The 57,671-nt window shown below is 47.6% G+C and carries 40 protein-coding genes and 19 pseudogenes (1 of these 59 running past the window's edge); 20 read left to right on the forward strand and 39 right to left on the reverse strand.

Going from position 1 to position 57,671, the window contains the following annotated elements:
* The 6 genes and pseudogenes from TZ48_RS03290 to TZ48_RS03315 form a co-directional block, all read right to left on the reverse strand.
* Positions 1-254 (reverse strand): 3,4-dihydroxy-2-butanone-4-phosphate synthase (locus TZ48_RS03290; RefSeq protein WP_239670686.1); only part of this gene is annotated, 254 nt, incomplete at its 3' end.
* A 77-nt stretch (positions 255-331) separates the two neighbouring features.
* The gene (locus TZ48_RS03295; RefSeq protein ID WP_112478252.1) at positions 332-985 is read right to left on the reverse strand and encodes a riboflavin synthase; all 654 of its coding nucleotides are present in this window, start codon (positions 983-985) and stop codon (positions 332-334) included.
* 3 nt (positions 986-988) lie between these two features.
* Positions 989-2,096, reverse strand: a pseudogene (gene ribD / locus TZ48_RS03300) (bifunctional diaminohydroxyphosphoribosylaminopyrimidine deaminase/5-amino-6-(5-phosphoribosylamino)uracil reductase RibD).
* Between the two features lie 35 nt (positions 2,097-2,131).
* Entirely contained in the window at positions 2,132-2,581 is a 450-nt protein-coding gene (gene nrdR, locus TZ48_RS03305; protein WP_042496919.1) for a transcriptional regulator NrdR, read from the reverse strand.
* An 82-nt stretch (positions 2,582-2,663) separates the two neighbouring features.
* Positions 2,664-3,436, reverse strand: a pseudogene (truC, locus tag TZ48_RS03310) (tRNA pseudouridine(65) synthase TruC).
* Positions 3,433-3,729 (reverse strand): YqcC family protein, encoded by a 297-nt coding sequence (locus TZ48_RS03315; protein WP_112478253.1) that lies wholly within the window; start codon positions 3,727-3,729, stop codon positions 3,433-3,435. The pseudogene truC and the gene TZ48_RS03315 overlap by 4 nt, the downstream one beginning before the upstream one ends.
* A gap of 135 nt (positions 3,730-3,864) precedes the next feature.
* On the opposite strand from TZ48_RS03315, the gene TZ48_RS03320 reads away from it, so the two are divergent.
* A complete protein-coding gene (locus TZ48_RS03320; RefSeq protein WP_112478254.1) occupies positions 3,865-4,914 on the forward strand; it encodes a DUF3549 family protein in 1,050 nt (349 codons plus the stop codon).
* 9 nt (positions 4,915-4,923) lie between these two features.
* Entirely contained in the window at positions 4,924-5,223 is a 300-nt protein-coding gene (locus TZ48_RS03325) for a DUF3301 domain-containing protein (protein ID WP_112462101.1), read from the forward strand.
* Between the two features lie 66 nt (positions 5,224-5,289).
* On the opposite strand, the gene TZ48_RS03330 is transcribed toward TZ48_RS03325, so the two are convergent.
* A complete protein-coding gene (locus TZ48_RS03330; RefSeq protein ID WP_239670687.1) occupies positions 5,290-5,691 on the reverse strand; it encodes a GNAT family N-acetyltransferase in 402 nt (133 codons plus the stop codon).
* Between the two features lie 828 nt (positions 5,692-6,519).
* Between TZ48_RS03330 and TZ48_RS03335 the strand changes: the two genes are divergently transcribed.
* Complete coding sequence (locus tag TZ48_RS03335; protein ID WP_112478296.1) at positions 6,520-6,807, forward strand: hypothetical protein; 288 nt, start codon at positions 6,520-6,522, stop codon at positions 6,805-6,807.
* A complete protein-coding gene (locus TZ48_RS03340; RefSeq protein ID WP_042496907.1) occupies positions 6,800-7,273 on the forward strand; it encodes a YaiI/YqxD family protein in 474 nt (157 codons plus the stop codon). The genes TZ48_RS03335 and TZ48_RS03340 overlap by 8 nt, the downstream gene beginning before the upstream one ends.
* An 80-nt stretch (positions 7,274-7,353) precedes the next feature.
* Here TZ48_RS03340 and TZ48_RS03345 read toward each other — a convergent pair whose 3' ends face one another.
* The 5 genes and pseudogenes from TZ48_RS03345 to ftrA all read right to left on the reverse strand — a co-directional run bounded on the left by TZ48_RS03345 (position 7,354) and on the right by ftrA (position 12,738).
* A complete protein-coding gene (locus TZ48_RS03345) occupies positions 7,354-8,604 on the reverse strand; it encodes a glutamate-5-semialdehyde dehydrogenase (RefSeq protein ID WP_112478255.1) in 1,251 nt (416 codons plus the stop codon).
* Positions 8,605-8,621: 17 nt separating this feature from the next.
* Complete coding sequence (gene proB / locus TZ48_RS03350; protein WP_112478256.1) at positions 8,622-9,752, reverse strand: glutamate 5-kinase; 1,131 nt, start codon at positions 9,750-9,752, stop codon at positions 8,622-8,624.
* Positions 9,753-9,912: 160 nt separating this feature from the next.
* Positions 9,913-10,302: a sigma factor-binding protein Crl gene (gene crl, locus TZ48_RS03355; RefSeq protein ID WP_112478257.1), complete on the reverse strand. Its 390-nt coding sequence runs from the start codon at positions 10,300-10,302 to the stop codon at positions 9,913-9,915.
* Positions 10,303-10,433: 131 nt separating this feature from the next.
* Positions 10,434-11,680: pseudogene (frsA, locus tag TZ48_RS03360) on the reverse strand (esterase FrsA).
* Positions 11,681-11,730: 50 nt separating this feature from the next.
* The gene (gene ftrA / locus TZ48_RS03365; protein WP_112478258.1) at positions 11,731-12,738 is read right to left on the reverse strand and encodes a transcriptional regulator FtrA; all 1,008 of its coding nucleotides are present in this window, start codon (positions 12,736-12,738) and stop codon (positions 11,731-11,733) included.
* A 109-nt stretch (positions 12,739-12,847) separates the two neighbouring features.
* On the opposite strand from ftrA, the gene TZ48_RS03370 reads away from it, so the two are divergent.
* Positions 12,848-13,753, forward strand: coding sequence for a DMT family transporter (locus TZ48_RS03370; protein ID WP_275426406.1), 906 nt, complete (start codon positions 12,848-12,850; stop codon positions 13,751-13,753).
* A 76-nt stretch (positions 13,754-13,829) separates the two neighbouring features.
* Here TZ48_RS03370 and gpt read toward each other — a convergent pair whose 3' ends face one another.
* Both gpt and TZ48_RS03380 read right to left on the reverse strand, forming a co-directional pair.
* Positions 13,830-14,294, reverse strand: a complete 465-nt coding sequence (gene gpt / locus TZ48_RS03375) for a xanthine phosphoribosyltransferase (protein ID WP_042477599.1) — start codon at positions 14,292-14,294, stop codon at positions 13,830-13,832.
* A gap of 31 nt (positions 14,295-14,325) precedes the next feature.
* Positions 14,326-15,617: pseudogene (locus TZ48_RS03380) on the reverse strand (NCS2 family permease).
* A gap of 891 nt (positions 15,618-16,508) precedes the next feature.
* On the opposite strand from TZ48_RS03380, the gene TZ48_RS03385 reads away from it, so the two are divergent.
* The 3 genes and pseudogenes from TZ48_RS03385 to TZ48_RS03395 all read left to right on the forward strand — a co-directional run bounded on the left by TZ48_RS03385 (position 16,509) and on the right by TZ48_RS03395 (position 18,522).
* Entirely contained in the window at positions 16,509-17,978 is a 1,470-nt protein-coding gene (locus TZ48_RS03385; RefSeq protein ID WP_112478260.1) for an aminoacyl-histidine dipeptidase, read from the forward strand.
* A gap of 137 nt (positions 17,979-18,115) precedes the next feature.
* A pseudogene (locus TZ48_RS03390) lies at positions 18,116-18,321 on the forward strand (YaeP family protein).
* A gap of 9 nt (positions 18,322-18,330) precedes the next feature.
* Positions 18,331-18,522, forward strand: a complete 192-nt coding sequence (locus TZ48_RS03395) for a DUF4250 domain-containing protein (RefSeq protein ID WP_112478261.1) — start codon at positions 18,331-18,333, stop codon at positions 18,520-18,522.
* Positions 18,523-18,583: 61 nt separating this feature from the next.
* On the opposite strand, the pseudogene TZ48_RS03400 reads toward TZ48_RS03395, so the two are convergent.
* The 13 genes and pseudogenes from TZ48_RS03400 to bolA all read right to left on the reverse strand — a co-directional run bounded on the left by TZ48_RS03400 (position 18,584) and on the right by bolA (position 30,793).
* Positions 18,584-19,944: pseudogene (locus TZ48_RS03400) on the reverse strand (sodium-dependent transporter).
* Positions 19,945-20,176: 232 nt separating this feature from the next.
* Complete coding sequence (locus TZ48_RS03405) at positions 20,177-20,956, reverse strand: YggN family protein (protein WP_112478262.1); 780 nt, start codon at positions 20,954-20,956, stop codon at positions 20,177-20,179.
* 54 nt (positions 20,957-21,010) lie between these two features.
* Complete coding sequence (locus TZ48_RS03410; RefSeq protein ID WP_112478263.1) at positions 21,011-21,514, reverse strand: GreA/GreB family elongation factor; 504 nt, start codon at positions 21,512-21,514, stop codon at positions 21,011-21,013.
* A 1-nt stretch (position 21,515) separates the two neighbouring features.
* A pseudogene (dinB, locus tag TZ48_RS03415) lies at positions 21,516-22,549 on the reverse strand (DNA polymerase IV).
* Between the two features lie 151 nt (positions 22,550-22,700).
* Complete coding sequence (nqrM, locus tag TZ48_RS03420) at positions 22,701-22,934, reverse strand: (Na+)-NQR maturation NqrM (RefSeq protein ID WP_042496878.1); 234 nt, start codon at positions 22,932-22,934, stop codon at positions 22,701-22,703.
* A 12-nt stretch (positions 22,935-22,946) separates the two neighbouring features.
* Positions 22,947-23,929, reverse strand: a pseudogene (locus TZ48_RS03425) (FAD:protein FMN transferase).
* A 201-nt stretch (positions 23,930-24,130) separates the two neighbouring features.
* On the reverse strand, positions 24,131-25,354 hold the full coding sequence (nqrF, locus tag TZ48_RS03430; RefSeq protein WP_112478264.1) for an NADH:ubiquinone reductase (Na(+)-transporting) subunit F: 1,224 nt from the start codon (positions 25,352-25,354) through the stop codon (positions 24,131-24,133).
* 17 nt (positions 25,355-25,371) lie between these two features.
* Positions 25,372-25,968: an NADH:ubiquinone reductase (Na(+)-transporting) subunit E gene (gene nqrE, locus TZ48_RS03435; RefSeq protein ID WP_042477581.1), complete on the reverse strand. Its 597-nt coding sequence runs from the start codon at positions 25,966-25,968 to the stop codon at positions 25,372-25,374.
* A 7-nt stretch (positions 25,969-25,975) separates the two neighbouring features.
* Positions 25,976-26,607 (reverse strand): annotated as a pseudogene (locus TZ48_RS03440) (NADH:ubiquinone reductase (Na(+)-transporting) subunit D).
* The gene (locus TZ48_RS03445) at positions 26,607-27,389 is read right to left on the reverse strand and encodes a Na(+)-translocating NADH-quinone reductase subunit C (protein WP_112478265.1); all 783 of its coding nucleotides are present in this window, start codon (positions 27,387-27,389) and stop codon (positions 26,607-26,609) included. The pseudogene TZ48_RS03440 and the gene TZ48_RS03445 overlap by 1 nt, the downstream one beginning before the upstream one ends.
* Positions 27,379-28,620: an NADH:ubiquinone reductase (Na(+)-transporting) subunit B gene (locus TZ48_RS24695; protein WP_234495373.1), complete on the reverse strand. Its 1,242-nt coding sequence runs from the start codon at positions 28,618-28,620 to the stop codon at positions 27,379-27,381. The genes TZ48_RS03445 and TZ48_RS24695 overlap by 11 nt, the downstream gene beginning before the upstream one ends.
* Positions 28,621-28,623: 3 nt before the next feature.
* Positions 28,624-29,964 (reverse strand): Na(+)-translocating NADH-quinone reductase subunit A, encoded by a 1,341-nt coding sequence (locus tag TZ48_RS24700; protein WP_239670688.1) that lies wholly within the window; start codon positions 29,962-29,964, stop codon positions 28,624-28,626.
* A 520-nt stretch (positions 29,965-30,484) separates the two neighbouring features.
* A complete protein-coding gene (gene bolA / locus TZ48_RS03455) occupies positions 30,485-30,793 on the reverse strand; it encodes a transcriptional regulator BolA (protein WP_112478266.1) in 309 nt (102 codons plus the stop codon).
* A gap of 154 nt (positions 30,794-30,947) precedes the next feature.
* On the opposite strand from bolA, the pseudogene TZ48_RS03460 reads away from it, so the two are divergent.
* The 4 genes and pseudogenes from TZ48_RS03460 to TZ48_RS03475 all read left to right on the forward strand — a co-directional run bounded on the left by TZ48_RS03460 (position 30,948) and on the right by TZ48_RS03475 (position 34,782).
* Positions 30,948-32,083, forward strand: a pseudogene (locus tag TZ48_RS03460) (methyltransferase).
* Between the two features lie 113 nt (positions 32,084-32,196).
* The gene (locus TZ48_RS03465; protein WP_112478267.1) at positions 32,197-32,766 is read left to right on the forward strand and encodes a YajG family lipoprotein; all 570 of its coding nucleotides are present in this window, start codon (positions 32,197-32,199) and stop codon (positions 32,764-32,766) included.
* Positions 32,766-33,313, forward strand: a pseudogene (locus TZ48_RS03470) (peptidylprolyl isomerase). The gene TZ48_RS03465 and the pseudogene TZ48_RS03470 overlap by 1 nt, the downstream one beginning before the upstream one ends.
* A 95-nt stretch (positions 33,314-33,408) precedes the next feature.
* A pseudogene (locus TZ48_RS03475) lies at positions 33,409-34,782 on the forward strand (AmpG family muropeptide MFS transporter).
* 74 nt (positions 34,783-34,856) lie between these two features.
* Here TZ48_RS03475 and TZ48_RS03480 read toward each other — a convergent pair.
* The 3 genes from TZ48_RS03480 to TZ48_RS03490 form a co-directional block, all read right to left on the reverse strand.
* A complete protein-coding gene (locus TZ48_RS03480; RefSeq protein ID WP_112478268.1) occupies positions 34,857-35,537 on the reverse strand; it encodes a ChrR family anti-sigma-E factor in 681 nt (226 codons plus the stop codon).
* A 1-nt stretch (position 35,538) separates the two neighbouring features.
* On the reverse strand, positions 35,539-36,117 hold the full coding sequence (locus tag TZ48_RS03485) for an RNA polymerase sigma factor (protein WP_112478269.1): 579 nt from the start codon (positions 36,115-36,117) through the stop codon (positions 35,539-35,541).
* 91 nt (positions 36,118-36,208) lie between these two features.
* The gene (locus TZ48_RS03490) at positions 36,209-36,802 is read right to left on the reverse strand and encodes an LON peptidase substrate-binding domain-containing protein (protein WP_112478270.1); all 594 of its coding nucleotides are present in this window, start codon (positions 36,800-36,802) and stop codon (positions 36,209-36,211) included.
* Between the two features lie 299 nt (positions 36,803-37,101).
* On the opposite strand from TZ48_RS03490, the gene TZ48_RS03495 reads away from it, so the two are divergent.
* From TZ48_RS03495 to csdA, 4 genes and pseudogenes are all read left to right on the forward strand, one after another.
* Complete coding sequence (locus TZ48_RS03495) at positions 37,102-37,887, forward strand: outer membrane protein OmpK (RefSeq protein WP_112478271.1); 786 nt, start codon at positions 37,102-37,104, stop codon at positions 37,885-37,887.
* Between the two features lie 122 nt (positions 37,888-38,009).
* Positions 38,010-38,903 carry a 2-dehydropantoate 2-reductase gene (panE, locus tag TZ48_RS03500; RefSeq protein WP_112478272.1) on the forward strand — a complete coding sequence of 298 codons (894 nt, stop codon included), beginning with the start codon at positions 38,010-38,012 and terminating at the stop codon, positions 38,901-38,903.
* Positions 38,896-39,491: pseudogene (locus TZ48_RS03505) on the forward strand (DJ-1 family glyoxalase III). Before panE ends, TZ48_RS03505 begins: the two are co-directional and overlap by 8 nt.
* A 1-nt stretch (position 39,492) precedes the next feature.
* Positions 39,493-40,692: a cysteine desulfurase CsdA gene (gene csdA / locus TZ48_RS03510; RefSeq protein WP_112478273.1), complete on the forward strand. Its 1,200-nt coding sequence runs from the start codon at positions 39,493-39,495 to the stop codon at positions 40,690-40,692.
* Positions 40,693-40,769: 77 nt separating this feature from the next.
* Here the strand turns inward: csdA and TZ48_RS03515 are convergent, their stop codons facing one another.
* The 4 genes and pseudogenes from TZ48_RS03515 to TZ48_RS03530 form a co-directional block, all read right to left on the reverse strand.
* Positions 40,770-41,201 carry a SufE family protein gene (locus TZ48_RS03515; RefSeq protein WP_112478274.1) on the reverse strand — a complete coding sequence of 144 codons (432 nt, stop codon included), beginning with the start codon at positions 41,199-41,201 and terminating at the stop codon, positions 40,770-40,772.
* Positions 41,202-41,213: 12 nt separating this feature from the next.
* Positions 41,214-42,027, reverse strand: a pseudogene (gene tcdA, locus TZ48_RS03520) (tRNA cyclic N6-threonylcarbamoyladenosine(37) synthase TcdA).
* 202 nt (positions 42,028-42,229) lie between these two features.
* Positions 42,230-43,321 (reverse strand): annotated as a pseudogene (mltA, locus tag TZ48_RS03525) (murein transglycosylase A); the annotation flags it as partial.
* Positions 43,322-43,391: 70 nt separating this feature from the next.
* Positions 43,392-43,847, reverse strand: a complete 456-nt coding sequence (locus tag TZ48_RS03530; RefSeq protein ID WP_112478275.1) for a DUF2850 domain-containing protein — start codon at positions 43,845-43,847, stop codon at positions 43,392-43,394.
* Positions 43,848-43,992: 145 nt separating this feature from the next.
* On the opposite strand from TZ48_RS03530, the gene argA reads away from it, so the two are divergent.
* On the forward strand, positions 43,993-45,330 hold the full coding sequence (argA, locus tag TZ48_RS03535; RefSeq protein WP_112478276.1) for an amino-acid N-acetyltransferase: 1,338 nt from the start codon (positions 43,993-43,995) through the stop codon (positions 45,328-45,330).
* A 203-nt stretch (positions 45,331-45,533) separates the two neighbouring features.
* On the forward strand, positions 45,534-45,719 hold the full coding sequence (locus TZ48_RS03540; protein ID WP_042496841.1) for a hypothetical protein: 186 nt from the start codon (positions 45,534-45,536) through the stop codon (positions 45,717-45,719).
* Between the two features lie 81 nt (positions 45,720-45,800).
* On the opposite strand, the gene recD is transcribed toward TZ48_RS03540, so the two are convergent.
* From recD to TZ48_RS03560, 5 genes and pseudogenes are all read right to left on the reverse strand, one after another.
* On the reverse strand, positions 45,801-47,975 hold the full coding sequence (gene recD, locus TZ48_RS03545; protein ID WP_112478277.1) for an exodeoxyribonuclease V subunit alpha: 2,175 nt from the start codon (positions 47,973-47,975) through the stop codon (positions 45,801-45,803).
* Positions 47,975-51,600, reverse strand: a pseudogene (recB, locus tag TZ48_RS03550) (exodeoxyribonuclease V subunit beta). Before recB ends, recD begins: the two are co-directional and overlap by 1 nt.
* A gap of 320 nt (positions 51,601-51,920) precedes the next feature.
* Positions 51,921-54,379: pseudogene (gene recC, locus TZ48_RS03555) on the reverse strand (exodeoxyribonuclease V subunit gamma).
* Positions 54,343-55,424 (reverse strand): annotated as a pseudogene (locus TZ48_RS26240) (exodeoxyribonuclease V subunit gamma). Before TZ48_RS26240 ends, recC begins: the two co-directional pseudogenes overlap by 37 nt.
* Positions 55,425-55,492: 68 nt before the next feature.
* A pseudogene (locus tag TZ48_RS03560) lies at positions 55,493-56,466 on the reverse strand (TDT family transporter).
* A 96-nt stretch (positions 56,467-56,562) separates the two neighbouring features.
* Here TZ48_RS03560 and TZ48_RS03565 point away from each other — a divergent pair.
* Entirely contained in the window at positions 56,563-57,495 is a 933-nt protein-coding gene (locus tag TZ48_RS03565) for a LysR family transcriptional regulator (RefSeq protein WP_112478278.1), read from the forward strand.
* 101 nt (positions 57,496-57,596) lie between these two features.
* Positions 57,597-57,671, forward strand: partial view of a YebG family protein gene (locus TZ48_RS03570; RefSeq protein WP_112462075.1) — the beginning only. Its footprint extends 222 nt past the window's final position; the window shows 75 of its 297 coding nt (coding positions 1-75); the start codon lies at positions 57,597-57,599; its stop codon lies off the right edge, out of view.

Genomic DNA, 57,671 nt, shown 5'->3' on the forward strand with positions numbered 1-57,671 from the left:
AAGTTTGTTGTGTATTGCGCGTTGTTGTCTTGCACCATTGGTGGCAGACCCAGCGTTTCACAGCGTTCCTTGGTCATGGTCAAGCAGATAAGACCGCGACCATGGGTGGCCATAAAGTTGATAGCTTCAGGAGTAATATGTTCAGCGGCCATGATAAGGTCGCCTTCGTTTTCACGATCTTCGTCATCCATCAGGATGACCATTTTTCCTAAACGGATATCTTCAATGATTTCTTGCGGCGTACTAATTGGCATTTCACGTTCCTGTTGTTGCGATCGTTTTTATCTAGGTTTTACGGCTCTAATGTTCTTCGATATTTAAATGCGAGAAACTAGGCAAAACCATTTTGTTGTAAGAATTCCATCGTCAGTCTCGACTCAGGCTCAGAGTGCGTCTGCGCTTGAAGTAATCGCTCCATGTAACGAGCCATAACATCGACTTCAAGGTTTACTTTTCTGCCAACCTGGAACTGGTCGATGGTCGTCTCTTCCGACGTATGCGGCACGATAGTCAGCTTAAACGCATCTTTTCGAAGATCGTTCACCGTTAAACTAATACCATCAACGGTAATCGAGCCTTTTTCAGCGACATACTTAGTGATCTCTGATGGCATCTGTACCCAGTACTCCACTGCACGACCGACCTGCTGTCTATCGACAATCTCACCCACACCATCAACGTGGCCAGAGACAATATGACCACCGAAACGCGTGGTCGGCAGCATGGCTTTCTCAAGGTTCACCTTGTCACCCACACTGTAATTGGCAAAGCCCGTTTTCTTAAGCGTCTCTAATGATAAATCCGCTTGGTAACTACTGTCGGTGAACGCCACCACAGTGAGACACACACCATTGGTCGCAATGCTGTCACCGAGCTTTACATCGCCCATGTCCAGTTTGCCTACGTCAACGGTGACGCTGATGTCTTCCCCTTTTGGCGTGATCGCTTTTAGGGTACCAACGGCTTCAATAATTCCTGTAAACATCTTCTATTTCTTTATGAGTTGTGGCGTGGCAACGATTCGAATATCACTGCCCACCATTCGAATATCTTTAATGTCGAGTTCGATAACCTGTTGCATCGACTCAAGCCCAAGCGCGCCGATCAGTCCTCGACCATCAGCCCCATAAGCTTAGGTGCTAAATAGACAATAAGCTCATCGACAAGCTGCTGCTCGATCATCGAGCCCGCCAGCGTCGCGCCCGCTTCCACCCAAACATGGTTAATTTGGTGCTCTGCCGCCAGTGCATCTAGCGTTTGAGCAAGGTCTAGCTGCCCGATTGAACCTGCTGGGATATTGAGATCGCCACCTTCATGCGCCACTCGGATGATGGTGCCTTCAGTGCTGAACAGTTTTAGATCGGCGCTGAGCTGATTCTGTCTGTCTAAAATAACTCGAGTTGGCTGACGAAGCTCTGTCGAGTCAATCACCGAGTGAACTTGGCTTGGCAATTCATTCCAGCGAACATTGAGAGAGGCATTGTCATCAATCACGGTGCGGCTAGTCGACAAAATCGCGCCAGCTTCAGCACGGTAGGCCTGCACATCGCGGCGCGCTTCAGCGCCTGTGATCCACTGGCTTTGACCATTAGCCAGTGCGGTTTGGCCATCGAGACTGGCCGCCATTTTAAGCTGAACGAAGGGACGATTGGTTTCCATTTTCTTTAGAAAACCGCGGTTTAGTGCTCGCGCATCTTGCTCTAAGATGCCAACCTGCACTTCAATACCCGCCTCTTCAAGCATGGCAAAACCACGCCCGGCGACTTGTGGGTTTGGATCGGACATGGCACAGACGACTTTAGCGACGCCCGCTTTTATCAGCCTTCGGCGCAGGGTGGTGTGCGCCCATAATGGGAACATGGCTCTAAGGTGACGTACGCCGTAGCGCCCTTAGTTTGTTCTCCCGCCATACGCATTGCATGCACTTCGGCGTGCGGCTCTCCCGCTTTCTTATGGTATCCCTGCCCCACAATGACATCATTTTGCGTGATCACGCAGCCGACATTCGGGTTTGGAGCAGTGGTGAAGCGGCCTTTCTTGGCTAGGTCAATCGCTAAGCTCATCATCTGATAGTCAATAGCGCTAAACTGACTCATAGTAATCCATACCTATCGCTTATTTGAGTGAGCCGTTAGTCTTCCAAGCGAGCGATTTCTTCACCGAACTCGCGAATATCTTCAAAACTACGGTAAACAGAGGCGAAACGAATATACGCCACTTTATCCAGCTCCTTGAGCTGAGTCATGACTAGGTTACCTATCATTTCGCTTGGGACTTCACGCTCGCCGGTAGCGCGAAGTTGAGATTCAATGTGACTGATCGCAAGTTCAATCGAGTCAGCACTTACAGGGCGCTTTTCTAGCGCTCGCTGGATACCGCCGACCATCTTATCCTTGTTGAAAGGCTCACGATTACCATTGGATTTAATCACCTTTGGCATAACCAGTTCGGCGGTTTCAAAGGTGGTGAAACGCTCACTGCACGCCAAACATTGGCGACGACGGCGCACCTGATGGCCATCGGCTACCAGTCTGGAATCGATAACTTTTGTGTCATTTTCTGAACAAAATGGACAATGCATAACACCTCCTATGGTTTAGCCCACAGTTTAGCGAAAATTCATCTATTAAGAAATCCACTATTTAGCCCGTAAAGTAACGTAATTAGGTGTAATCTTGGATGGCGTCACACTCTTGCCAGCCAAACTCACTCATTAGGCTCAGCCAAACTGAATCAAACCCTGCTTGAATACGCACTGGCTCACCCGTCATTGGGTGGTTAAACGTCAAACAAGATGCGTGCAATAACATGCGATGGGCATCGTAATGCTCTCTAAACAAGCGGTTATGTCGGCCATCACCATGAGTCGTGTCACCGACAATGGGGTGACTCAAATGATGCATATGACGACGAAGCTGATGCTTGCGACCCGTCTTCGGCTTCATTTCCATTAGGCAGTAGCGGCTGGTTGGAAAACGTCCTGTTGAGTGTGGCACTTCAACCTTAGCCAAAGGCTCATATGCGGTGACTGCTGCTGCGCCTCTTTTTCTTGATCGGCAAACTTGTCGGCAATCTTATCGAGTTCCACTTTCAGTGGATAATCTAAAACATCACCTTGCTCAATCCAGCCACGTACGATGGCATGGTAAGTTTTCTCAATATTGTGCTCGGCAAACATCGGCATCGCTTTTGCGGCTATCTCACTGGAAAGCGCAAACAACAGCACGCCCGATGTCGGTCTATCCAAGCGGTGTAAAGGGAAAACATGCTGACCAATTTGGTCGCGCAGAGTTTGCATGACAAAACGTGTTTCGTTTTTATCAAGCCATGAACGGTGTACCAACATACCCGCAGGTTTGTTCACCGCGATGAGGAACTCATCTCGATAGACAATCTCTAATGGCTCCACCTCTGGCAACGCAGTCGATTCACTCATTTTGCAGCCTCATCTATCTGTTTAAGCACCGTTAGAACCTCATTCAACTCAGGGCGAAGCTTCCACACCTCTTCAAAGTATGGCGTGATTTCAAACCCTTTTGGCGTGTCGCCACCCGCCTCAATCAGAGATTCCATTCGGGCAATAAAAATCCATTGCAACCACTCTTGAGGCTCAAGGGTATCGACCGCGAAAGGCTGTTGGCTACTCAATGCCGCTGCATCTGGGGCATGCTGCTGCCAAAGTGCGTGTTTTTTAAGCTGCTGTTTCAGCTCAATAAGTAATAACTTCATAGATCTATCTAGTAGCGCGACGAACTATTTCACGAGTTTGCATCATCGCTATTGAAAATGGTCGTCAATGACTTGAAAATTGGCGATAGAATACCATCTATTGTTCTATACCCAAACCGTACTAGGAACCCCTCCATGGAAACCATTCATACTTTGACGGATCTATTGGTCAACAGTGGCTGCCAATATCATATTTACGATATCTCAAGACGTGTACAACTGATTGATAACGACCAGTTTGCTGCCGTCGAGCGCGCCAGTCAGCCTTACCCGTATCCGATTCAAAGACAGGCTCAGTTCGCCATCGCCTACTGGAACGAAGAAAAACAACCTTGGATTTGGTTCCTTAAATTCCAGTTGGATGAGCGCGGTTTGCTAAGCCAAGGCGATGTCGGCCAGTTTCTAAAATATGTTCTTGAAGCAATGGGTACGCGTCTTGGAAAAGAGATGAGTGAAGAGCAGCAACAAAAGCTGTCCAACAACCCATTTACGTTTAAGCCAACAGACGACAAGTTGGCTGTCTTCCATAGCTTAGTCAGAGCGAAGCTCGATCTCACCACCAGCCAATATTACCAACATGCTCGTGACTACTTCCGTGGTGACCTTGGCTGGGATAACTGGCAAACGGTTGGGCTGCAAGGCATCACGGATATGGCAGCAAGGCTTGGGCAAGAAGAAAATGGCCGCTTGATCCGTACCAGTTTGCGTCACCTTGCAAGCGAGCCCCGTTATGCCCTACTTGGGGCTCTTGAGCATGTGGCGTTGCCAGAAAAGCTCTCCACAAGCTTGCGCGAACTTGCTCAATTTGAATGTGAGTCCGATGATCCGGATCTGTTCTTATTAGCGGCCTATGCTCGCGCGTTATCGGGTGGCAAGCCAGAGCAACTTGAGTCATTGGTGACTGAAATTTTGGCCAGTGCGCGTTTGAGTCATCAAGAAGTGCTGATTGCCATTGCAGGCCGTGCATGGCAGCCTCTGACTACTCCAGCCTTAGCCGAGAAGTTTTTGGTACGTCTAGCACAAACGGGTAACCAAGGCTTGTTTAATCAGTTGTTTGCCGATCTGGTGATGATGCCGAGCCTGCGTTTGGTGCTTTTGCCATTGCTGCACTCTAGCCCATCACCAGAGCTCGCCAGCGCATTGGTGGCGCTGCAACAAGCTGCAACACAAGGAAAAACTCACTAGGAAGGTGAAATGATAGATAATCTTTTGATGATATTGGCGCTGAGTATGTTCTGCTTTGTATTTTGGCAGCAGCGGCGTCAATCTGAGATTGCTAAAGCGGCGGTGACACGTCGCTGTAAGGAGTTAGATCTGCAAATGTTGAGCGTCTCGTTTGGCGCTCACAGGCTAAGAGATGCCAACGGCCGATTCGGTTGGCATACTATTTATGAGTTTGAGTTTTCAGCGCTTGGTGACGACTATTATCAAGGTAAGCTGGTGATGAAAGGCTTCCATGTGCTGAATTTTCACTTTCCGGCACACCGAATGTAGATTGAAACTGATAGTACGGGCCATGCTCATCTTCCGCTTGTCCGTACTGCTCAAACCCAAGTTTACTCAGCAATCGAATCGAAGAAGCATGGTCAGTGTCAACGTTCGCTTCAAGCCTCTTAAGCCTAATGTATGAACAGCATCGGGAATAAACGCTCTTAATACCTCTGTTGCAATCCCTTTGTTCCAGTATTGCTTATCAAAGATATAGCCTATCTCTCCTTCACCTTCTGCTCCACGCTCAATGAAAATATGCCCCATATAATCGCGCGTACGCAGATCCAGTGCCGCCATCGCATAGAACTTTGAATCGCTCAGTATGGATTGAAACAATCGGCGCGCAGTGGCTAGGGTATGAGGACCATTCATGTGTTTACGATTTTTCGCGCACACGTTAAGCATCAGAAAATCCGACTCTAAATAGTCGGTATAGGGGACGAGAATGGTTCTGCGAGTAACTATTGTCATTGACTTCCTTTTCGTAACTAAATACCCAAGTAACCTAATATAGGCTTTAGACTCTGCGTTCTTTAGATTAAGTGCGACACTTACATGAGAAGTATGAAAGTTAGGGTTTATAAATAAGAAAAGCCCCAACACTTGCGTATTGGGGCTATAGTCTTACTCGCAGCAGTCCGGCTACTAAAAATGCTCCATGCATCATCCGTAATAGTGGCTGAATCCTTCAGCTATATCCATTCGTCGCCGTCCTAGCGGTGTCCATCTCATCCAATGACGCTAACCATCCCAGTCAGCTCGCTTCACTTGTTCCTTGAGCGGTGTCCTTGACCATCATCCTGATGGGGTTCCTGCACTCTTCCTGAGTGTATCCATTTCCTTAAAAATCACCGTCCTGATGATTGTTCGCTTCCCGCGCTATCCTAACTTCCGTGCTGGTTACGTTTCCCTTGGTAACCAAATCTTCTTCCTGAAGATGACCTTCCAATGTCATTCCTGTTCCGTGTCAGCATCCTTCCGACAGGTTCTAATTTACCCTAATGGCGATTCTGGACAATCTACCCAATACAAAAAGTTTTGCACTGACACTGTTAAGTTAAGGTTAAATGCCATATTAAACATATAGTTAACTATTTTTCCTTCCAAATTTCTGGCGATCTTTTCTCTTTATCTCACAGCTCGTGTGAGAGATCTCGCACAGGGGGTTTCCAAATTGGCTAATGTCTTAGATTCGTTCGCTTAAAGTCGCTGGTGATGCCTGTCACATAAGCTCCGCCTGTACCTCCCTTAGATTCGAAGGTACTATTAATGCAAAGCCTATTTAACGGAATAACCACCATGATGACCAAAGATGTCTCTGCTGAGATTGAAGCTGCAATCAGCTCATTGCACGCCGAGGGAAAAGAGCCAACGGTTGCACTCGTAAAGGCGCGATTGAAGACTAAAGTACCAATGCCTGCGCTGATCACTGTGATCAAATCCTGGAAGAGCAGCCAACATGTACCAAAAGTTGAAATCGCGGCTGAGAAAGCAGAACAACCGCTAGAGCTAAGAGTGAAAGAATTAGAACAGCAAGTTGCCGCGCTGACTCAGCGATTAGCCGCATTGGAGCAATCTCGTGACTGAACCGTTAAAACAAGCCGTTAAGATCTGGGTCGATGCCGATGCTTGCCCAAAAGTGATTAGAGAGACACTGTGCCGCGCCGCCGAGCGTACGGGTTTGACTTGCACCTTTGTGGCTAACCACAGCGTACCTGTACCAAAGCGAGACAATATCCACTCACTGACCGTACCTGCTGGTTTTGACATTGCAGACAATGAAATCGTGAAAAGAGTCAACGCCGGTGACCTGGTTATTACCTCTGATATTCCTTTAGCAGATGAAGTCATCACCAAAAACGCTGTGGCGCTCAGCCCACGTGGCGAGCTTTACACCAAAGACACGATTAAGGCTCGCCTCAATATCCGTGACTTTATGGACACCATGCGCTCGAGTGGCGTTCAAACTGGCGGTCCTGCGCCACTTGGGCAAACAGAGCGCCGCGAGTTTGCCAATCATTTGGATAGATTTCTAGCAAGAGCAACGCGCTAGGCGAAGTCGACAATCTCCAGACAAAAAAAGAGTCAGCCGATATTCGACTAACTCTTTTTATATTTGGGCGTATTCAAGCGTTAAGGACGTGGCAAGTAGTCCGCTTTCCCCACCCATTTGTAGCTGGTGAGCTCTTCCAAGCCCATAGGGCCGCGCGCGTGCAGTTTTTGCGTCGATACCGCGACTTCAGCACCAAGACCAAACTGCGCACCATCCGTAAAGCGTGTAGAGGCATTCACGTACACAGCCGCTGAACCAACAGAGTTAATGAACTTCTCTGAGTTCACCAGGCTGTTGGTCATGATAGAGTCTGAGTGACTAGCATTATGAACACGCATATGGTCAATCGCTTCTTCAACATCAGCCACGACTTTCACGCCTAGAGTGAAGCTTAGCCATTCAGTATCGAAGTCGCCTTCAGCGGCATCACTCAGATCATCAAAGCCTGCCAACATCGCTTTCGCTTTTGGCTCTGCAACCAGTGAGACTTTACCTTTCAAGCGCTCCGCAATCATTGGCAGGAACTCAGCAGCAACGTTCTCATGCACAAGCAGAGTATCTAATGAGTTACATGCTGAAGGGCGTTGCACTTTTGAGTTCTCAACCACATCCAAAGAGCGAGTCAGATCCGCGCTGTCATCCACAAAGATATGACTGATGCCAAAGCCACCAATGATCACTGGGATGTTGCTGTTCTCTTTACACATCTTGTGCAGACCAGCACCACCACGAGGGATGATCATATCCACGTAGTCATCCAATTTAAGCAGTTGTGAAACCAGTTCACGATCCGGTTTTTCGATGTACTGTACTGATGCGGCAGGCAGACCTGCTTTATCAAGAGCAGACTGAATCACTTTAACCAGTTCCATGTTAGAGAAGAACGTCTCTTTACCGCCACGAAGAATACTGGCGTTGCCGGTTTTCAAACACAGTGCTGCGATATCAATCGTAACGTTTGGGCGCGCTTCATAAATCACGCCAACAACACCAAGTGGTACGCGGCGACGCGATAGGCTCATGCCATTTTCAAGCACTTTGCTATCGATTTCACTACCAACAGGATCAGACAGCGTGATAACGTTGCGAACGTCATCTGCAATGCCTTTCAGGCGCTGTTCGTTAAGCAGTAGACGATCAAGTAGCGCTTCTGTTAGACCGGCTTCGCGGCCTAGGTCGATGTCTTTCGCGTTCGCTTTCAAAATAACGTCTGCGTTCGCTTCAAGTTCATCGGCGATGATTTGCAGTGCGCGATTCTTTTGCGCCGTTGACGCGGTCGCCAAAGCAAAGCTGGCTTGCTTCGCGTTTTGGCCTAGTTTAATCATGTCCATAACGGTTCCCTTTATTCTTAATCTTGAATGACGACCATATCGTCGCGATGAATCACTTCTGCACCATAATCATAGCCAAGCGTATCAGCAATTTCTTTACTGTGCTTGCCAGCTATTTTGGCCAGATCGGCATCGGAGTAGCCACAAATTCCTTTTGCAACTAAAGCTCCGTCATTGGTCGTCACACGTACCACTTCACCACGAGCGAAGCGGCCTGAAACTTTTATAACCCCTTTGGCAAGCAAGCTACTGCCCTTGCCTATTACCGCATTCACTGCGCCTGAATCGATAACAATGTTACCGGTTGCCGCAGGGCCTGCAAGAATCCAACGTTTACGATTTTCCAATGCTTCTGGTAGAGGCAGGAAGCGAGTACCTTGAGGCTCATCAGATAGAGAGTCAAACACTACGTTTTCCGCACTACCCGCTGCAATAATAACCTCAATCCCCGCTCGGCGTGCAATGTCTGCCGCTTGAAGCTTGGTTGCCATGCCACCGGTACCTAATGTAGTGCCGCTGCCACCTGCGATTTTGCGAAGTGTCTCGTCAATCGTTGTGACTTCACGGATCAGCTCTGCATTTGGGTCTTTGCGAGGATCAGCTGTGAACAAACCGCGTTGGTCAGTCAGCAGCAACAGCTTATCCGCACCACACAAAATGCCTACCAAGGCCGATAGGTTGTCGTTGTCACCAACCTTAATTTCACTGGTCGCGACCGCATCATTTTCGTTCACCACTGGAATGATGTCGTTCTCAACCAAAGCATTGATGGTATCGCGCGCATTAAGAAAGCGCTCACGGTCTTCAAGATCGGCGCGCGTTAGTAGCATTTGACCGATTTTAAGCCCGTAAATAGCAAACAAAGACTCCCATACTTGAATAAGCTGGCTTTGACCAACGGCGGCTAATAGCTGCTTACTCGCCATCGTTTTGGGAAGTTCGGGGTAGCCTAGGTGCTCACGACCCGCCGCAATTGCACCAGAAGATACCATTACAACGGAGTGCCCAAGCTTTTTCAGCTCGGCACATTGTCTGACCAGCTCAACCATGTGCGCTTTGTTTAGCGCTAGGGAACCACCTGTTAGGACGCTAGTACCTAACTTCACCACTACCGTTTTTTTATCGGCAGTTTGACGAGTAATATCCAAAGTTATCTCTACTTGTTTGACGTGAAAAATTGAATAAGGAGTGATGTTTTAGCAATCAAACATCATTTGTACAAGTAAAAAAGCAAAGCGTGGGGAAAAGAGACACAAAAAAGGCTCCAAAGCTGCGCAGAGCAGGCTTTGGAGCCTTTTTTTTCGAGAGTTATACAAACTCTACGGAGTCGTCATGGATAGAGACAGCCAGTTCGAATTTATCGTTGAGTGTCGCTTCCAATTTTTGATGAAACACCTCTTGGGTGCGATTTATCTCGTTAATAGCCGATTTTGGTGCCGATTCTAAAATCCACTCACCGGTTTGATTGTAGCGACCAATTTGATACGTCGCCTCAAACTGCCCATCTACAAGGGCTAAGTCGAGCCACCAGCCCCAAAACTCTCTATCTTCTGGAGACTTGGTATCATCCACGCACACCGAAAGACAGTCAAAGTGATAGCTACCGTCTTTACTCAAGGTTTCTCGTAAATACGGACCAATAGCTTTAAACGCAGCAATTAAGCGATAGTGAGTAGGGGTTTTCGCCGTTTCTGACATAGGGAAACTCCGTTTCTATATGAAATAGGGATAAAAAACAAATAGCGATAATAAATTGTGTTTAATTTATATTTTTATCATGCACTTGATTACACAATCATTTCACATAGTTCACTAAATTCGCACAAATGTCACTTTAAAAGTTCGTCCTCCAACCACTTGATGGCCATTTCGAGGGATTGCTCATATCCCTTTGCGATACCTTTCGCAGGTATTTCACGTGCTTTACCATATTGGCTAAACATCGCTAACAGGCGGTTATCGGACAGCGGTGACACGATATCCCCTTCCATACTCATCGCCAAAATAGGCACTTTGGTTCGGCGAGAGGATAAGAAGCTTGAATTTTCAGCGACCACGCCATCAGTTGTCCGGCAAGGCTATTAATATCTACGGCATCTTTCCCAAGACGCGACGCGAGCATATCGATGTACATTTTTGGCATTGACTGAATGATCTGCGGTGTCGCTAAGCAATGGTGAATAGGTGCACCTAGCGTCACGCATGCTTTAATCTTATCTGGTTCAAGGAACGACAAGCGAGCCATGGCATTGCCACCAAATCGAAAGCCAAGCAATCCGACTCTAAAGTGATCCACCCAAGGAATATGCGGAAGCTCACTTAATACCGCCTGGTGCAGACACGATGTGTCTTCGGTTAGTGGCCAATGAGAGCTGTGTCCTATTGATGGCATATCGACAGTAAGCATGGCGATGCCAGCTGGGGCTAAATAGTCTCTAAATAGTCGCCACATATCCGTTTGCAGCGTATCTAGCCCAGCACTGACGATGACAACTGGCTGAGGTTTTTCGGTGCTTACCAGGTGAAGATTAGCGGTAATACGTCGATTCTGATATGGGATCTCAACTTGCTTAATGATGTGGCTGGTGTGTTTCGCGGCTTCGTTGTAGGCATTGTTTGCCAGCACCTGTGCTTGCAGCGCCAAGTTGTCATTTTTAAGATGCGGATAGCCTGCGATGCTAAAGCTCAGGGAAGCCTTAAACAGCTCTTCCGCCGCGGCATCGCCTTGCAAGTCATTGGCACGTTTTTGATGCATCATGCCATGCTTGGTCCACTCATAGTTCCAGTTACCACTGTGATAGCCCATAACAGTGTCCAGCCACTCATCGACAGTGCGTGAGTGGTCCGAAGAGGCAATCTTCGCCAGCACCGACTCTAGCTCAATCGGATCCATGCCCTGCCAAACCCATTGCAAGCGTAATAGATTACGATACCACGAGGTGGGCTGCTGTGACTGACGCTCCTCAAGTATGCGGATACTGCTTGGCATGTATCGGATAAGGTGAGAGGTTTCTTTGGCCTGCTTGTTTTTTTCAAACAAGGTTTCAGAGATGTTTTTGCTGACTTCTTCGGACATACGCGCACCTAGCATTACCTGTTAACAGCAACAATATAATCGAATAATCGCTAATATTCAGTGTTTTTGTCTCTCATTTGCGGCAAATTACCCACAAACTGACGTCGAAACTCAGTCGGTGTTTGACTTACTAACTTACGAAACTGATGACGAAAAGTGCTTTCAGACGCAAACCCACAATGGTAAGCAATGTGTGACACCGTTGACGAGGTTGTGGCTAGCAGCTCCTTGGCGCGATCCACTCGTGCTCGCGTTAACCATTCAATCACCGGCAGTCCGACGACATTCTTGAATGTTCGCTGAAAGGTGCGCGGCGTCATATCCATTTGGCGTGCTAGCGAATCCACTGTATGAGATTCAGACAATCGCTCTCTTACCCAATCCATTACTTCCGCTATCTTGGTCTGCGATGTCGCCATCGCCTGCTGCGAAACGATCTGCAACTGGTCTCCATCTCGGTAAGCAGGAATAACAAGGCGCTGCGCGACCATGTTAGCAATCCGATAACCGTGATCCTGTCGCACGATATAGAGCATCATATCCAACCCGGCGGCCGAACCCGCAGAGGTCACCATGTTCCCATCTTCAATGTATAACGAAGATGATGATACCCGAAGGCTTGGATAGCGCTGTGAAAGTAGGTTTGAGTGGTGCCAATGTGTTGTCGCTGAGCGGCCGTTTAACAATCCCGCTGCCGCAAGCACAAATGCCCCAGTGCAAATACTGCAAATTCGTGCACCACGTTCATGTGCGCGCTTAAGTGCATTCACCAATACCTCTGGCGGCTGCTCATCCACATTTCGCCAACCAGGAAGAATGATGGTATCGGCTTGCTCTAATATCTCAGGGCCGTGCTCAAACGTCACCGATACGCCCCCAATGGCTTGTACGGTACGTGACTCTATGCCACAAACCTTAAACTGGTACCAATCAACGCCAAGCTCCGGTCGCTCAAGTCCAAATATTTCCACCGCACAGCCAAACTCAAAAGTTCTCAGTGACTCGAACCCCACTAAAACAACAGAGTGTGGCAGCGAGTTGGCATGATCTTGGGGCATTTTGTCTCTATCCATCCTGTTGTATGAGCCTTTTTGCTTATAGCCTTTTATAAAGATTACCACACATGGACTTTAGCCAAGCGATGAACCTGACGACCTACTTCAAATTATTTCTCTCTGCTTTTTTTGGGGAGGCTCGGCGATTGCCGGGAAAATAGCGATGGAGACCTTTTCAGTCTCCATGGTCACCATTTTGCGATTTGGTATTGCCGCCTTAGTGCTAGCGCTACTCTATCGGCGACAAATTCAAAGCTATTCTATGCCCTTGATGCGTCATTTGAGGGTAGCGCTAACTGCATTCTTTGGGATCACGGCATGCTATTACTTTTACTTCCGAGGCCTTGACCTGTCGAGTGCGTTTAATGCGGGAGTCATTGAAGCTACGATTCCATGCCTGACACTGTTTATCGCAGCCTGCAGCGGCAAGCGAGAGAGTCTCACAAAAGTGATTGGCTTTATAGCTGCCTATATCGGGGTTATTTACATCGTATTTGATGGGCAATTGGAGAAACTGCTCAGTATTGAGTATTCGGTGGGCGATTTGCTGCTGTTAGTTAGCACTTTCTGCTTTGCGGTGTACAACATTTTTGTGGAGCGCAATAAACAAGATACGCCTAACCATCTGTTTATGTACTACATCTTCTTTTACGGGAGCCTATTGTTGCTGCCTTGGCCACTTTTGGAGTGGTGGATGACGGATAGTGCCATGGTATTAAAGCCGGTAGGGCTAGACGCGATTATTGCCGTTCTGTTTATGGCATTGGGTGGCTCTGTGGTGGCATATCTATTTTTCAACCAAGCCATTTCCGTTATCGGCGCCGCCAGTGCATCGTCATTTATTAATTTGGTACCTGTGATTACCGTGTTCCTATCGGTGTTCTACCTTAAGGAAGAGATATCTATCAGTCAGTGGATAGGGTCTGCCATCATCTTTGTCGGTGTGGCTATCTCCAACTATGAACCAAAGCGTCGCCAAGCTTCTAGAAGCTCGCTAACCAACAAACCGGCTGAGTAACATGCAAAAGACAAACTCATGGCCAGACGAAAAAAAACCGCGATATCAACTATCGCGGTTTTTCAAACATCACTGTTTACTTTTGCTTACGGTTAATTGGCTCAACGTAAGACAGCGCCATATCCCATGGCTGTTCGATCCAACAATCTTGGTCGATATCAACAATGTATTCGTCAACTAGCTCAACGCCAGCAGGCTTAGCACACACTGTTACTAGTTTAGCTTTAGGGTACATTTCACGGATTTTACGAGCCGTGTCGCCGCTATCCACTAGATCATCAACGATTAGGTAACCTTCACCGTCGTGCTCTGGTGCTTTCAGTACCGTCATATCACGTTGGTGATCGTGGTCGTAGCTAGAGATACATACTGTATCTACATAACGAATACCTAGCTCACGAGCTAGAATCGCTGCTGGTACTAGACCGCCACGACTTACACCGATAATGCCTTTCCACTGTTCAGCTGGCATTTGACGCTCAGCGAGTTGACGGCAATATGCGTGCATATTGTCCCAAGTGATGATGAATTTGTTAGCCATAATAATAACCTAATTAAACCGTATTCGAGACTTAAGCAGCCACAATGTACTTGATGACAAAGATTGCAGACATTACCCATACACTCATAGATACGTCGCGACCTTTACCACTCAATGCCTTAATAGCAGCATAAGCGATGAAGCCAAGTGAGATGCCCTCTGCAATTGAGAATGTAAATGGCATCAGCAAGCAAGTGACAACAACCGGTGCCGCTTCAGTGATGTCTCTCCAGTCGATACCAACTAGACCAGACATCATGAGGATTGCTACATAGAATAGCGCACCCGCGGTTGCGTAAGCTGGGATCATACCCGCCAAAGGCGAGAAGAATAATGCAAGTACAAACAAAATGCCAACAACAACTGCAGTCAGACCTGTACGACCACCGGCTGCAACGCCTGCTGTACTCTCTACATAAGACGTTGTGTTTGATGTACCCAGTAGTGCACCTACTGAAGTCGCTGTTGAGTCAGCCAGTAGTGCTTTGTTGAGGCGAGGAATTTTACCATCTTTACCGATAAGGTCTGCTTTTTGAGCTACGCCTACTAGCGTGCCTGCCGTGTCGAACAAGTCAACAAATAGGAAAGCAAACACAACAGAAATCATACCGATTTCGAACACTGCAGAGAAATCAAGCTGCATGAACGTTGGTGCAATGCTTGGTGGCGTAGACATAATGCCGCCCCACTGAACATCACCAAAAATAAGGCCTAGACCTGTTACTGCAAGGATGGCAATCATTACCGCACCTTTCACGCCACGGTGGACAAGAGCGATAGTAATGAAGAAACCGACAGCAGCCAGTGTGCTGGTAGAGAAGTAATGTGACCTAGAGAGACAAGCGTCGCTGGGTTATCAACGACGATACCCGCGTTCTTTAGAGCAATCAGCGCAAGGAACAGACCGATACCCGCTGAGATGCCGGTACGAAGCGACATAGGAATGGAGTTAATAATCCACTCACGGATCTTAAACACACTCAATAGAATGAATAAAATACCAGAGCAGAATACCGCCGCCAGTGCGACTTGCCATGTATAACCCATGCCCAGAACAACCGCATAGGTAAAGAAGGCGTTTAGACCCATACCTGGCGCTTGAGCAATTGGGTAGTTAGCAACAAAACCCATGATAAAACAGCCAATCGCAGCTGCTAGACAGGTTGCAACGAATACTGCGCCGCGATCCATGCCGGCATCAGCTAGAATTGCTGGGTTAACAAAGATAATGTAAGCCATCGTCAGGAAGGTAGTAATACCTGCGATAACCTCAGTGCGCACTGTGGTGCCATTTTCACTGAGCTTGAACAGCTTCTCGAGCATAATCGAATCCCTAAAAAGTGTAAAAAGTAAACGGTTGCGTAAACGATTGGCGCGAATTATAAGGTTATCAAAACGCAAATTCCAGCTAGAATTTAGACTCTAATCAACATATTTTCCGGTTGATATGAAACCTATTCGGTAACGACTGCTAACAAATTGAAATAGTTACCGCGTACGCGCCCTACTTCATCATAGTGACACGGTGAGGCAACTGGACAAAAAATCACCATACATTTTGAGATTAATGTGGCATTTCCTAGAAAAAGGCAAAAAAAACGCCACTCCTAGGAGTGGCGGTAGAATAATTTGGTCATCAATTGGGGTATATAACCAAGAACAAATTCTAAATTAAGGGGAAAACCTTGATTGCTATCTACCGTAGTAGACATTGTACGCGAAGCCTTTCGTGTATACGTTTTGATTAGTCCAAAACATCGCGCTTGCTAAACCTTGCATAACATCACCTTCTAACAAAACAAATAATGGGAAAAGTTGCTTTGAATCTCGGTTCCTTGGAGGCGATAAATCGGGCTCAATCCTTGAACAAACTTTGTTGAATCACTCAACTGTTCAAAAGAATACCATATCGGATTTAAATTACAACCCCAATGGCGATCCAAGTCACACAAATTTCATATTTGCTGAAATTTACCGCCATTTCTGTAATTTTATTACGGATAATATTATCATTAATATGCAAACACACTCATTTTATAAATCATTTCAGTACCACGCGAGATTACATAATTGCTTTGCTTTTACTACTCGTTGTTTACAACTAATGGTATCCTTGGCTTTATCTTAAATAAGCTAGAAAACCAGATGTTCTCACCTCTAATCCAATCATCTGAGGAATAACAATCTAGCCTAGTCTGCATAAAGGAGAGTTCCGTGTCTGAATTCCATTCTGAAATCAGCAAGTTGTCACCAGCACCGGTTTGGCAATTTTTCGACAAAATCTGCTCAATCCCACACCCTTCAAAGCATGAAGAAGCCCTAGCACAATACATTATCGGCTGGGCGAAAGAGCAAGGTCTTGATGTTAAACGCGACGCAACAGGCAACGTGTTTATCAAAAAGCCAGCAACAGCAGGCATGGAAAATAAAAAAGGTGTAGTTCTACAAGCGCACATCGACATGGTGCCTCAGAAAAATGAAGACACTGACCACGATTTCACTCAAGACCCAATCCAGCCATATATTGATGGTGAATGGGTAACCGCGAAAGGCACAACGCTTGGTGCTGACAATGGCATCGGCATGGCAACGTGCCTGGCTGTACTTGCTTCAAACGACATCAAACACGGCCCACTAGAAGTTCTACTGACCATCGATGAAGAAGCCGGCATGACTGGCGCATTCGGCCTAGAGGCAGGTTGGCTAGAAGGTGACATTCTTCTCAACACTGACTCTGAGCAAGAAGGCGAAGTGTACATGGGTTGTGCGGGCGGTATTGACGCAGCTATCACCTTCGACATCACTCGCGAAGCGGCACCTCAAGGCTATGTTGCACGTCAGCTAACACTGAAAGGTCTAAAAGGCGGCCACTCTGGCTGTGATATTCACACTGGTCGTGGCAACGCCAACAAACTGCTTGGCCGTTTCTTAGCAGGTCACGCCAAAGAACTTGATGCTCGTCTCATTGAATTCCGTGGCGGCAGTCTACGTAACGCTATTCCACGCGAAGGTTTTGTTACTCTGGCACTACCAGAAGAAAACCTAGCTAAGCTAGAAGAACTTTACAGCTTCTACACTGAGCTTCTGAAATCTGAGCTAGGCGCTATTGAAACTGACATTGTTAGCTTTAACGAAGCCGCAGATCTTGGCGATGTGTTCGAGTCTAATGCTCAATCCCGCTTTATCGCAGCACTGAATGCTTGTCCGAATGGTGTTATTCGTATGAGTGACGACATTGAAGGTGTCGTTGAGACGTCACTTAACGTTGGTGTAATCACGACGCAAGCGGATAAAGTTGAAGTGCTATGTCTTATTCGCTCGCTAATCGATTCTGGCCGCTCTCAGGTTGAGGGAATGCTGGCATCTGTCGCTGAACTTGCTGGTGCAACCATTGAGTGTTCAGGCGCGTACCCGGGTTGGAAACCAGATCCAGAATCTGAGATCATGGCTATCTTCCGTGATATGTACCAAGGTATCTACGGTCACAAACCAAACATCATGGTGATCCACGCAGGTCTAGAGTGTGGCCTATTCAAAGAACCGTATCCAAACATGGACATGGTCTCTTTCGGCCCAACCATTAAGTTCCCTCACTCGCCTGACGAGAAAGTGAAAATTGACACGGTTGAGCTATTCTGGAACCAAATGGTAGCCCTACTAGAAGCGATTCCGGCTAAAGCGTAATTAAGCCAGTGTTGTGATTGATAAGCCGATGTTTAACCAAAACATCGGCTTTTTTGTTTCACATCAATTGTGGCTTTTGAGTTTCCTCTGCAGCCTGTGTATATTGAGACCAGTTATCATTTATAGAGAAAGACATTATGCAAGTTTACGGTTGTTGTGAATTGGTTCGTGAAATCTACGCACAAATTGGTAGTGGCGACCAAGCCTACATTCCACAAGCAATTTCATGTGCCGTTCGTGCGCTAAACGAAGTGGCTGCTAACGAAAGCCTTCCAAAAGACGTGCGCGAGCAAGCGCCTTCGCGGCGGCAAACTTATTGATTTCGGATTTTGAAGACAAGTAGAGACTAACGATGAATCTAGCCAACTTTGAAACTATGGATCCTGTGATGCTAATGAGTATCGTCAACATGAAACTGCGCGACGACTTTGGCGGGGATTTAGATAAGCTCGTCAGCTACTTCGACATCAGCAAAACTGCTCTTATCGAAAAGCTTGCCAGTGCAGGCTTTGACTTCCTAGAAGATGCCGGTCAGTTTAGATAAACAAAAACACCGCTAGGTTTCCCTCAGCGGTGTTTTTTCATGCTTGAATCATAGTCAGTGATCAGCCAAATGACGCCCAAATCACGGTAACGACAAGCACTGGCAGATAAACTTCACGTACCAAGGCCATACTTTACCAAACCAGCCAAGTTGGAAGTCCGGGCAACCTTGCTCAAGCTCTTTGATCTTACTCGCGCGGCTCCATACCCAACCACCAAACAAGCAGAACAAGAGTGCGGCAATAGGCTGTAAGTATTGCGTCGCAACCATAGCGACAAAGCCGAACAGTTCACCAAAATTAAGTACGATGTAGATACTAAACAGCGCAATAAGCGCACCGAGTACCCAACTGGTTTTCTTACGACCGGTGTTAAAGCGCTCATCGACAAGGGCAACCGGACACTCCAACATCGAAATGGATGACGTTAGCGCCGCAATGGTCAACAGCAAGAAAAACACCACAGAGAACACTAAGCCAAGCATGCCCAATGACTCAAACATCAATGGTAACACCGTAAACACCAAAGTATCAGAACTCAGTAGTGAGCCGTCTTCTGCGTAAATCTGAACGCCTTTTTGCATCGCGACAAACATCGCCGGCATCACTACGAGACCTGCAATAAACGCTACCGACGTATCGACTAAGGTCACATTCATCGCCATCTTCGGTAGGTTCTCTTTTTTCGACAAATAAGAGCCGTAGATAAGCATCGAGCAGCCACCAATCGTCAACGAGAAGAAGCCTTGTCCCATGGCTGCGAGAATGAGTTTTCTGTCCCATACTTTTTCAAAATCTGGGATCAAGTAATGTTTAAGACCTTCAATTGCACCCTGCTGCATCATGATATAGATAAACAGCAATCCAAAAAGGATAAACAGCGACGGCATCAAACGTGTCGACCATTTTTCAATGCCTTTCTTTACCCCGCCTTGAACAATCAACACCGTCAACAAATAGAAAAGCACCGTACCAAACACGTTTCTTTCGACACTAAATCCTTTGAACCAATCCGCGAGTGACGTCAGACCGGCGATGTCTGCCAGTGCGCCAAACAAGAAGCAAATCAGCCAGCCGCCAACGATGGAATAGAACGCCAATACCGCACAAGGTACCGCAAGGCCGATCCAGCCGACCATGCCACCCAACTGCTTGCCGATAGGATGGGAGGTAAGAGATTTCATGCTATCGACAGGGTTGGCTTGTCCATGTCGACCAATGGCCATTTCCACCACTAACATAGGAAACGCCACGACCAATATCATGACTAAATACACTAAAAGGAAAGCACCACCACCATTGCTGGCAGCTTGTGTTGGGAAACCCCAAATATTGCCCAGTCCAACGGCTGCACCTGCTGCGGCAAGAATAAAGCCTAATCGGGAACCAAAGTGCTCTCTTGGAGCGGAAGATGTGTTTGACATACCTACTGCACTTATCATGTTGTACTAGTTTGCTGGTACGGTATGTGAAAAATGAATGAAGAGCAAATGTTTTTGGCGTAATACTCTAATTTTTACTACCCAAGCAAATAAAACACCCGCAACATGAGCGTCATGTAGATACCCGAACTAGCTAAATCTACTTAAATGAAATAAAAAGCCCCAAAGAAAATACCTATTTCCTTTGGGGCGAACGCATCAGTTAGAGTGGCATTTAGATAGTAAAGACTTGATAGTCCTTAAGCTCCGGAATGGTTTTCTGTAACTGCTGCTCTTGCTCTGCGACATCATTTAGCGAGTCACAGTACTCTTCTGCCTGCTGCTTTAACGACTCTGACTGTTCTTTCATGGTGTCCGACATTTTTGCTTTGAGTTCATCCATCTGTTTAGAGAGCTCTGTAAGATTTAACCCACCCTCTTCACTCATCTTCTCTTGTAACGCAGTAAATGCGCTACTGAAAAACTCTTTGTTAAAGACCTCTTTTGCCTTGGCTAAATCTTGCTCCCAATTGTCCATAAAACTGCTAAAGGCTTCAGACTTTAGAACAAAATCACCGTTCTCTTCGTAGCGAGATTGAACATCTTCAAAAAACTCACCAACCGCTTGTTTGACGTTTTGAAACGCCTCAGAGTTATCGAAACTCTCAGCGACGTCATCGATAAGTTCATTGGTTAGCTCAAGGCCATTAGACGCGAGCTCTTTCGCTTGAGGCACGTACTTGTTCATATTCTCTCGATAGCTTTCCAAGGCATCTTGTTGTAACCGACTCAGTTCAATCGCTTTACCGTTAATGAACAGGTTGTTGTCTCCATCAATCAGGACCTTAGAACTGGCTTTAACGATTTCGACTTGTTCACCATCTAGGTGAACTTCATTCTTAATGTCCACGCCGCATTGCCCAAAAGCGTAAGCATTGCTCGCCACTAAAGCACTGCTCAGTACGACACCGCTAAGCAGCGCTGTTGTCGTTGGAAAAAGTTGAGGTAATTTCATAGCACACCTTATTGGTTTGATCGGCTGTCTAATTGTCGACGCGATCCAGTGTCGTTACTGAATCGAGATAATAGCATAGTGCTGCACGGGATCTCCGATAGCCAGACTCACTTCATCATCGATATTCTGTCCTAGCAAAGCCTTACCGAGTGGCGAATGGGGAGTCACCACAGTGAGCGCCGCCAACCCAGAGTCCGTTGTTACCTCAGCATCCTTTATTGTCACGCCACCGCCACAGGGCAACATCCAATACCATGCGATATGCTCATCATCATTCTCGACACAGACTAAAGCCGTTAACCCAACACTGTCTTGCTCAGAAAATTCTCGCAGCGTCGTGCGCTTTAGCGTTGCGATGTCGCTCTTTATTTGCTCTAAACGCATGGCCTGACCATGTGCCAAATAGGACGCTTCTAATGCTAACGTGTCATATTTGTGCTCTGGTACGGTTTCTTCATTGGTCGCGGCATCCACGGTTTGCTCCATGGCTGAGACCAGTGTTGTCACTTTGCTTTCAAGTTCATTTATCACTGCAGTCAGCAGTGCGCGCTTGTCCATACTATTCCTCAAACATTGACAGTTGCCGAGCTTGCTCTAAAGGCTCTAGCATCACACTCAATCCCAGCAGTCGAATTTCTCGCCCTTGCTGCCTTTCAAGTACCTCGCGCAGCAAGTCTTTGAAATAAGGGAGATCGAGCTGGTTGTGTACGTGTTCAATGGTGGTTAACTTAAAGTCTGCAAACTTTACCTTAATTCCTTGTTTGATGACATTGCGTTTCGGTGTCGCTCTTGCGAGGCGAGATTCAAGTTCCGGATACAGTTTGTCTTCAATCACCTGCCAACACTCGTCAAAACTGGAGATGTTGACGCTAAAGGTGCGCTCAACGCCAATCGACTTTCTTTCTCGCTCCACGACAACTTGTCTTTCATCAATGCCATGACTTTTCTTCCATAATGAAGCGCCCAAGCGACCGAAACGCACAATCAACTCTCGATAGTCACTTTTGCGAATATCCAAGCAGGTAAAAAAGCCGGCACTATTGAGTTTCTCTAAGCTAACCTTCCCGACACCCGGTATTTTGCCCAAATCCAACTCATCGACCACTTGTTGCACTTGATCGGGTGGGATCACAAACTGCCCATTGGGTTTATTCATATCCGAGGCAATCTTGGCCAAAAACTTAAGCGGCGCCACCCCTGCAGATGCGGTCAGTTGCAATTCATTCCAGATATCGGCACGAATACGCTCAGCAATGCGCGTCGCTGAGTTTTGACAGTGAGGGGAATCTGTGACATCGAGGTAGGCCTCATCGAGCGATAGCGGCTCAATGAGCGAGGTATAGCGAGCAAAAATTTCTCGTATGTGCTTTGAGGTTTCTTTGTAAACTTCCATTCGTCCTGGGACGAGCAGCAAATTAGGACACAGCTTTAAGGCTTGAGCCGTCGGCATCGCTGAGCGGACACCAAACTTTCTCGCTTCATAGTTACACGTGCTGATCACCCCACGCTGCGCTCGCTGCCACCAACGGCAAGAGGCTTACCTCGATAATGTGGATTATCACGCATCTCTACCGCAGCGTAGAAGCAATCCATATCCACATGGATGAATTTTCGAATAGAGTCAGACACGGCATTGAACTGTTTATTTATACAGTTAAAAGTATACGCCGATTTTGAGTGAGAACCAACCAAAAAGACCAGAGCGTTGCTCTGGTCTTTGTTATTCAGTTATCGAAAGGCTTGATTAAGCGATGCGATCTTTTTCCCAAGCCGCGAGCTTTTCTGCTCGCGCTTGCTCACGTGCTTCACGCTTTTTACGAGCATCACATGGCTCTGGGCAGTTACATACCTTGTCGACACCAACGGCACCAAGACCGCCACAACTGCCTTTTACTACTTTCTTTTGGAAGATGTAACCCACAGACATGGCAACAATCACCGCAAGAAAAACGCCGAAAGTAATTAGAAATGTACTCATAGTTGTCACCCGTTACTTGTTGAGGTAAGGCATAAACGCGCTCGACGCGATTTCATCAAACCCATCTTCTGTTTTTACAATAATAAACGCTGGAATGCCATTTTGCTCGGCAACTTCCAGTGCTTGCTCTTCACCCAGTACCATCAAGCCTGTCGCTAAACCGTCTGCTGTCATAGAAGACTTATCAAGAACCGTCACCGACACCACTTTGTTGTTGATAGGCTTGCCCGTTTTCGGGTCGATAATGTGTGAGTAACGAACACCGTCTTGCTCAAAGTAATTACGGTAGTCGCCTGACGTTGCGATAGCCATGTCGCCTGGCTCAATGATTTCTTGAACACTACGCTCATCCGTCGCTGGCTTTTCAATCGCGATACGCCATTTCACGCCTTCACGGTTAAGACCTTTCAAGCGCATCTCACCACCGACTTCGACCATATAATCTTGAACGCCGATACGCTCTAGATATTCAGCGAGGACATCGACTCCCCACCTTTTGCAATCGTCGACAAGTCCACATACAAACCATGCAGGTCTTTCTTCAACGTCGTCTCAGTTGCAGAAAGATGCTGAATGCCCGTTTGCGCTTTGCGCTCAGCAAGTTGCTCTTCTGTCGGTACGACTTCTGGACGCGCTTCTGGGCCAAAGCCCCAAAGGTTAACCAAAGGCCCTACTGTCACGTCCAAAGCGCCCAATGTGACTTCATTGAGTCGAATTGCTTCTTTCACCACAATCGCGGTTTGTTTCGATACAGGAAATGCTTCTGTCCCATAGAAACGGTTGAAGCGGCTCAACTCAGAATCTTGGCGATAAGTCGACATTTGGTCGTTCACTTGTTCAAGTAAGCGATTAAGCTCTGCCTGAATGGTTTCCGGTTTTGGGCTATTGTCGGTCGCAATGTATTTCACATTATAAATCGTCCCCATTGTCGGGCCGCTCAAATGCACTTGCTCACGATCATTACCACACGCGGTTAAAAGTACCGCTGCTAGCATTGCGGCTAGCACTAATTTCAACTGTTTAGTTAAATGAAACTTAGTTAGATGAAACATGCCTTTACTCACCTAATGAATTAAAAATACTTACGTTTGCCACAGCGATGGATGTTGTCGCAAATGAAAGCATTCTGTCTATCTCTATTTAAAAACAAATGGCCGGCTCCCATGAGCCAGCCATGTTCATTACTTCAAGGAAGATTAACCACCGAAGTCATCTAGAAGGATGTTTTCATCTTCTACACCAAGATCTTTCAGCATGCCGATGACAGCCGCGTTCATCATTGGTGGACCACACATGTAGTATTCACAATCTTCTGGCGCTTCGTGATCTTTGAGGTAGTTCTCATAGATGACGTTGTGGATGAAGCCTGTGTAACCATCCCAGTTATCTTCTGGCATTGGGTCAGACAGTGCAACGTGCCACTGGAAGTTGTCGTTTTCAGCTTGTAGGCCATCGAAATCTTCCACGTAGAACATTTCGCGACGAGAACGAGCACCATACCAGAATGACATCTTACGCTTAGACTTCAGACGCTTAAGTTGGTCAAAGATGTGCGAACGCATTGGTGCCATACCAGCACCACCACCGATGAAGACCATCTCGTTGTCAGTATCTTTCGCGAAGAACTCACCAAATGGACCAGAGATCGTACACTTGTCACCTTCTTTCAGTGACCAGATGAACGAAGACATGATACCAGGTGGTACATCAGGATTATTAGGCGGTGGCGTAGCGATACGCACGTTCAGCATAATAATGCCTTCTTCTTCTGGGTAGTTAGCCATTGAGTATGCACGGATGCACTCTTCGTTAACGACAGACTCGTAGCGGAACAGGTTAAACTTGTCCCAATCTTCACGGTACTCTTCTGGTACGTCGAAGTCAGAGTATTTAACGTGGTGAGCAGGAGCTTCAATCTGGATGTAACCACCAGCACGGAAAGGTACTGATTCGCCATCTGGGATTTGTAGCTTAAGCTCTTTAATGAATGTCGCTTTGTTATCATTAGAGATAACGGTACATTCCCACTTCTTAACGCCGAAGATCTCTTCTGGAAGCTCGATGTCCATGTCAGTCTTCATTGCTACCTGACACGCTAGACGCTCACCTTCACGTGCTTCACCTTTAGAGATATGGTCAAGCTCGGTTGGTAGAATGTCACCACCGCCAGATTTCACTTTTACGCGACACTGACCACAAGAGCCACCGCCACCACAAGCAGATGATACGAATACGCCAGCGCCTGCTAGTGCATTCAGTAGTTTGCCACCTGGTTGTGTGGTGATCGCAAGATCAGGGTTTTCGTTTACAGAGATCGTGATGTCGCCTGTTGGTACTAGCTTAGATTTAGCGAATAAAATCACTAAAACTAGGGCTAGAACAATCAGCGTAAACATCACTACACCAAGAATAATGTCCATTGACTATTCCTTATACCTTACAGTTGAACACCAGAGAATGACATAAAGCCCAGTGCCATCAGACCTACCGTGATGAACGTGATACCAAGACCACGAAGACCAGGAGGAACGTCAGAGTACTTCATCTTCTCGCGGATACCTGCTAGCGCAACGATAGCTAGCATCCAACCCACACCAGAACCAAAACCGTATACGACAGATTCTGCAAAGTTGTAATCACGCTGTACCATGAATGATACGCCACCAAAGATCGCACAGTTCACCGTGATAAGCGGTAGGAAGATACCCAGTGCGTTATACAAAGGTGGGAAGAAGCGGTCTAGTACCATCTCAAGGATCTGTACTAGCGCTGCGATTACACCGATAAAGGTAATAAAGTTTAGAAAGCTAAGGTCGACACCTGCCACCAATGCATTTTCTTTAAGAACTAGGTTGTAAAGCAGGTTGTTCACCGGTACTGCCACTGTCAGTACAACGATAACCGCAACACCTAGACCGAAAGAGGTCTTAACCTTTTTCGATACCGCTAGGAATGTACACATACCTAGGAAGAAAGAAAGCGCAAGGTTTTCGATGAAAATCGACTTAACCATTAAGCTAATATAATGTTCCATGACAGCCTTACTCCTTCGCTTCTACTTGTTCTGGCCTAATTGTACGAATTGCCAGATCAGGAAGCCGATTAGGAAGAACGCAGAAGGCGCTAGTAGCATCATGCCGTTTGGCTGATACCAACCACCGTTACTTACTAGCGGCAGTACTTCCAGACCGAATAGCTTGCCTGAACCAAACAGTTCACGGAAGAAGCCAACAGTAATAAGAACGAAGCCATAACCCAGACCGTTACCAATACCGTCGATTAGCGATGGTAGTGGCGCAGACTTCATAGCAAATGCTTCCGCACGACCCATTACGATACAGTTAGTAATGATCAGACCAACGAATACCGAAAGCTGCTTAGAGATATCGTAAAGATACGCTTTCAGGATTTGGTCAACCACGATTACCAAAGATGCAATGATCGCCATCTGTACGATGATACGAACGCTATTTGGGATATGGTTACGAATTAGAGATACGAAGAAGTTAGACAGTGCAGTAACGAAAATTACCGCCAGCGTCATAACAAATGCTGTCTCTAGTTTTGTGGTTACCGCAAGAGCAGAACACACACCAAGAACTTGAAGAGCGATCGGGTTGTTATCCAACACCGGTGCCATCAGGCTCTTCTTCATTTCTTTAGCATCAGCCATTAGTTCAGACCTCCGTCACGAACTTTAGCTAGGAATGGACCAAAGCCCATGTCACCCAACCAGAAGTCAAACGTACCTTGAACGCCGTTACCTGTCAGTGTTGCACCAGATAGACCGTCAACACCGTGCTCAGAACCTTCAGGTGCGCCACCTTTCACGATTGCAATCGCTGGCTTGAAGTTTTCATCAAACAGTTTCTTGCCAACAAACTGTGCACGCCAAGATGGGTTTTCGATTTCGCCACCCAATCCAGGAGTTTCACCTTGCTCGTAGTAGGTAATACCGTTCACAGTATTACCGTCTGTTTGAACCGCAACAAACGCGTACATCATAGACCATAGACCGGTACCGTGTACGGGTAGGATAATGCTGCTCACTTCACCGTCTTGCTTAACTAGGTACACAGTACCTACGTTTGCACGACGAAGAATCTTAGCAAAGTCTTGGTCAGCGGTAAGACGGATAGACTCAGATGGGTCTTTTGCCGCTTTACGTTGATCGTAGCTGTTTGCGTCGCTGCCATCTGGCGCCGTATCAACAAACTCACCAGTGTTGAAGTCAACAAGACGAGGCTCAATGTACTGGCTGTAAAGCTCAGCAACTGTACCTTCGGCTTCGATACCCGCTACTTCAATGATTTTCGACTGTTTATCTAGAACCGCGTTCGCGCGTTGCTTGTCACGCAGACCTACTGCTGCAAGCGATACAACGATTGAGCACACTAAGCTCAACGCGATAACAACAAACAGCGTCTTTTTAATGCTATCGTTATTACTTGCCATAGCGAGCTTCTCTCCGTTTGATGTTCTTCTCGATCACGAAGTGGTCGAATAGAGGTGCGAACAGGTTAGCAAATAGAATTGCTAGCATCATACCTTCTGGGTAAGCCGGGTTAACAACACGGATCATGACACACATTGCGCCAATCAAAATGCCGTATGCCCATTTACCGTTATTAGTGAACGATGCCGAAACTGGGTCTGTTGCCATAAAGAACATACCGAATGCAAAACCACCTAGTACTAGGTGCCAGTGCCAAGGCATAGCAAACAGAGCATTGGTGTCAGAACCAACAACATTAAACAGAGTTGCTACTGCAACCATACCGATCATGACACCAGCAATGATGCGCCAAGACGCAATGCCCATGTACACGATCATTGCCGCACCAATCATAAGTGCTAGCGTTGAAACTTCACCAATCGAACCAGGGATGTTACCGATGAACGCATCCATCCAAGAGATAGTTTGGCCAGTGATGTTGTTAATTAGTGCGCCTTCGCCACCTTGTGCCCATTGGCTAAGAGCCGTAGCACCTGAGTAGCCGTCAGCTGCAACCCATACCAAGTCACCCGAGATTTGCGCTGGGTAAGCGAAGAATAGGAAAGCACGGCCAGCAAGCGCTGGGTTAAGGAAGTTACGACCAGTACCACCAAAGATTTCTTTTGCAACAACAACACCAAAGGTAATACCTAGCGCTGCTTGCCAAAGTGGAAGTGTTGGCGGAACGATCAATGCGAAAAGAATAGAAGTTACAAAGAAACCTTCGTTAACTTCGTGCTTACGCACCATACAGAACAACACTTCCCAGAAACCACCAACAATAAACACTGTTGCGTAGATAGGTAGGAAGTAAGTTGCACCCAAGATCATCTTACTGCCCCAACCCGCGTCGGTGCCTAGCGTGCCGCCAAGACCTTGAGTTAGCCAGTAGTGCCAGTTGCCATCGATAACACCCGCTAGCTCTGCGCCAGTGTAAAGATGGTTAAGTGCCATAACCGCTTGGTTACCCGCGTTGTACATACCCCAGAACATTGCTGGGAATACTGCGAACCAAACCATGATCATGATGCGTTTTAGGTCAACGCTATCACGGACATGCGAGCTGCGCTTCGTGACAAGACCTGGCGTGTAGAATAGCGTCGCCGCTGCTTCGTACAGAGCAAACCATTTTTCATGTTTGCCGCCTGGCTCGAAATGATGCTCGATATCCTCGATGAATTTCTTAAGCATGGATTACCCTTCCTTCTCAATCTTGTCTAGGCACTCACGCAGGAGTTGACCGTATTCGTACTTACCTGGACAAACAAAGGTGCATAGCGCCAAATCTTCTTCATCTAGCTCTAGAGCACCAAGACGCTGAGCGCTGTCTTGATCGCCTGCACATAGATCACGAAGTAATAGCGTTGGCTCCATATCTAGCGGCATGACTTTCTCATAGTTGCCGATTGGAACCATTGCACGATCACTACCATTGGTTGTGGTTGTCATGTTGAACAACTGACCTTTGAATAGGTGACCAAGGAATGATTTAGTGATAGAGAACTTGTTCTTACCAGGCATTGCCCAGCCAAACAGCTCTTTGTCACGACCTTCACGAAGTACAGAAACCTGCTGGTGGTAACGACCTAGGTAGGCGTGTGGACCAGTAGCGTGTGTACCAGAAAGCACAGAACCAGAAATGATTCGAACTTCACCAGGCATCAACTCGTTATCTGTTACATCTTCTAGGCTCGCACCAAGCTGCGTTCTAACCAGACGAGGGTTATTTACTACAGGGCCAGCAAGAGACACAACGCGATCCGTGTACAGTTCACCTGTAGTGAAAAGCTTACCGAATGCAATCACATCTTGATAATTGATGCTCCAAGCAACGTTGTTCGCGCTGACTGGATATAGGAAATGCATGTGAGTGCCGACTAGACCCGCTGGGTGCGGACCGTTGAAGACATGCTCTTCGACATTGGATTGAGTTGAGCGAGGAAGACTCGTGCCTGTTTTGCAGACATACACTTTACCGTCTGTCAATTTCGACAGTAGGTCAAGACCTGCAACAAACGCGTCTTTTTGCTCGTTGATAATCAATTCAGGCTCTGCTGCTAGTGGATTAGTATCCATAGCAGTCACGAAAATCGCTTGAGTCGTAGAATCGATCGCCGGAACCTTGCTGAACGGACGAGTACGCAACGCAGTCCACATACCAGACTCAACCAATTGAGTTTTGATCACGTCGCGATCAAGACCCGCTAGTTGGTCAGCTGTGTAGCTATCGAAAGTAACTTGCTCGTCACCTGCCACTTCAATCACAACGGATTGTAGGACACGCTTCGCGCCACGGTTAACTTCAATAACCTTACCGCTTGCTGGAGAAGTAAACTTCACGCCTGGGTTCTTTTTGTCTTCAAAAACAACCTGACCTTTCTTTACTTCGTCACCCACGCGAACATGCATCGTTGGACGCATACCCACGTACTCTTCGCCAAGCAAGGCGACTTTAGTGATGGACTTACCATCATTAATCACCTGGGAAGGAGTTCCTGCGATAGGAAGATCCAAGCCCTTCTTTATTGTAATCATACGCACTTGCACTACTTTTATCGGGAAAAAGATTCTTTTAATTTGCGTAACATTTAGACACGACATTGAGTGTCTGGCTCTGGCTTCTTTTCGAGCCGAAGCAGCAACATCACTTTAACAATCTCGTCATAGAATCAATGCGAGATTTTTCTGGAGCGGTAGTTTAGCATCTTTTACAAAGGGTATGCCACGACCAATCTCAGCAATAGCCGCTTTATTTGGAAACTTTTGCTACATCTGGGGTTGCGAATATGTGTAACTTTGACCAAACGCACAAACTGCTATTAATGCATTTAAAAATAAGCGATTAGCTTGTTCACAATCTGAAACATTCACCATTATCAAAATCACATAACATTATATGTTGATACGCTGTTAATGATTTACCCCCAAAGAGGTAGGTAAAACCTTAGCTTTACCCAGGATAAATTGATGGTGATTATCAGTAAACCCTCACCTTGTTGCTAAACTGTGTTCTCAGTTTCTATTTTTGGTACCGCACCAATAAACAGGTTTGCCGTTACTTACCGCCACCAGCACAATTTGGGCTAGCAGGGGCAAGTTGGTTCTCTTCGTTCCACTCTTCAGGAGTGTAGGTGTGGATCGCTAAAGCATGCACCGAACCTGCGAGCTCTTCAGCAAGCACAGTATTAACCTTACGATGCCGAGTAATAAGACGCTCGCCAGAAAAATCTTCACTGATGACAATGACCTTAAAGTGACTCTCTGAGCCTGGCGGGACATTATGCATATGACTTTCATTGCGAACATCGAGATGTGTTGGATGGAAAGCTTGATGGAGCTTTTGCTCGATAGATTGTTGAATCATCATACTTCCTTGGGCTGAAACCGACATTTATTTTTATATAGTCGGTAAAGTATATACTTTACTTAATCAATAATCTTCCCTTAAATCACATTCTGCTTGGCTTAGTTAGGGGGATTTTGTCAAAATACAACCATTGTCACCAATTCAAGAAATTATGAAAACTGAACTGAACCTACTAGAGCGCAGCTACTCGCTTTTTCGCTACCCGAAACTTGCCAATGAGCAGCTCCAAGCATGGGATGCGGGAGACGAGTATCTGATTCAACATGTTGAAGAGCTCGCCTTGCCTAAGTCATCGAATATTTTGATCCTCAACGATAACTTTGGAGCACTGAGCTGTTGGTTTAGTGAAGAGCACAAGGTGACTGCCGTCACAGACTCTTTTGTTTCCCAACAAGGTATCAAAAGCAACTTGTCGGCAAATAAACTTAATGGCGTAACTCTCTTGAGTTCAACTGATGCATGGCCAAACGACATCGACCTCGTGCTGATGCAAATCCCACGCAATAATCGCTACTTAACTTGGCAGTTAGACCAACTTGCTCAAAAGTACGCAGGCCGCAGCCCGTTCATTGCGGTGAACAAAGCGAAAGAGATCCACACTTCAACACTGAAGTTGTTTGAGAAGTTTGCAGGTCCCACCACAACATCGCTGGCAAGGAAAAAACATCGCCTAGTGTTTACTGAGCTATCTAGTGCGACACAAAAGCCAGCGGTTGATGCGTATACAACTTGGCAGGTTGAAGGGCACGATCTAACACTGGCAAACTTACCCAATGTTTACTCAGGCGAAAGCTTGGATCTGGGCGCTCGCTTTATGCTAGAGCATCTATCCAAACTCGACGCGGACAATAAAGATGTCGTCGACCTTGGCTGTGGCAATGGCGTTTTGTCGATAAAGCTCAAGCAGTTGTTCCCAGCCGCTCGCATTACCGCGGTCGATGAGAGCTTTATGGCATCAGCTCGGCAAAGCATAACTTTGAACTTAATCAGTTAGATGACGCTCAGTGCAAGTTCATTACGAACAATTGCTTAGATGGCTTTGAAGCGGCCTCACAAGATCGTGTCGTCTGTAACCCACCCTTCCATCAACAGCAAGCCATTACCGATCACATCGCTTGGCAAATGTTCTGTGATGCAAAGCATGTTCTTCGCCCTAAAGGCGAATTAATGGTTATCGGCAATCGTCACCTAGGCTACGATAAAAAACTGGCACGTCTCTTTGGCAAGCACAATGTGAAGCTTGTCGCTTCTAATGCCAAATTTGTTATTTTACAGGCAACTAAGTAAAGATTGAGTCATAGTTGCCCTTAGGCAACGTGCATAACAATAAGAATTCGCTATGATGCCAGCCATCGCTCGGTTTGGCTTCAATAGTTTTAGAGTGTGAAAAGGAATCATTAATGAAAAAGCTCGTTTTAGCGGCTTCCGTCGTATTGCTTGCTGCATGTGCAAGCCCTCAACAAGAACAAGTCAATTTTGCGCCTAAAGCGACAACTAGTGCCGCTAAAGTCGTCGAAAACAAATCAATGTCACTCTCTAGTAAAGACGTGCGAACCGCTCAATACGTTGCACTGCTCGACAATGGCCGCTCGAACATTACGCCAGTACACACTCGTCAAAATCTTCGTATTGGCATTGAAAATGCGCTAGTGAATCAATTTTCATCACAGGGCTACCAAGTCACCGTGAACAGCGACAATTCGCTTCAAGTTGAAGTGCAGGAGGCATTGGTCTCGGTTAAACACACCGTGATGGAAAATGACATGACAGCAAACGTTGTGCTCGAACTGACCGCCGAGAATGCAAAAGGTAAGCTAGTAAAAACTTACACGGGTACAGCAAAGCGCTCAGGCCTTATGAGCGCATCTAACGACGATATCGAAACCGTACTGAACGACACGGTTAACTTGGTACTTAAAGAGATCGCCAACGACAAAGAACTGCAAGACTACATGAAGGAACGTTTCTAATGCTAAAAACAGCTATTGCTACCCTAGCGCTTGTTGCAACTAGCGTATTCGCAGGTCCCAAAGTTGCAGTGGATACCAACTTAGGTCGCTTCGTGGTTGAACTTAACCAAGAAAAAGCACCGGTAAGCGTTGAGAACTTCCTAAAGTACGTGGATGACGGCAGCTATGTAAACAGCCAGTTCCATCGTGTGATCCCAGGTTTTATGGCACAAGGTGGTGGCTTTGCCAAAGATTTCAAACGCCTACCAACTTATGCGCCTATTGAAAATGAAGCATCAAACGGCTTGGATAACGATGCAGCGACGATTGCCATGGCGCGCACTCGCGATCCAAACTCAGCGACACGTCAGTTCTTTATCAACTTCGTTGACAATGATTTTCTCAACTACAGCGTGACTAACCCAGCTATGCCGTATTCGGTAAGGTTGTTGAAGGTTTTGACGTCGTACAAAAAATGGGGCAAAAACCAACGCGCAGCACCCGCGGAATGAGCGACGTGCCACTTGATCCCATCATTATTACTAAAATGGAAAAAATCAGCGATTAACACCAGCAAGAGAGAGCCTCGCCTCTCTCTTTGCTTGTTATACGTATCCATTCCCTTTCGCTGCACTCGCAAGGAGCACACCTGTGGAACAAAAAATGACTTGGCTTGAGACAGTCAAAAGTTACTGGGATAAAAGGCTGCTTTGGGTCTTTATGATGGGTTGTTTCAAGCGGCTTCCCTTGGGTTTTGATTGGATCGAACATGTCTGGCTGGCTAAAAGATGCCGGGCTCACTCGTGCAGCTATCGGTTACTTTGGCTCAGTGTTTGCGGTTTATGCCATCAACTTTCTTTGGGCGCCTTTAGTCGACAGGGTGAAACTTCCGGTTCTGCACAGTACGCTTGGTCAACGCCGTAGTTGGATTTTCCTTTGTCAGAGCTTTATTTTGGTCGGGACACTGTTTATTGCAGGTGTTAACCCGGCGAACAACCTGATGTTTACATCTATGTTGGCACTGTGCATCGCCATTTCATCAGCGACGCAAGACATCGCAATTGATGCTTATCGTATCGATACTTTTCCAAAATCAGAGTCCCGTAAACTGCCGCAAGCGTCTGCAATGGCCGTGATCGGTTGGTGGACTGGTTACTCATTGCCGGGCTATTTAGCGTTCATCAATGCTGATTCTATGGGATGGAATGGTGTTTACTACGGCATGGCAGGTATCGTTGTGATCCTTATGTTGTTTACTCTTTTTGTCAGTGAACCGAAAACCGATCGCGAAGCACTGCAAGCACAAGCCGAAGCTCGTCACAACAAAGTAGTCGGCAGTCGCTTTACCACCTGGATTTCTGTCACGGTCGTCGAGCCATTTTTAGACTTCTTCCGTCGCAATGGTGTGCAAGTTGCGATCACCTTATTGCTGTTCGTGTTCCTATTTAAGATTGGCGAAGCCTTCCTAGGACGTATGTCAATTACCTTCTACAAAGAAATTGGCTTCAGTAACGAGCAAATTGGCTACTACTCTAAGCTTATTGGTTGGGGGCGACCATCCTCTTTACGCTACTAGGCAGTATGGTCAACGTTCGCTTCGGCATTGTAAAAGGCTTGATGATTGGCGGCATTGCAATGAGTGCCAGTAATCTGATGTTTGCATGGATAGCAAAAGTGGGGCCTAGCGAGACGCTGTTCTTAGCAACCATCATTGTCGATAACTTCACAACGGCATTTTCGACCGTCGCGTTTGTGTCCTTCCTGACCGTGCTTACCGGCCAAGCATTTTCTGCTACTCAGTACGCGCTACTCGCGTCTTTGGGTAACTTCGGTAGAACAACATTGGCATCGTTCAGTGGTGAAATGGTCGACGCCCTTAATGACTGGAGTTTGTTCTTTATTATTACGTCGCTCATGGTGATCCCAAGTCTTATCATGCTGTACTCACTACGCCATTACTTTAGTGACCTGCTTGAAAAAGCGAAACATAAAGACGAAAGCCCAACACCGAAAGAGCAAGAAAACCTGACTCAGTAAAACGGCTATGACAACGTAGAAAAGGCTCGCTATGATGCGAGCCTTTTGTTTTGATGATCCTTTCTAGACAAGATCTAAGGATACATTCCTTTACCGAAGCGGTTAAAGACTCTCGCCACACCCTGGGTAAATATCATAGGCTCGGTCAGAATCGACAGGCACAAACAATCTTGTCCGGTTGCGGTCTGAGGCGCGTGCTTAGTATCACCGTCTTCGCGAATGAAGTCGCCTTCGTGGTACTCACCGTTTTCGTCACTGAAGCTGCCATGGAGAACCACTGTTGATTCAAACCCTTTGTGAGTGTGCTGAGGCACCTGTACTCCTTCCGTGATGTACAACAGACTCACTTTACAATCTTCATCAATCTCGATATTGGACGTAAACACTTTTCCGCCGTAACTCTTCCACTCTCCCATTCGCTCTACGAAAGGTTTTAGCGTTGATGGTACCTTGAACGACTTGCCGTTCACTTCTACAGTCGCTGCGGTTCTCACCTTAGGTTTGCTAAAGTCAGCGTCAAGCGTCATGATGTCGTTCATCATGTTGTCAAATACGAGAGCAAGCTCAGAGTCAGAGATGGCGCCCTCAGTACCGCTGGCAACCAAATCCTCAGCAGCCTCTTCCTCGTACTTAGCCACCAATTGACGGCAGTAAGAGCATGTTTCTAAATGCGTGGCGACGGCAGCCCCGTGAGCCGAATCGATTTCTCCGGTCGCATAACACTTTAAAACTTGTTTTTCTGGGTGGTAACTCATATTACTCCGCCTCCATTGAATGTCTTAGTTTTTCTACAGCTAGTCTGAGACGGGACTTCACTGTCCCCAAGGGGATGTCAAACATGTCTGCCACCTGCTGATGAGGTAACTCCTCCAGGTAGACTGCTCGAACCACTTCTCTCTGAGCCTTTGGTAAATCTTCTAAGAATCTAATAATTTGTTCTTTAAGTCTGTCAGTCTCGGGAGAGTAGTGCTCGACGAAATCAGGCGGGCAGTAATCTGTTGGCCAAATGTCGTCGGCATGCACGTGCAGCTCCTTGCCTTTTTGCTTGCGCAGCATGTCAAAACACAAATTGCGCGCGATAGTGTATATCCAAGTTGATAGAGAGCTCTTACTTCCGTCAAACAAATGTGCTTTTTGCCAAACTGTGGCCATGGTCTCTTGTACCATCTCGATGGCCACTTGCTCGTTGCCCATGTGCTTGTACGTAAACTGCTTGAGACGCGGTGAAAAGTAACTGAACACAATGCCAAAAGCACGTTTGTCACGCTGCTTCACCTGTTCCATACATTCCGCCCACTCTTGTTTGGTGAGCGCCTCTGGACTATCTACTATCATATTTCTGTCCCTAAAGTTTTGAACGCGACATTGCCACTATAACCTCTCATATTACGCTCGATTAGTCTCCACGGATCATCTTTGACTGCACTTAATGTCGAGTTTCCTCACGAATGTCACCCGACTTGAACGCCTCGGCCAAAAAGTCAATGGCCACAGTACAGTCAGACTGAGTCACTAGGTGCTCAAAGTGGTGGCAGTCTAGGGGAAGTACCTCTAGCCAGCGCTGGCACACCCATGACGCATCGTCAAAAAACTTGTGTAGATATAGGTCGCCGATTTGAGGAAACTTCTTATACACATCTTGCAACCGCTCGCCAAGAAACTGGTTTTCATCACTCAGCTCAGCCGTTGACCACCCTTCGAGCCAGTCGACGTTGGCGAATCGCAATCCATCATTGTCGGCATCAACGTCTAATACATTAAACTTTTTAATACCGGAAACGGTAACGCCAAGCATGCCATCATCAAGCGTCTCAAAGTCGACGATGCTGACGAACGTCCCAACAGAAGACACGTTTTTCGGCGCACCAGACTCTCCGCTAATCAAACACACTCCAAAGCCAGTCTCACTTTTTAAACACTCGGATACCATTCGCTTGTAGCGAGGCTCGAAAATACGAAGCCTCATCTTTCCTTCTGGCAATACCACTGAACGCAGTGGAAAAAGCATAATTCGTGACATCATTCTTCCCTTTGTTACTACATCACTGTTTACGCCGCTTCGCGACTTCGGATCATCCTTGTTTGTTACTTAAAGTCGGTACAAGTTGCACAAATGCAAACACAAATTGATCGTTTTGCACTCAATTTATAGAAGTTCCCTTAAACCTTCTTGTTTTGTGATAGGTCTCACAAACTTTAGTAAACGTTTGCGGTGTTGCACATTTACTTTGGGATATAAATCGCTATCATGCCCACCCATCGGATGAGTTCGCACGGAAAGCGGCCAATTTACAGTACAACTTGAAGAGTTTTCACACTATGCGTAAATCACTTTTAGCTCTTGGCGTTGTTGCAGCAGTTGCTGCAGTGCCAGCTTCTGCAGAATATCTATATGGCTTTGGTGGCGTTTATCTTGATTACCAAAAATGGGATCACGAATTCACATCAAACAACGGCGATGCAAACAGTGCTCGTAACAAAGCAGTACTAGGTATTGAGGGTGGCGCAGGTTTCACTTGGGGTGAAATCTACGGTTTCTACGACTACGAAAACTTCAACAAAGGCGACGGTGAGAAGCACGGTGCATCTCTTAAAGGAACCGCTCACATTTACCTAGGTGACACAGGCGCGTCTCTTTATGGTCAAGTTTACGACACAGGTTCAGCTGGTTTTGGCGAGCACAACCGCGTAGTTGGTTTTGGTTACACAGACCTGGTTTCTGACAACGGTTGGTTCAAGCCTTGGATTGGTGTTCACCATGTAAGTACCACTGGTACTGTTCCACGTACAGGCCCTGACGGTAAAGAGTTCGGTGAGAACGTTTCTGGTTGGAACGGCTACATGGGTGGTTGGACAGCTGGCTACAACTTCAACATCGGTGGTCAAAAATTCTCGACTGTAAACTGGAACGAAATCGAGTTTGCACGTAACGATCGTTACGCCGAGTCTCAAGGCGGTAAAGAAGGTGTGAACGGTGGCCTAAGCCTATTCTGGCACCCAGTTAAAAACGTAAAAACGGGTATCACATACCGTTACACGTACAACAAGCTAGGTATCAAAGGTTGGAATGACTTTGCTATCTACCGTGTACAATACGACTTCTAATTGCTGAAGTTAGAAAAATGGCGCTACGGCGCCATTTTTTGTACCCGCTTACTTAGGTTGTTTTCGACCATTCCCGTTATCTTTGTTATCCTTCGAGCTTCACTCATCACCTTGTAGCTAATGTGAATATCACTATTCTCGGCCCTGGAGCCATCGGCTCTTTATACGCCTATCGGCTCAACCAAGCTGGGCATTCAGTCTCCCTGTGGGGACGTCATCCCGCTAGCCCAGTAGAGTTTTCATTAGACGAATGCCCGGTACTCTCGTTTGCCAATCGAGACCGTCACTGTTTACAACATTGCGATCTACTGATCGTCACACTCAAAGCATGGCAAGTGGAAGCTGCGCTTAGCCCAATATTAGAAATGCTGCATCAAGATACGATCATCCTGTTTTTACACAATGGCATGGGAACGGTGGAAAGGCTACAAGCTCAGTTGCACAACAGACCGGTTCTCCTCGGCACCACAACACACGGGGCATTGAGAGTGACGGCCAACGAAATCCGCCATACCGGCCAAGGTCAAACTCTTATAGGTGCATGGAATCCTCTAGGACAACAATGTCAGTTTGTTGCTGAAGTACTCGACCACGCCATCGCTCCGGTCAAATGGCACGAAGACATTCGATCCGCACTCTGGACTAAACTCATCATCAATTGTGCGATAAACCCACTTACGGCCACCCTTGATTGCCAGAACGGACAATTAGTCCACTCTCAATATCGTTCGCAACTCAGTGCAATTGTCAGTGAAGCGGCCATGTGTGCTCGAACGCAAACGATCGAACTTGATGACAAAGCACTTTTGCAAACAGTTCTCACTGTCGCAAAGGCGACCGAAGAAAATTACTCTTCGATGCATCAAGACATTTATAATAAGAGACAGAGTGAAATCGACTTTATCACCGGCTACGTTTTGGACATTGCGCAAAAATACCAACTGGCAGTCCCTCAAAATGCCGCCCTTTTTCAACAGATCAAACAGATAGAAGCAAGCTGGAGCCAGCATGACTAAAAAGGTACTTGTCCCTATCGCCCCAGGCACAGAAGAAATGGAAGCCATCACCATCATAGATACTATGGTGAGAGCAGGTTTTGACGTCACGGTGGCGAGCGCTGACTTCGATGGCGCATTGACAATGAAAGCTCCCGAGGGGTCACCTTAACGGCCGATTGTAAATTGGTCGATATTGCAGACGACGAGTTCGATGTTATCGCGCTGCCTGGTGGTGTCGGCGGCTCGGAAGTATTTCGTGACAGCACATTATTGGTCGAGATAGTTCGCCAACACAAATACGATGGCAAACTCATGGCGGCTATTTGCGCAGCCCCTGCCCTTGTGCTGCAGCACCATCAACTTTATCCCGATGCTTTAATGACCTGCCACCCAAGTTTTAAATCTCATATCCCAGAAAGCTGTTGGCGCGAAAAGCGCGTTACCATGGATATCAACCACAACCTGATTACCAGCCAAGGTCCAGGTACTGCGCTTGAGTTTGCCATCGAGATCATCATTGCACTCTGTGGTAAAGAAAAGGCATGGCAAGTCGCCGAGCCTATGGTCACCAACCCAACGCTGCATTATCACGAAATGGGAAAGTAAGATGACTGATTTACAAGCAATTCGTGACCAGTTCCCGGCAATTGATGGCGAAACCGTTTATCTAGACAGTGCGGCGACCACACAAAAGCCTCAAGCCGTCATTGACTGCATCACAGACTATTACCGCAATCAAAATGCCAATGTTCATCGCGGCACCCATTCGCTGACTGCTCTGGCGACGTCCCGTTTCGAAGCGGCTCGTGAAACGGTCGCGCGTTTTATTAATGCCAGCAGCGAGAAAGAGATCATCTGGACACGTGGAGCGACCGAGGCGCTGAACCTCATCGCACAAACCTACGCCCGTAATCAGTTACAGCCAGGTGACGAAATCTTGGTTTCTGAAATGGAGCACCATGCCAACATTGTTCCGTGGCAAATTGTCGCCGAGCAAACCGGTGCTAAAGTGGTCAAGGTGCCAATGGGTGAAGGTTGTCAATTTAACCTCGATGCGTTCCGAGCATTGGTCAACAGCCACACAAAAATCGTGGCCGTGGCTCAAGTCACCAACGTGACGGGAACCGTGCTGCCGCTCAACGACATCATCGCGATCACTCGCGCTCATAGCCAAGCTGTGGTCGTCGTCGATGGCGCGCAAGGCGTGGTGCATCAACCGACTGACGTTCAAACTTTGGATGCCGATTTCTACGTTTTTTCGGGGCATAAACTCTATGCGCCTGCGGGTATTGGCGTACTGTATGGAAAACTCGCTCTGCTCGAAGCGATGCCACCATGGCACGGCGGCGGAAAAATGGTCGAAAAAGTCTCGTTCGAAGGCACAACATTTAGTGAGTTGCCCGGTAAGTTTGAAGCGGGTACACCCAATGTCGCTGGTGCCCTGGCGCTTGCCTGCTCTATTAAATGGCTTGCCCAATATAACCATGCCGATCTTGAAAAGCACATCTGCGCGCTTCAAAAACGCGCCTACGACGCCCTAAACCAACTCGATGATATTCAAATCATCGGCTATCAGCCCGGTGCTAGCGTCATCACTTTTGTCATGGATGGCGTGCATCATCAAGACTTGGCCACATTGCTTGATCAGCAAAATGTCGCAGTACGCGCTGGACACCACTGTGCCCATCCACTTATGGACGCGTTAGGCGTAAAAGGTACCGTGCGAGCTTCATTCGCGATCTACAACTCTGAGCAAGATGTTGACCGCTTTATCGCTTCGGTAGAAAAAGCTGTCGATATGCTTTAAACGCAAAAAGGCCATTGGTAGCAACGCCCCCAATGGCCTTTTAAAATCACTGCAATCGATAGTGCTTCTAAACGCGGTTAAAGCGAGCGCTGCGCCTGTTCGCGAATCGTATTCACGATAGCCTTAAGGCCATTGCCGCGTGAAGGACTAAGATGATTGATAAGGTTCAACTGCTCAAAATAGCCTTCGAGATCAAACTCAGCGATTTGCTGTGAGGTTTTGCCATTGAAGGCAGCCAACACAATCGCAATCAAGCCGCGAACGATACGTGCATCAGAGTCCGCCTTAATTACCCATGCCTCATCGACCTGTTCAAGCACTAGCCACACTGAGCTTTCACAGCCCGCCACCAGCACTTGCTCCTGTTTATCAGCCTCATCCATGACCGGTAGTTTCTTACCCCACTGAATGACTTGGCGGTAGCGATCTTCCCAGCCTTTCAACTGAGTCATCGTATCGACAATTTGCTGCGCTTGGATTTCACTGCCAAATGGATTGCTGTTACTCATCTCGACTACCTATTACTTTGCTGCGTACTTTTGCAGAATTTTTTCAACGATGCGCGATACCGCGACAAAGCCAAATGTCGCCGTGACCACCGTTGCCGCGCCAAAACCCGCTGGCACAGTCCATACGTTTTGGCCCTTCTGCGGTGGATTTTACGCCACACACACTGCCGTCCGCTTGAGGATATTTGAGCTGCTCAGTCGAGAACACACAATCAATACCAAATTTACGAGCAGGGTTCTTAGTGAAGTTGTGATGACGACGCAAGGTATCTTTGAGCTTTTTGGCGAGCGGATCTTGAATCGTTTTGGTCAAATCCGCCACCATGATTTGGGTTGGATCAACTTGACCTCCTGCACCACCGGTTGTGATGACTTTAATCTTGTTGCTGCGGCAATAAGCCAGTAACGCCGCTTTCGGCTTAATGCTGTCAATCGCATCCAACACGTAATCAAACTCTTTGCTGATGTACTCGGCCACGTTGTCTGGAGTAATAAAGTCATCAATCAGATTCACTTTGCACTCTGGGTTGATCAGCTTAACGCGCTCTGCCATCACTTCGATTTTACTTTGACCAACGGTACCTGACATCGCATGGATTTGACGGTTAATGTTGGTCACACACACGTCATCCATATCAATCAGTGTTAACTCACCGACACCGGTTCTCGCTAGCGCTTCTACTGCCCACGATCCCACACCACCAATGCCGACCACACACACGTGTGCTGCACGTAATATGTCGACCTCACTATGACCATAAAGTCGGCGTGTGCCACCAAAACGTTGGTTGTAGCTGTCAGAGGCAGGTTGGTTCAATTCGCGCATGGGTTACCTTGCATTGTCCAAGTAAAAAAGAAGAGTGCGATTTATACGCACTCTTACTAAAAAGGTCAACTCTGTCGGTGTTGTAGCCGCTGATTGTGATGGCCTACTTGCTCTCGCTCTTCGTATCCGTTTCGGTATCAGGCTTGTCTTGCGAAGAGGTAGAAGACTTAGCCGACGCTTCAGACGGGTTTGCTGGAGAGGTCTTTTCTGCTGGCATTAACCATGGGTCTGCGGTTGTCGAGTTTTCTAAACCCAATTTCCACACGCGGCCAAAGTGCTTGTAATGCCCTGCTTGAGTGCCGGCAAACTCGCCCATACCATGATAGAGATCGAAGTGGTTACCTTTCACCGCACCACCAGTATCGAGCACGATTAGCAGTCTTAACTCATGTGCACCACTCCAAGTACCATCGGCGTTAAGCAGTGGCACTTCCGCCAGTATCGGAGTCCCCATTGGGAATGCAGAGCGATCGCCCGCAACCGATGCCATAGGTAATAACGGAATACCTGCAGTACCTCTTACTGGCGCTGCATTTTGCGGTTGGAAGAATACAAACGATGGGTTTTCCTCAAGGAGTGCCTGCACCGTTTTCTCATCTTGTGCCATCACCCACTCTTTGATCGCTTTGAGTGACATTTTCTCCTTTGGCACTTCACCACGCTCTATCAACACACGGCCAATACTCACGTACGCTTTGTTGTTTTTTCCTGCATAGGCAAAATATTCTAAGGTGTCATCATCTTCAAAGTGAACGAAGCCACTGCCTTGCACTTCCATAATAAATGGGTCGATGAGGTTTTCAGCATAGCCGAGTTCAAGTCCCTGGCCATTGAGTGCGCCGCCATAAATTTCTGCGCGAGTTGGACACTCTTGCTGACACTCTGGCATCGCATACACCGGATAGCGGAACTTCTCATCCGGCTTATGACGAAGCTCCATCACAGGTGAGAAATAGCCCGTGAAAAGTACATTGCCTTTGTTATCACCACCGCCAAGCTGCGCCGCTTGAACACCGTAATTTGCCAACTGTTTAGGGTCGCCACTTTGCACAGCCCATGCTTCTAGCTGTTCGTATAATGGTTGGTAGGTTTTCGCCATAGATGGCGAGGCAGTGACCACCTCATTCGCTTGAGCAGCAAAGGAGTGAAAGTTGCGAGGTTTGTTGGATTCAATTTGCTCTGTTTTATTTAGCAGGCTAGTGAACTCACCATCTAGGTGCTGCTGGGCGCGATCACTCTGCGCGCAGCCAAACACCAATAAAACAGAAGCAAGTGGCAAAATACGTTTGATCAAGTTAGTCATCCCTTATGGTTCGTGCATTCAGGATGGCAAACTCTATAAAAAAGCGCAATAAAACCGATGCTTATCTCAGGTCTTTTTTGTGTTTTCCTGACAAAACAAACGTTGGGTTGTAATGAGTCGGTGAAAGCTGTCGTATCTCGGTCTTGTTACGGTTAAGAAATTGATAACGATACTCGGTCACCCCTACGGTAAACCAAAGCTCTTTCGTTGATAGCTCAAAAGAAGTAGCGACCACACGGTTATTGATCGCCACCTTATTATCTCCAAGTTCAAACGACGCTCTCGCATAAGGAGCCACATCTTTCTCGATCCACAGTCCAAACACCGCTTCTTTAGGGTTAATGTGGTCTTGAACTCGACCATATAAATCGTTGTATAAGCCAATCACTGAGGCCGTACCCACTAATGCCAGCAAAATTAGTACTCGTTCCAACCACTTGTTGGGTCTAATCGTACTGCGAGGCGTTAACGTGACATCCACGCTACTGACAATACTACTCTCTTTGCCTTCACTCATAGCTCGCCTTCTTCTGTATTCTGCGTCAGTGTGTCACTTGATTCATAAAGGGGCAAGTCTCTCCTTCGCTCCATACTAAATTTCCCTTGCGCATTTTTGAATAAAAAGTCATTATTTCAACATAAATAAACCACGAGTAATCATTGTGAAGATCCGCAGTACCGCCCTAGTAAAAGGATTTCGGCAGTCCACTCCGTATGTTAATGCTCACCGCAACAAAACCATGGTCATCATGCTAGGTGGAGAAGCATTCACCGACAAAAACTTCACCAATATTGTGAGTGACATCGCGTTGCTACATAGTTTGGGCGTTAAGTTAGTGCTGGTGCATGGCGCAAGGCCGCAAATCAACCAACTTCTTGAACACAATGATTGTCACTGTCCCTATCACAAAGGCATTCGAGTCACGACAGAAAAGTGCTTAGACTATGTAATGCAGGCGACGGGGCGTCTGCAACTGGATATCACTGCACGTCTCTCTATGAGCCTGAATAACACACCAATGGCGGGTAACCAGCTCAATGTTATTAGTGGCAACTTTGTCATTGCCCAACCGCTCGGCGTTGATGATGGCATCGACTACTGCCACAGTGGTCGCGTGCGCCGTATTGATATTCAAGGTATCAATCGTGTTCTTGAGCAAGGTTCAATCGCCTTACTCGGTCCTGTGGCAGGTTCGGTAACGGGTGAGACCTTCAATCTCCTCTCTGAAGAAGTGGCGACCCAAGTGGCTATAAAATTAAATGCAGATAAGTTAATTGGTTTTTGCTCTGAGCAAGGGGTGCTCGATGAAAATGGTAATGCCATCGCTGAACTATTCCCTTCTGAGGTCAATCAACTGATTGAACAACTTGAAGCCAAAGAACTGGCTGACGAAGGCCATAGTAGCGGCACTCTGCGTTTCTTACGCGGCGCGCAATCCGCTTGTCGCGCAGGGATTCCACGTTGCCACTTAATTAGCTATAAAATCGATGGTGCGCTGATTCAGGAGCTGTTCTCTATTGATGGTATCGGCACACAAATCGTCATGGCCAGTGCCGAGCAAGTCAGACAGGCTGACATAGATGATATTGGCGGCATCTTTGAGCTGATTAGACCTTTAGAAGAAAAAGGGATTTTGGTTCGCCGCTCTAGAGAGCAGCTTGAGCAAGAGATCCACCAGTTCACCTTGATCGAGAAAGATGGTTTGGTGATTGGCTGCGCAGCACTTTATCCTTACCAGCAAGAAAAGATGGCCGAAATGGCCTGCGTTGCGATCCATCCCGACTATCGCGATGGCAATCGGGGCGTGCTGCTCCTGAATCATATGAAGCAGCAATCAAAGATGATGGGGATTGAGCATATATTTGTACTCACTACACACAGCCTGCACTGGTTTAGAGAGCAAGGTTTTCTTGAAGTAGGGGTAGAATCGCTGCCGATGGCGAAGCAAGACCTCTACAATTTACAAAGGCGCTCCAAGATCCTATCGGTCTCGGTGTAGTGTTAAAAAATCATTCATGACGACTTTAAATTTATGAAATCGATTGCCGTCATGAATTAGCACAAATCGTTTTACAAAAGGTCAATTCCTGTTTAAAATTCGCGCAAATCACAGCTATTTATGTGACAGGACTCCCAAAAAGCAACGTGCTGGCGGGCAGTGCAAGGAATGCTAGGTGAACACCACATTCAAGAGTGACATCTATGCGAACGGTTATTTGTAATTCGATTCAAAGTTTCTGGGATATGGCGGAAAACCACTTCCTAGAAGGACTCAACGTCCACTGTGTTTTTCCTGTATCCGAAAAAGTCAGATCGTTAATGGCGATTTACCAGCAGCAGTATCGGATCAAGCAAATCACCTACTCTGAGGTCTTTAATCCGGCTTAACCGAGCCAAACTATCTCCAGAATAGCACTGCCAAGGATGGTAGAGTTTCTCTCTCACTTACTTTCCGACTCAGCTACGCATTTACGCCAATCGCAATGACAGTCCACTGTGACGCAGCGTTTTATGACGTATCCCCTTCCCTAATACTTTGCCATCCGCCACTAAGGTGAAACGCGATTTTGCACGGGTAATTCCGGTGTAAATCAACTCTTTGGTGAGCAGAGGGCTAAATTCACCCGGTAATATCATAAAGGTATGGGCAAACTCACTGCCTTGAGATTTATGAATCGTCATGGCATAAGCCGTTTCGTGCTCTGGCATTCGACTTGGCAATACCGACTTTATGCTGCCATCAGGGAGCTCAAAGAAGACCTTCAGCCTTGGTGTTTGAGCACTATGATCCCATAGGCAAATGCCTATATCTCCATTGTAAAGTCCAAGCCCGTGATCGTTTTTCGTCACCATCAGCGGTCGCCCCACATACCAAAGCTCTTCACCTCGCGAAATCACGCCGCGCTGCTTCAGACGTGACTCTATCCTCTGGTTAAGGCCAGTAACACCAAAATCACCCTCTCGAACTGCACACAGCAAGCGGTTTTGAGCGAATAAACCTAAGACTTCACGCGCAACGCCGTGCTGCCAGTTCACTAACGCATCGCTGCTTTGCAGCGACTCACCTTGTGGAGACGCTGCTCTCGACTCAGTCAAATACGGTTTGTAAGCCCGCACCATAGCATCAATCAATTTTTGATAGCTATCACCACTCAGTGGCAGCCATTCAATATCCTCAAACCCTTTGCTCCAAACCTGCTCGAAACCTCGACTACTTGCAGCGTTAACCTGTTTTGCAAGTTGTCCTATGCCTGAACGCGCGTCAAAGCGATAGCTTTTTTGCAGAACGCATAGACTATCTGCAAGTGGCGATACCAACTGTTTGCCAGTACGTCCAAACTGGCAGTCAAACTGAGTGAGTGCTTTCACCCGTTCGTTTTGCTTTTGGCTGTAACCTTGAGCCGAAAAATCACAGATATCAGATAGCACCGCTCCCGCTTCAACTGAGGCGAGCTGATCTTTGTCGCCTAATAAGATAAGCCGTGCGTGGCTTGGTAGCGCATCGAGCAATCGGTGCATCATAGGCAAATCGACCATAGAGGCTTCATCGAGCACCAACACATCGAGATGCAACGGATTGGTTTTATCGTGCCTAAACTCAACACGGCCTGGAATGGCACCAAGTAACCTGTGCAGGGTACTCGAGTCGGTGGGAATACGCTGTTTAAGCTCCGGTGACAGCGCCAAGGCATCCACCGCTTTACCAATCGATTCCGTCAGGCGCGCTGCTGCTTTACCCGTTGGCGCAACCAACTTAATGGTGGGGGTTTCTCCTTGCGCGCTCGCCTGATGCACCATTGCCGCGAGCAGTTTGGTGACTGTCGTGGTTTTACCCGTACCAGGCCCTCCGGAAATAACGGCGAAGCGGCGGGTTAATGCTACCGCAGCCGCCACCTTTTGCCAGTTCAGGCAGGTATTGAGCGGAATTGCAGCATCCAGTATTTGAAGCTCACTGGCAGAGTTCGCTGACGTGACAATGCGATCCACCTGATCCCAGTCGATCGAGCCATCATCAACAACGTCTAAGAAGTCACACACCAGTTGCTGTCGTGAAACTTGGTTGTTTTGTTCATTAGAGAGCGAGGCTAATGCCGAGTACAGGTAGTGATATTCTCGGGCAAACAGCTGATCAAGGATCTGCGCCGCTTGCTGAAGTTGAGTGCTGGGCAGCTCAATCGGCGTCGCCATCGACAACAGCCGCTCTGCGATGGTTTGCTCATAATAAAAGTAGCGCTGTAAATAGAGCCGATTTTGCTGCCAGACTAGAGGCGTGACCGCACCCTCTAAGGATGCGCCTGGAGCCAATACAGTGATCGTTGACGCACGCTCCATTACCTGCAGCCAATCAACCTGATTGACCTTATCTTCCAACGGCGCAGCAGCGGCGCCATAGAGTCCAATCAGGCTTGGTAACGGTGGCAAAGCCTGCTCAGCCAAATTGCTACCTAAGTCGCTATCTAAGTTGACGCAAATGTGGCCTTGCCCGAGCTGGCTACTTGTGATTGCCGCCAGCCACATCACTTCATCGGGATACTCGGTTTCAATGGAAGCAACAAACTTGGCGAACTGATGATCCAGCGGTCGTAAACATTTTTTATCGACCAAGTCGGAAATCCAATGGGAAAAAGCGCGCTGTTCAGTCATTAAAATCCAAGCCCCATTTGTTGATTTGCTCCTTCGTCGGTATCACTGTTTTCAGTCTCGATGGCATTCAGATCACCGGAAATCAGCGCATCAAGGTTTTCAATCATTGCTTTAGTCGGACGCGCATTGAAGATTCCCGCATCGGAGTTCGGCTCAATGCCACGTAAGAACAGATAGTAAACGCCGCCAAAATGCTGCTCATAATCGTAATCGCAAATACGCGTTTTTAAGAAGCGATGCAGCGCCAAGGCATAGAGTTGATACTGTAAGTCATAGCGATGGTCGACCATGGCATGTTCGAGTTGAGCTCGCTGGTAACTGTTGCTGTCCTCACCAAGGTGATTCGATTTCCAGTCGAGGACGTAGTACTTGCCATGATGCTCAAACACTAAGTCAATAAAGCCTTTCAACATGCCTTTAACCGTATAAAAGCCCAGCTCATGCGCCTTGGCAGATAAGCTATCGTGGCGCTGAATCACTCGATTAAGCGAAGGCGCATCAAGTACATCTATCGGCAATAGAAACTCCATCTCCACCAAGCGCTGCGAAGGGCTTTTATCTCGAAGGTATAGGTTCTCACCGTCTAGAGCCGTGTTCATCACCTGATCCACCAGCAAAGTAATCACTGGCAGCCACTCTGCGTCGTACTGCTCTTTGGCAAGCAGTTCAGCGATGATCTTTTCGTTATGCTCAGAGCCAGCGGGCTCGGTAAACTCAATTTCTTCAAATACCGTGTGTAGGAAGGTACCCGGACGAGCGCCTTTTGGAAAATGGAAGATGGTTTTCTCCGGCTCCAACAGCGGATCCAGTTGCTGCTCGTCTGAAGAGTCGATATCTAAGCCCGACTCTTCAATAAACACCTCATCACTGCTGCATGGTGACTCTGTTTCACCAAAGCCGAGTAACTCGTCAGACGCCAGTCCCGATCAATGGTATGTTGCTGCGTTTTTGCATTAAGCTCAGGTGCAGATACAGACGGCAAGCGATACGACTCACCATCGGGTTCTGGTGGCGCTGTAATCGCGATGTCCTGACACGATTTTGCTAACTGGTTTAGCATGGTTTCTAGCTCGCTGACGCCCAGCTCTTGGCCGTTTTGCACCAAGAAGCCTAGAGCGCTGTGGTGAACGCCGGTAGGCTCTTTGGTAGAGCGTCCGTTGCGAAGTGGCGCAATACCGATAAAACAGCCATACACGGCACGAGTCAGCGCTACATAGATAAGGCGTAGGTCTTCCGCTAGGCGCTCTTTGTCTGCCTGAGCCAGTGCGGCTTTGGACTTTCTAAGATCCAGCACCGATTCCTGATTTGTTGCATCATAGTATTTCGCTTCCATCGCTTCGCGATAGCTGACCACAAAAGGCAAGTAAACCAGATCATATTCAAGGCCTTTCGACTTATGAATGGTGATGATTTGCACCAGATTTCGCTCCGATTCCAAACGCTGAATATGCTCATCGGAGGCGCCTAACCCTTGCTTAGCATCTTCGATAGACTGGGCAAACCAACGTAGCAATGCGGTGTCACTTTCCACATCTTGTCGAGCAGCTTGCAATAGCTCTCCCAAGTGTAAGTAGTCAGTTAGTAAACGCTCACCGCCAACGGTGGCCAATAGACGATTCGACATTTCGCGCTTAAACAGCACCGAGCGCAGCATGGGCAACACACCGCGGGATTGCCACAACTGACGGTAATCACGAAACTCAGCAATCACTTGCTCCCACAAGTTCTCATCGTTATTCAGGCCATCAAGCACATCAGCGGGTAGCGCGAACAGCTCTGAGGCAAGTGCACTTTTCAGCAGTCGTTCATCGTCTTGATACCAAATCGCTTGCAGAAGGCGCAGCATATCTTCTGCCACTGCGCTAGAAAACACACTGTCTCGATTAGAGAGATAAACACTGGCAATGCCACGCTCAGCCAACGCCTGTTTGATCAGTTGCCCTTCACTACCGGTTCGAACCAGCACGGCAATATCACCCGCTTCAACCGGATGCTCGCTATCACCATCCGCTAACACAACATTGTTAGTTTGCGATTCAGTCAGCACCATTTTGATGTGCTGGGCAGTGGCAGCGGCCATGTGCTGCTGATAGTCCCCTTTGGCAATAGGCGCATCGGCATCTTGGAGCCAAAACTGCAGTGCAGGCTGACTCTCACCATATTGCAGCCACTGACGTTTTCCCGCTTTCGGACTGGCATTAACCGGATAAAAGGGAATGTCGCTGTCGTACAAAAACGGCGAATCTGCTTGTTCAAACAGCGCGTTGACGCTGCTCACCATACGCTCACTGGAGCGCCAGTTGGTGCCCAAGGTGTAGTGATCAACAACCTGATTTCTTGCTTGGATATAGGTGAAGATATCAGCGCCGCGAAAGCCATAAATCGCCTGCTTTGGGTCGCCAATCATAAACCAGCCACACTCAGGGTTGTCTAAATACACCGAGCTGAAAATTTGGTACTGCAGTGGATCGGTATCTTGGAATTCATCGATCATCGCCACCGGAAATTGGCTGCGAATTTTTTCGGCTAAGCGCTCGCCAGATTCGAGCTCTAAAGCGGCGCTCAGTTGAGTCAATAGATCGTCAAAAGAGAGCCACTGCTTTTGCTGCTTGGCTAACGCTAATCTCTGACGACACGCTTTAATCGCCATTGCGAGTAGCGGGGTTTTCAACTCAGGAGGCGTTGCTAGAAAGGCCTCAATCTCGGCAAAAACTGCCATCGTTGGTGGCTCGCCCTTAGGCGTTTTTTCAATCAGCACCGCTTGGGAAAATTTTTCAAGCGCGCTCGGTAAGCTGTAATCCAGCGTCTCTTGCTGAGCCCATTCCGTAATGCTTGCCACCCAAGTTGGCAGGGATTTTTTGGTGTAACTGCGTTTATTGACATCAGATTGTGAGATGCAAGTGACCACATCGTCGCTAACGGCTAACCAGTTGGCTTTTAGCGTCTTTATTTTCTCTAGATTGGCTTGATGCAGAGCGGCAATGTCCATGCTCTGTCCATCGCTATCCGTTGTTGAGTCAATATCTTGTAAGGTAATGGCAGGGCCTGTCAGATAACGTCCGATATCACTGAGCAGCGCACTTGGCGTGGCCCAAATTTTGCGAATTTCAGAGGCCATCGCGAGGTTTAACGGATAAAACTGACTGCGCCAAAAATCTGCCGCGACCTGCGCTTTTAAACGGCTTTCATCCGTCACGAACTCGTTGTTAAAACGAGCGCCTGACTCGAACGCGTTTTGGGTCAGCATGCGCTGGCAGAAACCGTGAATGGTGTAGACCGCCGCTTCATCCATTTGGCGCTCAGCCTGAAGCAAGGTTTCGGTGGCGTAACGATGATCGCTTACTTCCAAAAGCAATGGCTGAATGACCGGATCGTCACTTTCGCCTCGGGCAAACGCGATACGAGCCTGATGGATACGGGCACGAATTCGATCGCGAAGTTCTGCTGTCGCGGCTTCGGTAAAGGTCACCACCAAGATCTGGTCAACCGTTAGTGGCTGACGATGCGCGCTACCCTCTTTGCCATGACCGAGCAGCAGTCTTAGATAGAGACCCGCGATAGTAAAGGTTTTACCCGTGCCCGCAGAGGCTTCAATCAGCCGAGCACCATGCAATGGAAAGGTCATGGTATTCAGCGCAGTCGGCTTCTTAGGCGGTGCTCCGTCCAAGGATTGACCTTGGGCATCGCTATCTAACAATGGGTTATCTGAAGAGTGCTCATTTGGCTTCATGTCTGAACTCAACTGTGATCTAACGCTTAAAATCTAATTTTAAACAAGCGGATATAATTAATAACTATGTAAGTTGCGATCCCATTCACGGAATTAATCACCCTCACACTCTACTATTTCGCCCAGAAATACGGGTCCCTCTGACCCTCCCCGGCCGTCCAGCACTCTCCCTACACACTATAATGAAGACTGGCGGCCACTCCCTTTTAAAGGCTTTAGCCCGCAGGGCTTGCCGAGTAATACTCTTCTGCACTGATACTCATAGTTCGCGGCGCTTCTAATACTAAGTGCGCGAGTGTTTTAGCTTCACTCGCCAGTGCCTCACTCCATTCATTCCAAACCCGAGAAATATAAGGATTGTCACCTTCACCGATGTGCATGTAACCACCTTGGAAGCGACCTGCCATTTTGCTGAGCATTTTCTCATCGCTCGGTGTCCATTGCCCACGACTGTAGTTGGCCTCAATCCCAGCCAGCGCCGTCTCAGGGAAATAGCAAAGCGGCGTATCCAAACCTTGCAGATACAAACTGATTAGCTGGGTTAAGTAGTCTTTGGCATTCTCAGCGCTCAACGCTGGATAAATGCGATGGACGACGCCTTCTTTTTTGTCATACGCCAGCATGTGAGTTTTACACTGCCTACCTGCCACGGCCACCAGCAGATGATCTATCCATGCGGCAAGATAGTCGGTTGCGCGCAGCTACCGCTTCGATAGCGCACTACACCACTTTGATAACACCCGGTTACCCAACCTTGCAGCGCGACATGACAGTCATTTATATCTAGTGTCAAATCGACTTCAACATCTTCAGCTTCTTGACTCACTAGCGGCGTAATAGCCTCTGCCAACTCTTGGGTTTGCGAGACGTTAGCGGCAAACTCCAGTTCACCAAACTCATTGACCGGCAAATAGCCCTTGGCTTTTTGTTCTGATTTAAATGCGTGCAGCTTTTCGCCTTCAATGTGACCTTTGGCCTCTATCATGGCATCGAGCAGAGATTTACGAAGACCAAAACTTTCCAATCCACTTAGCACAAATGGCTCTTCATCTTCGAGTCCAAGAAGGCTTTCCTCAAAGTTGACTTGCAGACGTCGATTAAACAGATACTGCACCGGCAAGCGCCAGAAGCGCTGTAGCTCGGTCAACTCCAATTCGACCTTTTCACCTTGCGCTCGAGCAATGGGGTCTAAGTTAAACGGCAGAGATAAGCTTTGTGTCGCCTCAAGCGTTGTTTGCTGCGCTGATGGCAACCACTCGGCCGCGTAACTTTGCAGTGCACTCGAGGCATCAAAGTGCGCAGCGCTGAATGGCACCATAGGGTATTCACGCAGCAAAGATTGAGTGAGTTTGGCGCCAGAGCTATCAACGTCTAGCGCTTCATCACCTTGCAAGCAGTAGTTTTGCTCACAGTATTCTAAAAGCTCTGAAACCAGTACGGATGGCACGCGCTCGGTATTGTCTTGAATGGAACGTCCGACGTAACTGATGTAGAGGCTTTGCTGCGCCGAAAGCAGCGCTTCGAGAAATAGATAACGGTCATCATCACGTCTTGAACGATCGCCCGGCTTGGTTCGACCTACCATGAGATCAAAGCTCTCTGGCGGCACACTGCGAGGGTAGACACCATCGTTCATGCCCAATAGACAAACGGTATTGAACGGGATAGAGCGCATTGGCATCAAGGTACAGAAATTGACTTGTCCTGCCAAAAAGCGCTGACTGACGCGCGAGCCAGAAAGCTTATCAATGAAGTACTGACGAACAATGCGCGGTGCCAGTGCCTCGTCGTATCGCGCATCCAACAGCTGGTCACCAAGTGCCGACAAAGTATCGCGGATCGATTTAACAACGACCTCACCTTCAATATCCACGGCAAAAAAGTCATCGACCAATTGGTTGATCGCTTGCTGCCACTTCTCAATCGTCATGGTGTGGTTAAGCACCTTGCGATAATGCGCCAGCTTATCGATAAACTGCGCTAGCTTACCGGCAGTTTCGGCTTGCATGCCTTGCGTTTGCTCGTAAGGGGAAATGCTCTCTTCACCGACCATCAGAAGACCAGCCTGCTCACTCACCGCATAGCCCGCCAGCATACGAGAAATACCAAACATCCAAGAGTTTTGACCAAACTCAGGTAAGTCAAACTCACTTGCTGTTTGATTATCGATACCCCAACGGATCTGCGCCTCTTCCACCCAAGCACGCAGCAGCGAAAACTCATGTTCACTGATATCAAATCGCGCCATGATTGCAGGTACTTCCAAAAGCTCAAGCACTTCACTGCTGGTACAACGCAAGTCAGGCAGTTGCAAAAGCTGGTTAAAGGCATTGAGCAATGGGCTTTCTTTATCGGCCGTACGGTCAGAAATAGAGAACGGGATATAACGCTCACCAGAAGCATTGCCAAACACCGCCTGAATAGCCGGACTGTAGGCATTGATATCCGCCACCATGACGATGATGTCACGCGGCTTCAAATCCGGATTGCGGTCGAACATCGCCAGTAAGTTATCGTGCAGCACTTCCACCTCGCGCATTGGGCTATGACAAACATGCACCGATAGCGAGGCATCTTCAGCGGCAATCGCGGGCTTGTGGCTGGATGAAAGCAATAAGGCATCGTCTTGATGCTCTTCTAGATTAAGAATATCCGCCTGAAGGTTGCCAAGCAGCGTGCTCTATCTACATCAACAAAGGCTTCAATCTCGTTCGATTCAAGTTGTGACAATAGATACAAGTTATCCCTGCCAAGTTTACCCATAGATGCAAGCAAGCTGTTGCCCACTTCAGAGAGATGCAGCTCGTCGTCTACATTCGCTTCCACATCGCCTTTAAGCTGCGGCGCGAGATCCCATTCCCCCTCTTGCCACTGCTGACTGTCAGCAAAGGCGTCGAGATCATTAAGCTGCTTGCGCTTGGCGGCGGCGAGTTTTGCTAGGTATTTACGATCGCGCACCTCACCCCAGTAGAATCGACAAGGTTGGTAAACATTAGATGAACATCGATATGCTCACCAAGGGCTTTCAGTGCGTCGAGATAACGAGGCGGTAGTGAAGAAATACCAAACACAAACAAACGCTTAGGAAGCTGATTGAGTCCCTGCGTTTTAACATCTTGGTTATTGGCGAGGACATCAATGAAGTGCTCATAAAGGTTGGCACGGTGATACGGAGACTGACCAAGCGCCACAGTATGATCGTACAGTGCTTGCCAAAGTTTTGGCTGCCACGGCTGCTCGTCTTCAAGCTCAAAAACCGGTAAACCGGCTTCCCATGAGGCTATCCACTCTGGGCGATATACTAAGTATCCATCGTAGATATCGGCGATTTTTTCTGCCAATTGGTAGCGTTTCGATGCATCTTGGTCATCGGTTAAATATTGAGCGAGCGGCGCAAAGTCGGGATCCGTTAAGTGCTCAGGCAAAAGGTGCATGATCTTCCACGTCATCGCTTCTTTGTTGAATGCACTGCGCGCAGGCACATCATCCAACACTTGAACAAAGCGATCCCATATAAAAGTAGCTGGAAGTGGGAAGTCGATGTTGGCCGCAATACCAAACTCTTCCGCCAACGCCATTTTCAGCCATTGAGACATGCCTGGGCTTTGGACGAGAATTTGTTCTTTCTCAAACGGGTTTTCAATTGGGTCGAGTTTGATGAGCTGAACCAATAAGGATTTGAGCACATCTATCTGATTTGAGTGGTAAACGGTGAACACGTGACGGCGCGCCTTTCGCTAATTTTCCTCCCTCAAGGTTAACACAGTCCCTGTGTATCTAAGACCTTTTACGCCGTGATATTTGCTTGTTTGGGTAAATAAGCAACGAGGTAACGAATCGCCACGTAGCTAACAACAATCGTCGCGACCACTAGCTCTATATTGCAAGCGCGGTGATCTGTTTCACCATCTCAACTGGCGCGTGTTGTGCGCTCATCCAAGCGGCGAGTTTGTACTGCGCTGTTGCGCTGATCACCATTGGGAAAGTGAAAGCTGCGTAACCAGGGCTGAATCGCAAGCGCATCAATTTGATAAACGCAAGGTAGATGAATAGTGTCATCAACACACCAATGCCAAATAGCAGCGCAATAATGATGGCAGATGGATCTGACGCAACCGTTAGGTAACCGGCAAGCGATAAGCTCGCTGGCGCTGCCATAATTGCCATGGTTGGTTTTGCCGCATCTGGGATCTCATGAGTAAACACCAAACGGTAGATCATGGTTGGTAGCATGACCGCATAAGCAACAAGACCGAATACTAAAGCGCTATTGGCAATCCATGCTAAGTCTGGATTTCCCGAGAAGGCCACATCCGCAACGATAATGCCGACTGGTGGTACAAACCAACTGGGTACCATGTGGTGCAACTCGAAATTGCGCATACGGTGGTAAGTAAAACTTGCCAAGAACACAATGTGCAGCGCCACAGCGCCAAGCCATAGTGCGTCACCGACATTAGGTGCAAATTGGCCAACAGAGTGAGACACCACCATGGTCGCCATGGCAAACGTTGGGGCAACACTGCCTACCACAGGGTGTGCAAGCTCCTGACGCAATACGTGATTATGGAACAAGTATTTGTAGGCAAGGATAATAAGCAACAGGCTAGCAATTGCAGCACCTGTCCACTGGGCAACATGATTAAGCGGCAGCGCGTTTTCCCAGCTCCAGCCAAGGCTGGCAATACCCAGTGCCAATCCTGCCATTGGGGTTGGCGCCGCTTTTACTCTGTTATGTGCTTTTGTCACTCTCGCAATCATCACAATCACCTCAATTCTTCAGTTGCGGTGATTGTAAACCTTGCTTATGTTTAACTATATTCAATTATTTAATTTACTCGTTAAGTTTAACTGAACATGAAGCCACACATCTCGTTAAAACAGCTCAAGGTCTTTGTTGCGGTGACTCAGCATCAAACGCTTACTGCAGCTTCGGACACGCTTTTTCTCTCTAAAGCGGCGGTCAGCATGTCGCTGAGTGAGCTGGAAAAACAGATAGGTCACGCCCTGTTTGATCGGGTCAACAACCGCTTAGTCATCAACCAAGAAGGCCAAAAACTGCTGCCCCTTGCCGATGAACTGCTCAGCCGAAGCCGAGATATTGAATCACTGTTTGGTGATGAGCAGAGCTATCGCGGCGTGCTACGTATCGGTGCCAGTGACACTGTGGGCAACCAAGTCGCACCATTTCTACTCAGCGATTTTCGCGACGAGCATCAGCATAAGTCCCAGCAACTGTTTATCTCCAACACCGCTTTGATTTGTCAAAAGCTCATCGACTATCAACTCGATATCGGCTTGGTGGAAGGTAAAACCTTGCACCCTGAGCTTGATAGCTACCCGTTTAGCGAAGATGAGATGTGTATTGTGGTTTCTCCCAAGCATCCTCTTGCCAAAAAGTCGCACGTCACGCTGGAAGACTTAGAAAACAGTGACTGGATCTTGCGCGAACCTGGCTCCGGCACTCGGGAGTTTTTCCTGCGTACCGTGGCACCAAGGATAGAGATCTGGCATGAAGCCTTTGAGCTCAATACTACCGAAGCCATTATTAACAGCGTATCCGCCAATCTTGGCTTGGCTTGTCTATCGACTCTGGCTACGCAAAGCGCCATTGATGATGGTCGCTTAGTGCCTATATCGGTCTCGCTCGACATGAAACGACGCTTTTGGCTGCTGGTTCATAAAGAGAAGTACCAAAGTCCTCTTCTCGAGCGCTTTATCCTGTTCTGCCAGCAATGGCGTGCGGCGACTTCAGTCAAAAACACGCAATGCGAGACGAATAGGAATTAGGCAAACAGCTCTCACTTTTGCGCCCTCGACTGGACATTAACTTTGACCCTCTGTATAAACAGACAGTATTAGAACCTTAAAATTTAACTAGAGGATTAACCATGGCTGTAATCGTCAAGTACGTGGTGGAACGCAACGGAGAAGAAAAGATGACTTTTACCTCTAAAGCAGAAGCT

The sequence above is a fragment of the Vibrio variabilis genome, assembly GCF_003263785.1.
In the GTDB taxonomy this organism is placed as follows: domain Bacteria; phylum Pseudomonadota; class Gammaproteobacteria; order Enterobacterales; family Vibrionaceae; genus Vibrio; species Vibrio variabilis.

Coding starts and splice junctions, on each gene's coding strand:
- TZ48_RS03295 (WP_112478252.1), bottom strand. CDS start 985: ATGTTTACAGGAATTATTGAAGCCGTTGGTACCCTAAAAGCGATCACG.
- nrdR (WP_042496919.1), bottom strand. CDS start 2,581: ATGCATTGTCCATTTTGTTCAGAAAATGACACAAAAGTTATCGATTCC.
- TZ48_RS03315 (WP_112478253.1), bottom strand. CDS start 3,729: ATGAAGTTATTACTTATTGAGCTGAAACAGCAGCTTAAAAAACACGCA.
- TZ48_RS03320 (WP_112478254.1), top strand. CDS start 3,865: ATGGAAACCATTCATACTTTGACGGATCTATTGGTCAACAGTGGCTGC.
- TZ48_RS03325 (WP_112462101.1), top strand. CDS start 4,924: ATGATAGATAATCTTTTGATGATATTGGCGCTGAGTATGTTCTGCTTT.
- TZ48_RS03330 (WP_239670687.1), bottom strand. CDS start 5,691: ATGACAATAGTTACTCGCAGAACCATTCTCGTCCCCTATACCGACTAT.
- TZ48_RS03335 (WP_112478296.1), top strand. CDS start 6,520: ATGATGACCAAAGATGTCTCTGCTGAGATTGAAGCTGCAATCAGCTCA.
- TZ48_RS03345 (WP_112478255.1), bottom strand. CDS start 8,604: ATGGACATGATTAAACTAGGCCAAAACGCGAAGCAAGCCAGCTTTGCT.
- crl (WP_112478257.1), bottom strand. CDS start 10,302: ATGTCAGAAACGGCGAAAACCCCTACTCACTATCGCTTAATTGCTGCG.
- ftrA (WP_112478258.1), bottom strand. CDS start 12,738: ATGCCCCAAGATCATGCCAACTCGCTGCCACACTCTGTTGTTTTAGTG.
- gpt (WP_042477599.1), bottom strand. CDS start 14,294: ATGGCTAACAAATTCATCATCACTTGGGACAATATGCACGCATATTGC.
- TZ48_RS03395 (WP_112478261.1), top strand. CDS start 18,331: ATGAATCTAGCCAACTTTGAAACTATGGATCCTGTGATGCTAATGAGT.
- TZ48_RS03405 (WP_112478262.1), bottom strand. CDS start 20,956: ATGAAATTACCTCAACTTTTTCCAACGACAACAGCGCTGCTTAGCGGT.
- TZ48_RS03410 (WP_112478263.1), bottom strand. CDS start 21,514: ATGGACAAGCGCGCACTGCTGACTGCAGTGATAAATGAACTTGAAAGC.
- nqrM (WP_042496878.1), bottom strand. CDS start 22,934: ATGAGTACATTTCTAATTACTTTCGGCGTTTTTCTTGCGGTGATTGTT.
- nqrF (WP_112478264.1), bottom strand. CDS start 25,354: ATGGACATTATTCTTGGTGTAGTGATGTTTACGCTGATTGTTCTAGCC.
- nqrE (WP_042477581.1), bottom strand. CDS start 25,968: ATGGAACATTATATTAGCTTAATGGTTAAGTCGATTTTCATCGAAAAC.
- TZ48_RS03445 (WP_112478265.1), bottom strand. CDS start 27,389: ATGGCAAGTAATAACGATAGCATTAAAAAGACGCTGTTTGTTGTTATC.
- TZ48_RS24695 (WP_234495373.1), bottom strand. CDS start 28,620: ATGCTTAAGAAATTCATCGAGGATATCGAGCATCATTTCGAGCCAGGC.
- TZ48_RS24700 (WP_239670688.1), bottom strand. CDS start 29,964: ATGATTACAATAAAGAAGGGCTTGGATCTTCCTATCGCAGGAACTCCT.
- bolA (WP_112478266.1), bottom strand. CDS start 30,793: ATGATTCAACAATCTATCGAGCAAAAGCTCCATCAAGCTTTCCATCCA.
- TZ48_RS03465 (WP_112478267.1), top strand. CDS start 32,197: ATGAAAAAGCTCGTTTTAGCGGCTTCCGTCGTATTGCTTGCTGCATGT.
- TZ48_RS03480 (WP_112478268.1), bottom strand. CDS start 35,537: ATGAGTTACCACCCAGAAAAACAAGTTTTAAAGTGTTATGCGACCGGA.
- TZ48_RS03485 (WP_112478269.1), bottom strand. CDS start 36,117: ATGATAGTAGATAGTCCAGAGGCGCTCACCAAACAAGAGTGGGCGGAA.
- TZ48_RS03490 (WP_112478270.1), bottom strand. CDS start 36,802: ATGTCACGAATTATGCTTTTTCCACTGCGTTCAGTGGTATTGCCAGAA.
- TZ48_RS03495 (WP_112478271.1), top strand. CDS start 37,102: ATGCGTAAATCACTTTTAGCTCTTGGCGTTGTTGCAGCAGTTGCTGCA.
- csdA (WP_112478273.1), top strand. CDS start 39,493: ATGACTGATTTACAAGCAATTCGTGACCAGTTCCCGGCAATTGATGGC.
- TZ48_RS03515 (WP_112478274.1), bottom strand. CDS start 41,201: ATGAGTAACAGCAATCCATTTGGCAGTGAAATCCAAGCGCAGCAAATT.
- TZ48_RS03530 (WP_112478275.1), bottom strand. CDS start 43,847: ATGAGTGAAGGCAAAGAGAGTAGTATTGTCAGTAGCGTGGATGTCACG.
- TZ48_RS03540 (WP_042496841.1), top strand. CDS start 45,534: ATGCGAACGGTTATTTGTAATTCGATTCAAAGTTTCTGGGATATGGCG.
- recD (WP_112478277.1), bottom strand. CDS start 47,975: ATGACTGAACAGCGCGCTTTTTCCCATTGGATTTCCGACTTGGTCGAT.
- TZ48_RS03565 (WP_112478278.1), top strand. CDS start 56,563: ATGAAGCCACACATCTCGTTAAAACAGCTCAAGGTCTTTGTTGCGGTG.